Annotated in this window: 56 protein-coding genes (2 of these 56 running past the window's edge); 35 read left to right on the forward strand and 21 right to left on the reverse strand. The window is 45.0% G+C overall.

Annotated features, from left to right (window positions below):
• Positions 1-155: the 3' end of a 30S ribosomal protein S9 gene (gene rpsI, locus D0T92_RS11010; protein ID WP_151052849.1), read on the forward strand. It extends 238 nt beyond the left edge of the window; the window shows 155 of its 393 coding nt (coding positions 239-393); the start codon falls outside the window, past its left edge; it ends in the stop codon at positions 153-155.
• Positions 156-418: 263 nt separating this feature from the next.
• On the opposite strand, the gene D0T92_RS11015 is transcribed toward rpsI, so the two are convergent.
• A complete protein-coding gene (locus D0T92_RS11015; RefSeq protein ID WP_151052851.1) occupies positions 419-1,078 on the reverse strand; it encodes an OmpA family protein in 660 nt (219 codons plus the stop codon).
• 165 nt (positions 1,079-1,243) lie between these two features.
• Between D0T92_RS11015 and glyQ the strand changes: the two genes are divergently transcribed.
• The 21 genes from glyQ (at position 1,244) to D0T92_RS11120 (ending at position 21,209) form a co-directional block, all read left to right on the forward strand.
• Positions 1,244-2,149, forward strand: coding sequence for a glycine--tRNA ligase subunit alpha (glyQ, locus tag D0T92_RS11020; protein WP_151052853.1), 906 nt, complete (start codon positions 1,244-1,246; stop codon positions 2,147-2,149).
• A gap of 30 nt (positions 2,150-2,179) precedes the next feature.
• A complete protein-coding gene (locus D0T92_RS11025) occupies positions 2,180-2,593 on the forward strand; it encodes a very short patch repair endonuclease (RefSeq protein WP_151052854.1) in 414 nt (137 codons plus the stop codon).
• The gene (locus D0T92_RS11030; protein ID WP_151052857.1) at positions 2,583-3,680 is read left to right on the forward strand and encodes a DNA cytosine methyltransferase; all 1,098 of its coding nucleotides are present in this window, start codon (positions 2,583-2,585) and stop codon (positions 3,678-3,680) included. The genes D0T92_RS11025 and D0T92_RS11030 overlap by 11 nt, the downstream gene beginning before the upstream one ends.
• A 9-nt stretch (positions 3,681-3,689) precedes the next feature.
• Positions 3,690-4,877 (forward strand): HpaII family restriction endonuclease, encoded by a 1,188-nt coding sequence (locus tag D0T92_RS11035; protein ID WP_151052859.1) that lies wholly within the window; start codon positions 3,690-3,692, stop codon positions 4,875-4,877.
• A 34-nt stretch (positions 4,878-4,911) separates the two neighbouring features.
• Complete coding sequence (gene glyS, locus D0T92_RS11040) at positions 4,912-6,972, forward strand: glycine--tRNA ligase subunit beta (RefSeq protein ID WP_151052861.1); 2,061 nt, start codon at positions 4,912-4,914, stop codon at positions 6,970-6,972.
• Positions 6,973-7,452: 480 nt separating this feature from the next.
• Positions 7,453-8,694, forward strand: a complete 1,242-nt coding sequence (gene proV, locus D0T92_RS11045) for a glycine betaine/L-proline ABC transporter ATP-binding protein ProV (protein ID WP_151052863.1) — start codon at positions 7,453-7,455, stop codon at positions 8,692-8,694.
• A gap of 100 nt (positions 8,695-8,794) precedes the next feature.
• Positions 8,795-9,850 carry a glycine betaine/L-proline ABC transporter permease ProW gene (gene proW, locus D0T92_RS11050; protein WP_151052865.1) on the forward strand — a complete coding sequence of 352 codons (1,056 nt, stop codon included), beginning with the start codon at positions 8,795-8,797 and terminating at the stop codon, positions 9,848-9,850.
• A 59-nt stretch (positions 9,851-9,909) separates the two neighbouring features.
• Positions 9,910-10,947: a glycine betaine/L-proline ABC transporter substrate-binding protein ProX gene (proX, locus tag D0T92_RS11055; RefSeq protein ID WP_151052867.1), complete on the forward strand. Its 1,038-nt coding sequence runs from the start codon at positions 9,910-9,912 to the stop codon at positions 10,945-10,947.
• Between the two features lie 120 nt (positions 10,948-11,067).
• The gene (locus tag D0T92_RS11060) at positions 11,068-11,502 is read left to right on the forward strand and encodes a DUF7832 domain-containing protein (RefSeq protein WP_151052869.1); all 435 of its coding nucleotides are present in this window, start codon (positions 11,068-11,070) and stop codon (positions 11,500-11,502) included.
• A 62-nt stretch (positions 11,503-11,564) separates the two neighbouring features.
• Entirely contained in the window at positions 11,565-12,581 is a 1,017-nt protein-coding gene (gene galE, locus D0T92_RS11065) for a UDP-glucose 4-epimerase GalE (protein ID WP_151052870.1), read from the forward strand.
• A 49-nt stretch (positions 12,582-12,630) separates the two neighbouring features.
• Positions 12,631-13,284 (forward strand): IS1595 family transposase, encoded by a 654-nt coding sequence (locus D0T92_RS11070; protein WP_151052871.1) that lies wholly within the window; start codon positions 12,631-12,633, stop codon positions 13,282-13,284.
• 40 nt (positions 13,285-13,324) lie between these two features.
• On the forward strand, positions 13,325-14,137 hold the full coding sequence (locus D0T92_RS11075; RefSeq protein ID WP_151052872.1) for a glycosyltransferase family 25 protein: 813 nt from the start codon (positions 13,325-13,327) through the stop codon (positions 14,135-14,137).
• A 5-nt stretch (positions 14,138-14,142) separates the two neighbouring features.
• On the forward strand, positions 14,143-14,304 hold the full coding sequence (locus tag D0T92_RS11080) for a hypothetical protein (protein ID WP_225315114.1): 162 nt from the start codon (positions 14,143-14,145) through the stop codon (positions 14,302-14,304).
• A gap of 160 nt (positions 14,305-14,464) precedes the next feature.
• Positions 14,465-15,385, forward strand: coding sequence for a glycosyltransferase family 8 protein (locus tag D0T92_RS11085; protein ID WP_151052873.1), 921 nt, complete (start codon positions 14,465-14,467; stop codon positions 15,383-15,385).
• 46 nt (positions 15,386-15,431) lie between these two features.
• Positions 15,432-16,511: a dTDP-glucose 4,6-dehydratase gene (gene rfbB / locus D0T92_RS11090; protein WP_151052874.1), complete on the forward strand. Its 1,080-nt coding sequence runs from the start codon at positions 15,432-15,434 to the stop codon at positions 16,509-16,511.
• The gene (rfbA, locus tag D0T92_RS11095) at positions 16,508-17,386 is read left to right on the forward strand and encodes a glucose-1-phosphate thymidylyltransferase RfbA (RefSeq protein ID WP_151052875.1); all 879 of its coding nucleotides are present in this window, start codon (positions 16,508-16,510) and stop codon (positions 17,384-17,386) included. The genes rfbB and rfbA overlap by 4 nt, the downstream gene beginning before the upstream one ends.
• A 71-nt stretch (positions 17,387-17,457) precedes the next feature.
• The gene (gene rfbC / locus D0T92_RS11100) at positions 17,458-18,000 is read left to right on the forward strand and encodes a dTDP-4-dehydrorhamnose 3,5-epimerase (protein WP_151053071.1); all 543 of its coding nucleotides are present in this window, start codon (positions 17,458-17,460) and stop codon (positions 17,998-18,000) included.
• 76 nt (positions 18,001-18,076) lie between these two features.
• Complete coding sequence (locus D0T92_RS11105) at positions 18,077-19,144, forward strand: glycosyltransferase family 4 protein (protein ID WP_151053072.1); 1,068 nt, start codon at positions 18,077-18,079, stop codon at positions 19,142-19,144.
• A gap of 10 nt (positions 19,145-19,154) precedes the next feature.
• Positions 19,155-19,733, forward strand: coding sequence for a D-glycero-beta-D-manno-heptose 1,7-bisphosphate 7-phosphatase (gmhB, locus tag D0T92_RS11110; RefSeq protein WP_151052876.1), 579 nt, complete (start codon positions 19,155-19,157; stop codon positions 19,731-19,733).
• A gap of 25 nt (positions 19,734-19,758) precedes the next feature.
• A complete protein-coding gene (locus D0T92_RS11115) occupies positions 19,759-20,496 on the forward strand; it encodes a lysophospholipid acyltransferase family protein (protein ID WP_151052877.1) in 738 nt (245 codons plus the stop codon).
• A gap of 2 nt (positions 20,497-20,498) precedes the next feature.
• Positions 20,499-21,209: a M48 family metallopeptidase gene (locus D0T92_RS11120; RefSeq protein ID WP_151052878.1), complete on the forward strand. Its 711-nt coding sequence runs from the start codon at positions 20,499-20,501 to the stop codon at positions 21,207-21,209.
• A 38-nt stretch (positions 21,210-21,247) separates the two neighbouring features.
• On the opposite strand, the gene grxD is transcribed toward D0T92_RS11120, so the two are convergent.
• The 5 genes from grxD to D0T92_RS11145 all read right to left on the reverse strand — a co-directional run bounded on the left by grxD (position 21,248) and on the right by D0T92_RS11145 (position 25,414).
• Positions 21,248-21,559 carry a Grx4 family monothiol glutaredoxin gene (grxD, locus tag D0T92_RS11125; RefSeq protein ID WP_151052879.1) on the reverse strand — a complete coding sequence of 104 codons (312 nt, stop codon included), beginning with the start codon at positions 21,557-21,559 and terminating at the stop codon, positions 21,248-21,250.
• 52 nt (positions 21,560-21,611) lie between these two features.
• Positions 21,612-22,526 carry a DMT family transporter gene (locus D0T92_RS11130; RefSeq protein WP_151052880.1) on the reverse strand — a complete coding sequence of 305 codons (915 nt, stop codon included), beginning with the start codon at positions 22,524-22,526 and terminating at the stop codon, positions 21,612-21,614.
• A gap of 26 nt (positions 22,527-22,552) precedes the next feature.
• On the reverse strand, positions 22,553-23,596 hold the full coding sequence (argC, locus tag D0T92_RS11135) for an N-acetyl-gamma-glutamyl-phosphate reductase (RefSeq protein ID WP_151053073.1): 1,044 nt from the start codon (positions 23,594-23,596) through the stop codon (positions 22,553-22,555).
• A 132-nt stretch (positions 23,597-23,728) separates the two neighbouring features.
• On the reverse strand, positions 23,729-24,883 hold the full coding sequence (locus tag D0T92_RS11140) for an NnrS family protein (RefSeq protein WP_151052881.1): 1,155 nt from the start codon (positions 24,881-24,883) through the stop codon (positions 23,729-23,731).
• Positions 24,884-25,048: 165 nt separating this feature from the next.
• On the reverse strand, positions 25,049-25,414 hold the full coding sequence (locus D0T92_RS11145) for a hemerythrin domain-containing protein (RefSeq protein ID WP_151052882.1): 366 nt from the start codon (positions 25,412-25,414) through the stop codon (positions 25,049-25,051).
• A gap of 76 nt (positions 25,415-25,490) precedes the next feature.
• On the opposite strand from D0T92_RS11145, the gene D0T92_RS11150 reads away from it, so the two are divergent.
• The 4 genes from D0T92_RS11150 to D0T92_RS11165 all read left to right on the forward strand — a co-directional run bounded on the left by D0T92_RS11150 (position 25,491) and on the right by D0T92_RS11165 (position 28,488).
• Positions 25,491-25,937, forward strand: coding sequence for an Rrf2 family transcriptional regulator (locus D0T92_RS11150; RefSeq protein ID WP_151052883.1), 447 nt, complete (start codon positions 25,491-25,493; stop codon positions 25,935-25,937).
• Positions 25,938-26,278: 341 nt separating this feature from the next.
• Positions 26,279-27,250, forward strand: coding sequence for an energy transducer TonB (locus D0T92_RS11155; protein WP_151052884.1), 972 nt, complete (start codon positions 26,279-26,281; stop codon positions 27,248-27,250).
• 137 nt (positions 27,251-27,387) lie between these two features.
• Positions 27,388-28,047, forward strand: a complete 660-nt coding sequence (locus tag D0T92_RS11160) for a MotA/TolQ/ExbB proton channel family protein (RefSeq protein ID WP_151052885.1) — start codon at positions 27,388-27,390, stop codon at positions 28,045-28,047.
• Positions 28,048-28,050: 3 nt separating this feature from the next.
• Entirely contained in the window at positions 28,051-28,488 is a 438-nt protein-coding gene (locus D0T92_RS11165) for an ExbD/TolR family protein (RefSeq protein WP_151052886.1), read from the forward strand.
• Between the two features lie 91 nt (positions 28,489-28,579).
• Here the strand turns inward: D0T92_RS11165 and D0T92_RS11170 are convergent, their stop codons facing one another.
• Together D0T92_RS11170 and D0T92_RS11175 are read right to left on the reverse strand one after the other, a co-directional pair.
• Complete coding sequence (locus D0T92_RS11170) at positions 28,580-28,939, reverse strand: SpoIIAA family protein (RefSeq protein WP_151052887.1); 360 nt, start codon at positions 28,937-28,939, stop codon at positions 28,580-28,582.
• Between the two features lie 19 nt (positions 28,940-28,958).
• Complete coding sequence (locus D0T92_RS11175) at positions 28,959-29,852, reverse strand: DMT family transporter (protein WP_151053074.1); 894 nt, start codon at positions 29,850-29,852, stop codon at positions 28,959-28,961.
• A gap of 152 nt (positions 29,853-30,004) precedes the next feature.
• Between D0T92_RS11175 and dut the strand changes: the two genes are divergently transcribed.
• On the forward strand, positions 30,005-30,457 hold the full coding sequence (dut, locus tag D0T92_RS11180) for a dUTP diphosphatase (protein WP_151052888.1): 453 nt from the start codon (positions 30,005-30,007) through the stop codon (positions 30,455-30,457).
• Positions 30,458-30,643: 186 nt separating this feature from the next.
• Here the strand turns inward: dut and mutM are convergent, their stop codons facing one another.
• From mutM to D0T92_RS11195, 3 genes are all read right to left on the reverse strand, one after another.
• Positions 30,644-31,471, reverse strand: a complete 828-nt coding sequence (gene mutM / locus D0T92_RS11185; RefSeq protein ID WP_151052889.1) for a bifunctional DNA-formamidopyrimidine glycosylase/DNA-(apurinic or apyrimidinic site) lyase — start codon at positions 31,469-31,471, stop codon at positions 30,644-30,646.
• 140 nt (positions 31,472-31,611) lie between these two features.
• The gene (gene tyrS / locus D0T92_RS11190) at positions 31,612-32,910 is read right to left on the reverse strand and encodes a tyrosine--tRNA ligase (RefSeq protein ID WP_151052890.1); all 1,299 of its coding nucleotides are present in this window, start codon (positions 32,908-32,910) and stop codon (positions 31,612-31,614) included.
• A gap of 219 nt (positions 32,911-33,129) precedes the next feature.
• Positions 33,130-34,992: an acyltransferase family protein gene (locus tag D0T92_RS11195; protein ID WP_151052891.1), complete on the reverse strand. Its 1,863-nt coding sequence runs from the start codon at positions 34,990-34,992 to the stop codon at positions 33,130-33,132.
• A gap of 277 nt (positions 34,993-35,269) precedes the next feature.
• Here D0T92_RS11195 and D0T92_RS11200 point away from each other — a divergent pair, with 277 nt between their 5' ends.
• A complete protein-coding gene (locus D0T92_RS11200) occupies positions 35,270-36,277 on the forward strand; it encodes an IS5 family transposase (RefSeq protein WP_151052892.1) in 1,008 nt (335 codons plus the stop codon).
• Between the two features lie 177 nt (positions 36,278-36,454).
• Here the strand turns inward: D0T92_RS11200 and ftsB are convergent, their stop codons facing one another.
• The 3 genes from ftsB to guaB all read right to left on the reverse strand — a co-directional run bounded on the left by ftsB (position 36,455) and on the right by guaB (position 39,822).
• Positions 36,455-36,727, reverse strand: a complete 273-nt coding sequence (gene ftsB, locus D0T92_RS11205; protein ID WP_151052893.1) for a cell division protein FtsB — start codon at positions 36,725-36,727, stop codon at positions 36,455-36,457.
• Between the two features lie 14 nt (positions 36,728-36,741).
• Positions 36,742-38,028, reverse strand: a complete 1,287-nt coding sequence (gene eno, locus D0T92_RS11210) for a phosphopyruvate hydratase (RefSeq protein ID WP_151052894.1) — start codon at positions 38,026-38,028, stop codon at positions 36,742-36,744.
• A gap of 330 nt (positions 38,029-38,358) precedes the next feature.
• Positions 38,359-39,822, reverse strand: coding sequence for an IMP dehydrogenase (gene guaB / locus D0T92_RS11215; protein WP_151052895.1), 1,464 nt, complete (start codon positions 39,820-39,822; stop codon positions 38,359-38,361).
• 430 nt (positions 39,823-40,252) lie between these two features.
• Between guaB and D0T92_RS11220 the strand changes: the two genes are divergently transcribed.
• Positions 40,253-40,654, forward strand: coding sequence for a DUF4124 domain-containing protein (locus D0T92_RS11220; protein ID WP_404821677.1), 402 nt, complete (start codon positions 40,253-40,255; stop codon positions 40,652-40,654).
• Positions 40,655-40,935: 281 nt separating this feature from the next.
• On the opposite strand, the gene D0T92_RS11225 is transcribed toward D0T92_RS11220, so the two are convergent.
• The 4 genes from D0T92_RS11225 to D0T92_RS11240 form a co-directional block, all read right to left on the reverse strand.
• Entirely contained in the window at positions 40,936-42,702 is a 1,767-nt protein-coding gene (locus tag D0T92_RS11225) for an L-lactate permease (RefSeq protein ID WP_151052897.1), read from the reverse strand.
• A gap of 259 nt (positions 42,703-42,961) precedes the next feature.
• Entirely contained in the window at positions 42,962-44,407 is a 1,446-nt protein-coding gene (locus tag D0T92_RS11230) for a LutB/LldF family L-lactate oxidation iron-sulfur protein (RefSeq protein ID WP_151052898.1), read from the reverse strand.
• A 67-nt stretch (positions 44,408-44,474) separates the two neighbouring features.
• Positions 44,475-45,167, reverse strand: coding sequence for a LutC/YkgG family protein (locus tag D0T92_RS11235; RefSeq protein WP_151052899.1), 693 nt, complete (start codon positions 45,165-45,167; stop codon positions 44,475-44,477).
• The gene (locus D0T92_RS11240) at positions 45,164-45,919 is read right to left on the reverse strand and encodes a (Fe-S)-binding protein (RefSeq protein ID WP_151052900.1); all 756 of its coding nucleotides are present in this window, start codon (positions 45,917-45,919) and stop codon (positions 45,164-45,166) included. The genes D0T92_RS11235 and D0T92_RS11240 overlap by 4 nt, the downstream gene beginning before the upstream one ends.
• Positions 45,920-46,209: 290 nt before the next feature.
• Here D0T92_RS11240 and D0T92_RS11245 point away from each other — a divergent pair, with 290 nt between their 5' ends.
• The 5 genes from D0T92_RS11245 to rsmG all read left to right on the forward strand — a co-directional run bounded on the left by D0T92_RS11245 (position 46,210) and on the right by rsmG (position 53,675).
• Positions 46,210-47,004 (forward strand): FadR/GntR family transcriptional regulator, encoded by a 795-nt coding sequence (locus D0T92_RS11245; protein WP_151052901.1) that lies wholly within the window; start codon positions 46,210-46,212, stop codon positions 47,002-47,004.
• Positions 47,005-47,219: 215 nt separating this feature from the next.
• Positions 47,220-49,052: a lytic transglycosylase domain-containing protein gene (locus D0T92_RS11250; protein ID WP_151052902.1), complete on the forward strand. Its 1,833-nt coding sequence runs from the start codon at positions 47,220-47,222 to the stop codon at positions 49,050-49,052.
• Positions 49,053-49,288: 236 nt separating this feature from the next.
• The gene (locus D0T92_RS11255; protein ID WP_151052903.1) at positions 49,289-50,071 is read left to right on the forward strand and encodes an ADP-ribosylglycohydrolase family protein; all 783 of its coding nucleotides are present in this window, start codon (positions 49,289-49,291) and stop codon (positions 50,069-50,071) included.
• A 327-nt stretch (positions 50,072-50,398) separates the two neighbouring features.
• Entirely contained in the window at positions 50,399-52,918 is a 2,520-nt protein-coding gene (locus D0T92_RS11260; protein WP_151052904.1) for a TonB-dependent receptor plug domain-containing protein, read from the forward strand.
• 127 nt (positions 52,919-53,045) lie between these two features.
• Positions 53,046-53,675 (forward strand): 16S rRNA (guanine(527)-N(7))-methyltransferase RsmG, encoded by a 630-nt coding sequence (gene rsmG, locus D0T92_RS11265; protein WP_151052905.1) that lies wholly within the window; start codon positions 53,046-53,048, stop codon positions 53,673-53,675.
• A gap of 82 nt (positions 53,676-53,757) precedes the next feature.
• Here rsmG and D0T92_RS11270 read toward each other — a convergent pair whose 3' ends face one another.
• From D0T92_RS11270 to D0T92_RS11280, 3 genes are read right to left on the reverse strand one after another with little or no spacing between them, the layout of a single operon-like run.
• Entirely contained in the window at positions 53,758-54,252 is a 495-nt protein-coding gene (locus D0T92_RS11270; RefSeq protein ID WP_151052906.1) for a DMP19 family protein, read from the reverse strand.
• A 6-nt stretch (positions 54,253-54,258) separates the two neighbouring features.
• The gene (gene lapB / locus D0T92_RS11275) at positions 54,259-55,428 is read right to left on the reverse strand and encodes a lipopolysaccharide assembly protein LapB (protein WP_151052907.1); all 1,170 of its coding nucleotides are present in this window, start codon (positions 55,426-55,428) and stop codon (positions 54,259-54,261) included.
• 6 nt (positions 55,429-55,434) lie between these two features.
• Positions 55,435-55,758, reverse strand: coding sequence for a LapA family protein (locus D0T92_RS11280; RefSeq protein WP_151052908.1), 324 nt, complete (start codon positions 55,756-55,758; stop codon positions 55,435-55,437).
• A gap of 375 nt (positions 55,759-56,133) precedes the next feature.
• Here D0T92_RS11280 and D0T92_RS11285 point away from each other — a divergent pair, with 375 nt between their 5' ends.
• Positions 56,134-57,671, forward strand: partial view of an AmpG family muropeptide MFS transporter gene (locus D0T92_RS11285; protein ID WP_151052909.1) — the 5' portion only. The gene runs 16 nt beyond the window's last position; only the first 1,538 of its 1,554 coding nucleotides appear in the window; it begins with the start codon at positions 56,134-56,136; its stop codon lies off the right edge, out of view.

Consider the following 57,671-nt stretch of genomic DNA (forward strand, 5'->3'; position numbering starts at 1 on the left):
GTCACGGCATCACCCGTGCATTAATCGACTATGATGCCGCTTTGAAACCAACACTTTCACAAGCCGGCTTCGTTACCCGCGACGCCCGTGAAGTTGAACGTAAAAAACCCGGTCTGCGCAAAGCACGCCGTGCAAAACAATTCTCCAAACGTTAATCAACTTTGGATACTTATTCAAAAATCCCTGCCTATGCAGGGATTTTTTCTGTATATTGCGTTTCCAGTTTCAAAACAATCGAAAATATTAACAGCGAATCTCAAATCCTCATATTCTTGCAAGTCTCCATCTAACCCCAGCATTCAAGGCCGTCTGAAAAAATATTGTCCAATAAACTTCAAAATAAAAATCAGGCGGCAAACATTATTTTGTCTGCCGCCTGATTTTTCTAAATAAATGGCAATAAAAACGCTACAACCGATTATTCCAATACCACTTCTACACGACGCGCTTCGGCGCGATTGCCCGTACCCGTTGCATTTTCAGGTTTGCGCAATTCGATTTGCGATTCCGGCACACCTAAACCCAATAAAGCATTGCGAACGGCAAAGGCGCGGTCTTTAGACAATGATTCATTCTGAGCCTGATTACCGGTGGCATCATGGAAACCGGAAATCACCGCTTTTTTGCCCTCTTTCACACCGGCCAATACATCCTGAAGCGCTTCTTGCGCATTAGCAGCTAAATCGGATTTACCGGAAGCAAAATAAAATTTAACCACTCCGTTTTCCACAACTACTTCAGCACCATTATCTACCTCTTCTTCAGAAGCAGGCAGTAATTGCTCGGCAACTGCATCGGTCAATGCTGCAGATGCCGCAGCTTCCTCAGGCATAACTGCCAATGCTTCGGTTTCACTTTCGGCTTCCTCATTAACAACAGCCGGTTCGGGTATAACCTCTTGCTCTTCAACCACCATCACTTCAGATGCGGCTGCATCATAACCCGGGGAACCTTCGATTTTGCCATTTTCCCAACCCCATACCGCATAGAAAAGAATCGATAAAACAGCCAGTCCGGCAGCACCGCCGGCAATCCATAAACCAATCCGTTGCTCTTTATGGTTATCGTTATCAGACATTCCTTAATTCCCTCTAAAAATAAATCAATTAAAAAACCAGCCACATTATACTCAAAAATCGACTATAAAAAAGCATTTAGGTTCCGCCAAGCCTACCCAAACCAGCAGCGAGACAGTAGAATAACACCTTTTATTTCCAACAAAATCATCAGACAGAACGCCATCATGCTCACCTTCCAACAAATTATCTTCAAATTACAAACTTTCTGGGCCGAACGCGGCTGCACCATTATCCAACCATTCGATATGGAAGTCGGCGCCGGTACCAGCCATCCCGCCACATGTTTGCGTGCACTCGGCCCCGAGCCGTGGTTTGCCGCCTATGTGCAACCCAGCCGCCGCCCCAAAGACGGCCGCTACGGCGACAATCCCAACCGTCTGCAACATTACTATCAATTCCAAGTGGCCTTAAAACCCGCCCCTGCCGATATCCAAGAACAATATCTGGATTCATTACGCGAATTAGGCATTGACCCCAAAGTGCACGATATTCGCTTTGTAGAAGACGACTGGGAAAACCCCACCCTCGGCGCTTGGGGCTTGGGTTGGGAAGTATGGCTCAACGGCATGGAAGTGACCCAATTCACCTATTTCCAACAAGTCGGCGGCATCGACTGCTCGCCCGTACTCGGTGAAATCACCTACGGCATCGAGCGCTTGGCCATGTATTTGCAGGGTGTAGAAAACGTATACGACCTCGTATGGTCGAAAACCCCCGACGGCCAAACCGTTACCTACGGCGATGTATACCATCAAAACGAAGTCGAACAATCCACTTATAACTTCGAATACAGCGATGCCGATTGGTTATTGCAACAATTCAACGACTACGAAGCCCAAGCCAAACGCCTGCTCGCCGTTGAAGACACTAGCCTGGCCCTACCCGCCTACGAATTGGTGCTCAAAGCCGGCCATACTTTCAACCTGCTGGACGCACGCGGTGCCATTTCCGTGACCGAACGGGCAACCTATATCGGCCGCATCCGCACCTTAAGCCGCATCGTGGCACAAAAATTCGTTGAAAGCCGTGAAAAATTAGGCTTCCCGTTGATTAAAAATCAGGCTACTTAAAATTTTAAGTATCTGCCACATACATGCTTTATGGACAGACTTACCCCCGAACAACGTAGGAAATGTATGAAAGCCAACAAGAGTAAAGGTACAAAGCCAGAAATCTTGTTGGCAAAAGCTTTGTGGCATATGGGTTTACGTTATCGGAAAAATGATAGAACCATCTTTGGCAACCCTGACTTAAGTTTTAAGAAATATAAAATTGCAGTTTTTATTGATGGTGAATTTTGGCATGGTAAAGATTGGAAGCATCGAAAAGCTGACATCAAAAGTAATCAAGAATTTTGGGTTAGCAAAATTGAAAGAAATATAAAGCGTGATGAAGTTGTAAATAAATACCTAATCGATAATGGATGGATAATTTTCCGTTTTTGGGGTAAAGATGTTTTAAAGGATCCTGAAGCATGTGCAAAAACAATACAAAGAGCTATATATGACAAATAGTGCTTACCCAACACCAGAAAAAGAGCTAAGTAATACAGAAGTGAAAGAAAAAGCTGCCCAATATTTATTATTTAAACATGATGCAGCTTCATTATCTCACAATAAGAACTTTACTTTTATTGACTTATTTGCAGGAATAGGTGGATTTCGCATTGCGATGCAAAACTTAGGGGGCAAATGTGTATTTTCGAGTGAATGGGACGAAAAAGCCAAACAAACTTATGAGGCTAATTTTGGCGAAGTGCCTTATGGAGATATTACAAAAGAGGAAACAAAACAATTTATTCCTAAAGAATTTGATATTCTTTGTGCAGGCTTCCCCTGCCAGGCCTTTTCTATAGCAGGCCGTCGAGGTGGATTTGAAGATACCCGTGGCACTCTATTTTTTGATGTTGCAGAAATTATTCGCCGTCATCAGCCGAAAGCATTTTTTCTAGAAAATGTTAAAGGATTGATCAACCATGACAAAGGCAGGACATTAAGTACAATTTTAAATTCATTACGTGAAGATTTAAATTATTTTGTCCCAGATCCTCAAATTATTAATGCCAAAGATTTTGGAGTACCACAAAACCGAGAACGGATTTTTATCGTAGGCTTCCGCCAAGACTTAAATATAAATGAATTCACTTATCCTAAATCAAATGGAGTTTATAAAACTTTTGCTGATGTAAAAGAGAAAAATACTGTCCCAACTAAATATTATTTATCTACACAGTATCTTTCTACTTTGCGTAAACACAAACAACGACATGAAGACAAAGGAAATGGTTTTGGCTATGAAATTATTGCCGACGACGGTATTGCGAATGCTATTGTCGTTGGCGGAATGGGACGAGAGAGAAACTTGGTGATTGATAATAGAATTATTGATTTTACTCCTACAACCAATATTAAAGGCGAAGTAAACCGTGAAGGCATACGCAAGATGACTCCTAGAGAATGGGCAAGATTACAAGGTTTTCCAGAGCATTTTAAAATTGTTGTTTCAGATGCTTCTGCCTATAAACAATTTGGCAACTCTGTGGCTGTACCTGCAATTCAGGCTACAGCAGAAGAAATTTTAGGCCGTTTATTTAAAAAATAAAGGATTATTATGACAATTCAGGCCAACAAAGGTGAATGGACAGAATTATATGTATTAATCAAACTGATAGCAGAAGGGCAATTATCTCAATCAGATATAAATCTTAACCCTGATCCCGAAAACGTTTATCAGATTGTCAAAGGATATAAAGAAGAACCAAATTGCCATTTTGAATTATGTCGTTCAAATAGTGAAATTAAAATTTATAAAGTAACTCAAAGCACAAAAATTTGTTTACATCAATATAGCTTTGAAGAGTTTGAAGAAATTTCTAATTCAATTTTTAATGGTATTAAAAATGGCAGAGGAAGATCCTTTCGGCTCCCTCAAATAGAAAATTTTATAGATGAAAATGAATTTCAAACAGCAAGAGCAGGATCAGAAAAAAAAGCTGATATTAAATTAAGGATTTATGATCATCGGTTAGCATGTGAAACTGATTTGGGGTTCAGCATCAAATCATTGTTAGGGCAAGACTCTACTTTATTTAATACAGGGCCTGGAAATAATTTTATTTACCAAATCAAAGGGCTTCCTGAAGGCTTTAATATTGATCAATTCAATAGTGAAACATACGACAGTAAACCAAGGATTTCCTCAAGATTGCAGAAGCTGCTTAACGAATCTATTATTACTTTTAACAAAATTCAATCTGACCAGTTGAATAAGAATTTAAGAATGCTTGATGGTGATTTACCTGAGATTTTATCTTGGTATCTATATTATCGATTTTTAACAAAAAAATCATCAATTATTGAATTAACTGAAATTTTAGAAAACGAAGACCCTTTAAATTTTTATAATAACAAACAAAGCGAACAACGATTATATGAATATAAAATAAAAAGATTTCTTGTTGAGAGTGCCATGGGCATGACATCTGAAGCAGTATGGCTTGGCGAGTACGACTCATTTGGAGGGGTTATTATAGCGAAAAATGATGGAGAAATAGTTTGTTTTCATATATATGACTTTAACATACTACGTAACTATTTAATCAATAATACAAGATTAGAGCAAGCTGCAACTGGTGAAAGTAACATAACTCCAGGTTACCCCGATCGTACGGCGAAAAAGAAATTCTATTATGGGTGGTTGTATAAAGAAGACAACAAATTTTTTATCAAATTGAACCTACAAGTTCGTTTCAGAACCCCTCATAAAAACCAAAAAATCCAAAGAAATAATTTATTTTGAATCTTTAAGCAATTAAATCAAGAAAGTCTTAACAATGACCTCAACCCTATTAATCGAACTCCGCACCGAAGAGTTGCCGCCCAAAGCACTCAACACACTGGGCAACCACTTAGCCGCTTCCGTTGCCGAAGGCTTGGCCAAAGCGCAATTAATCGACGGTGAAACCGAATACACGGCTTATGCCTCACCGCGCCGCTTGGCCGTACAAGTGAAAAATGTTAAAGCAGTTCAGGCCGACCAACATATTGTGAAAAAAGGCCCTGCCGTTGCCAACGCTATAAAAGACGGTGTACCGACCAAAGCACTGGAAGGCTTTGCCCGCTCTTGCGGCGCCGATATTGCCGATCTGAAAATCATTCACGACGGCAAACAAGATGTTTATGCGCATGAGTTTACCCAACAAGGTAAAACGCTGGCCGAATTATTGGCAGACATCTTAAACCAAGCCATTAAAAAACTGCCGATTCCTAAAGTGATGCGCTGGGGCAGCAGCACCCATACTTTTGTGCGCCCTGTTCATGGTTTGGTCGTGATGCATGGCATCGACACCGTTCCGGCCGAAGTATTGGGTTTAAACAGCGGCAACACCACTCTCGGCCACCGTTTCCTTTCAGACGGCCTCATCACCTTAACCGATGCCGATGCCTACGCCAAACAAATGCGCGACACAGGCAAAGTGATTGCTTCGTTTGCCGAACGTAAAGCCGCGATTCAGACGGCCTTAACCGAACAAGCAGGCCGTCTGAATGCTCAAGTGGCTGCCGATGAGGCTTTATTAGACGAAGTGACCGCTTTGGTTGAATGGCCGGTTGTGCTTGAAGCCGGGTTTGAAGCCCACTTTTTGGCCGTGCCGCAAGAGTGCCTGATTCTCACTATGCAGCAAAACCAAAAATACTTCCCGCTGCTAGATCAAAACGGCAAGCTGATTAACCGCTTCTTATTGGTTTCCAACTTAGAAGCCGATGATCCTTCGCATATTATCCAAGGCAATGAGCGCGTATTGCGCGCCCGTTTGGCCGATGCGGAATTTTTCTACAAGCAAGACCAAAAAGCCACGTTGGAAAGCCGTCTGCCCAAACTGGCCAATGTGGTTTACCACAATAAAATCGGTTCGCAAGCCGAGCGTATCGAACGCCTGCAAAGCATTGCCGCCTATATCGCCAAGGGCTTGGGAGCTGATGCGGCCGTAGCCGAGCGCGCCGCCCGTTTGGCGAAAGCCGATTTGGTGACCGAAATGGTTGGCGAGTTCCCCGAACTGCAAGGCACAATGGGGAAATATTATGCCCGCTTAGACGGTGAAACCAATGAAATCGCCGATGCTATCGAACAGCACTACCAACCGCGCTTTGCCGGCGATGCTTTGCCCGAAAGCCCTACCGCTACCGCCGTGGCATTGGCCGACAAACTGGAAACACTGGTCGGCATTTGGGGCATCGGCCTGATTCCTACCGGCGATAAAGACCCTTACGCCCTACGCCGTGCCGCATTGGGGGTATTGCGTATGCTGATGGATAACAATCTGGATATCAACGAGTTGTTGGAAGTGGTTTATCAAAGCTTCCCGCAAGGCAAACTTTCGGAAAATACCACCGCAGAAGTAGCGGACTTTATGCAGGCACGTTTGGCCGTATTGCTGCAAAACGATTATCCGCAAGATATTGTAGCGGCCATCTTAGCGAAAAAGCCAAGCCGTTTAAACGATTTAACCGCCAAACTGCAAGCCGTTGCCGCCTTCAAGCAGCTACCTGAAGCTGCCGCTCTAGCTGCCGCCAATAAACGCGTGCAAAACTTATTGAAAAAAGCCGACGGCGCACTGGGCGCAGTCAATGCCAATTTATTGGCACAAGACGAAGAAAAAGCCTTGTTTACCGCCGCAACTGCTTTACAGCCGAAGATTGAAGCGGCATTAGGCAATCAAGACTTTCAGACGGCCTTAACCGAGCTGGCAGCCATCAAACCGCAAGTTGATGCGTTTTTCGACCATGTTATGGTGATGGCAGATGATGCGGCAGTCAAACAAAACCGCCTCAACCTGCTCAACCAACTGGCGCAGCTCATGAATGCGGTGGCCGATATTGCATTATTAAGCGAATAGTGATAAATCTATCTATTTGATTTTAAAAATTATTAATGCAAAAACCTGAAAAAATCAGGGCGGAATCTATCCGCCCTGATTTTATTTTATTGCTTTCCTTTCTAAAACCACCCAATCCTACTAAAAATGAAATTTTTTCATTTTTAGTAGGCCACATTCGCCATCTCTATATGCAGCCCACCTAAGCCAAATACATTCAAAAATAGATAATATTCACATTTGAATGAAAATAAATTGTTTTAAAATAAATATCATAAATATATTTTCATTTTAAAAAATTAATTAAATTTCATAAACAAATGATTATATAAAATATTATTACAACAATGCCGTCTGAATTAGCACATTAAAACCCAAGCTGTTTAATAGTTTTTTACACTTAAAAACACGGAAACAAATTGAAAAATTCAATGTTCACACTTGAATAATCACTCGAAATTCTGTAATCTTATAGAATAAACAACCAACTAGAATTCTGAAATGTCTGAACAATCTCCCCAAGCCAAGCTTACGGTTAAAAATCTTTATAAGATTTTCGGCCCGAACCCCAAAGCAGCACTCAAACTGCATAGCAAAGGATTGGAAAAAGAAGAAATCTTCGCCGAAACCGGCAGTACCGTTGCAGTCGGCGATGTCAACCTTGAAATTTACGAAGGTGAAATTTTTGTCATTATGGGCTTATCCGGCTCAGGAAAATCCACATTAGTCAGACTCTTTAACCGCCTAATCGAACCCAGCCAAGGGCAGGTATTGATTGACGGCGAAGATGTCGTTGCCATGAGTGATGCACGGTTAAGACAAGTGCGCCGTGAAAAAATCAGTATGGTTTTTCAATCTTTCGCACTTATGCCGCATTTAACCAACCGTCAAAATGTTGCCTTTGGCCTTGAGCTTGCCGGCGTGCCGGAAGCCGAACGCAACGAGCGTGCCCAAGTTGCCTTGGATCAAGTTGGTTTGGGTGCATACGGGGAAAGTTATCCCGACGAATTATCCGGCGGAATGCGCCAACGTGTCGGCTTAGCACGCGCCTTGGCAAACGATCCGGCTATTTTATTAATGGATGAAGCTTTTTCAGCATTGGATCCGCTGATTCGTACCGAAATGCAAGACGAACTGATTCAATTGCAAGCCCGCGACAAACGCACCATTATTTTTATTTCACATGATTTAGATGAAGCCATGCGCATCGGCAACCGTATTGCCATTATGCAAAACGGTTCTGTCGTACAAGTCGGTACCCCTGATGAAATTCTCAGACAGCCGGCCAATGATTATGTCCGTTCGTTTTTCAAAGAAGTCAATGTTTCCCAAGTTTATACGGCCGGCGATTTGGCTCGCCGTACCCAACTGACTTTCCCGCACCGTGCCGGCCAGGCCAATATGCGCAGCTTTTTAAAACGCATGAGCGAAAACGACCGCGACTACGGCTTTCTGCTTGATGAAGACAAACATTTTATAGGTGTTATCTCCGTCGAATCGCTAAAAGGGGCTATCACACGAGAAGAACCAATTCAATCAGCCATCTTGCCGGATTTGGAAGCAGTGCCTGCCGATACGCCGATACGCGATATGTTTAACACCGCAGCCCGTTTCCCCTGCCCCGTTCCGATTGTCGATGCCGAAGGGCGGCATGTCGGCTCTATCAGCAAAGCGGTATTGCTGGAAACGTTAAGCCCGCCTGAAGAACCCGAAACTGAAGAAGCCAAAGCAACCGAAGCATAAAAGCTTTTCAGACGGCCTCTTTTTCAGACGGCCTGCCGATAACCCGCATAACAGATATTCAATACTTTCTGTCCGCCACAATATTAAGAAAGGACAAATAATGCCCAGCAGTAATCCTTGGGGGAGTGCCTCCCCCGCCGATGCAGACAATGCCGCTTCAGCAGTAAGCACCGCCTCACAGGCAACTGACACTTCTTCTATGCTTTCCGCCGGCGATGCCGTCGAACAGCCATTTTCTTTATTACACCCCTTCGACCACGCACAAATCCCGTTAGATCAATGGGTAGAGCAAATTGTCGGCTGGATTGTCCAACACTTCCGCGGTTTTTTCTCAGCCATTAAAACCCCTGTTGATTGGACGCTTTCCTCTATCGAAAGCGCTTTACAATCCCTGCCCGCATTAGCACTAATTGCCATTATGGTACTTTTGGCTTGGCAGCTATCCGGTAAAAAACTGGCTTTAGGCACACTGGCCGGCATGCTGTTTATCGGCTTTATCGGCGCATGGTCGGAAATGGTCACCACCTTATCGCTGGTGATTACCACCGTACTTTTCTGTATGTTAATCGGCATTCCCACCGGCATTGCCATGGCAAGCAGTGAAAAGCTGGCCAAAGTCTTGCGCCCGATTTTAGATGCTATGCAGACCACACCCGCTTTCGTTTATTTGGTGCCGATTGTGATGCTGTTCGGTATCGGTAATGTACCCGGCGTGGTGGTAACCATTATTTTCGCCGTGCCGCCCGTTATCCGTTTAACCAACTTAGGTATCCGCCAAGTACCGGAAGACTTAATCGAAGCCGCCCATTCATTTGGCGCGGATACCAAACAAATGCTGTTTAAAGTTCAACTCCCATTGGCCATGCCGACCATTATGGCCGGCGTAAACCAAACCCTGATGCTCAGCCTTTCCATGGTCGTGATTGCCTCTATGATTTCGGTAGGCGGCTTGGGCTTGATGGTATTACGCGGTATCGGCCGCTTAGATATCGGCTTGGCCTCTATCGGCGGCTTGAGCATTGTGATTATGGCTATCGTGCTTGACCGCATGACCCAATCACTCGGCCAAAGCAACCGCAGCCGCGTAAACCGCTGGTATCACACCGGCCCCGTCGGCTTGCTGACACGCCCGTTTAGAAGCAAAAGCACCAACTAATTTTAAACAACACTATTTCTCATTAAATACATTCAATAAACCTACAAAGGAGTAAGAATATGAATAAAACTTTATCATTAACCCTAATGGCTACCGCCTTTGCTTTCGGTTTATCCGCTTGTGGAAACCAACCGCAAGAGGCCGCCCAGTCTTCCAACGACACGGCTACCGAACAAAGCCAACCGGGTAAAGGTGTAAGCGTACAAGCATTGCATAGCCCGATTTCCGAAGAAAGCTTTCAAACACTGGTGATTAACAACCTGCTGAAAGAATTAGGCTATGATGTTCAGCCGGTTAAAGAAGTAGATTACAGCGCCGCCTATACGGCCATTGCCAATGGCGATGCCACTTATCACACTGTTAACTGGGATCCGCTGCACAACGAAATGTATAAAAATGCAGGCGGGGATGACAAATTCTACCGCGAAGGCAACTATATTACCGGTGCCGCACAAGGCTACCTCATTGATAAAAAAACCGCCGACCAATACAACATTACCAATATCGAACAATTTAAAGACCCTAATATTGCTAAATTATTCGATACCGACGGCGACGGCAAAGCCGACTTAACCGGCTGCCAAGCAGGCTGGGGATGTGAAGCCGTTATCGAATATCAGCTTGATGCCTTCAAACTGCGCGACAATATCACCCATAAACAAGGCCAATATGCCGCGATTATTTCCGATACCATCACCCGCTATAAAGACGGCCAACCGGTGTTCTACTACACTTGGACGCCGTATTGGGTATCCGGCAAATTAGTGCCCGGTAAAGATGTCGTATGGCTGCAAGTGCCTTCAAGCGCCAACCCCAGAAACGAAGACACCACCGCGCCGGATGGCAAAAACTATGGCTTTGCCGTAAATAGCGAGCGCATTGTTGCCAATAAAAACTTTGCAGCCGAAAACCCGGCGGCAGCCAAATTATTCGCCGTTGCCGAACTTCCTTTGGAAGACGTAAACGCCGAAAACACCTTGATTGCCGACGGCGAAAGCAGCCCAGAACAAATCCAGCAACATGCCGACAACTGGATTAAAGCCAACCGCGCTACCGTAGACAAATGGTTGGCAGAAGCACGCGCAGCAGCAAAATAATCTTTGCTTGAAAAAAGCACTGCAAATTTTAAGCCCGACTGAAAAAATTTTTCAGTCGGGCTTTTGCTATTGGCAACAATGTTATAATCGCCTCTACAAAATGCCTGAAAGCCATGTGCTATGTATGACCATATTTCTTTTCATACCGAAGAAAACTACCCTGCAGACCTACCTGAAACCAATGCCGCCCACCATATCGGCTATTATTACGCTTGGGCCGTATCGCAAGACCTACACAGCCCCGAAGCAGAAAACCTACCTCAATTCGAAGCACTACAACACGGCACTATTTCGGGCGCTGAATTTGTACTCAACCAATTAAAAGGCGGCATAGATGAAACCTGCTTCAACGACTTAGGCAACCGCTTCACACAATATTATTACAACGACGATGAAGAAGGCTACGGCAATTTTCTGACCGATTATTTCCTAGCTTTAGGTATTGAAGACGAAAACGGCTTCTACCATACAAAAAACACCCCGGCCATCCAACAACGGCTGAATCCGGTGTTTCAGACGGCCTTTGAAGAATGGTTAGATAGCATGAAACCATAAACCGTTCGAACAATGATTTAAATTATAATCCATAATAGAACTAAATTAATCAAGAGAAATATATGACCATATTAGTAACAGGCGGAATGGGCTTTATCGGTTCCCACACCATTGCGGCATTAGCGGAAGCCGGATATGAAAGCATTATTCTAGATAATCTTTTTAATGCATCGCCCAATGTTTTACCCCGTTTAGAGCAGATCACTGGAAAAACTATCCCTTTTTATCACGGCGACGTGCGTGACCGCATATTATTACAAAAAATATTCAATTTGCATAATATTGAAGCTGTGATACATTTTGCCGGATTAAAAGCCGTTGGTGAAAGCGTTCAAAAACCACTTGAATATTATAATAATAATGTTTATGGCAGCATGGTTTTACTTGAAGAAATGCAACGAGCTGGTGTATTTAATATTATATTTAGCTCTACTGCCACTGTCTATGGAATACCGGAAACCATACCATTAACCGAAAACATGCCCACCGGTATGACAACAAATCCATACAGCCAATCCAAATATGTGGTTGAACGCATACTACATGATACTGTTATTTCAGATAGCCGTTGGAGTGCCATTATATTGCGCTACTTCAATCCTGTAGGCGCACATGAGAGTGGTTTAATCGGTGAAAGCCCTAATGGTATCCCGAATAATCTCTTACCCTACATCTGCCAAGTTGCACTAGGAAAAATCAAGCAGCTTAATATATTTGGCAATGACTATCCCACACATGACGGCACAGGCATACGTGACTATATTCATGTTGTCGACTTAGCAGAAGGCCATCTGAAAGCCATGCAAGCCAAACACAACCAACCAGGGCTACATATCTATAATTTAGGTACAGGCAAAGGCCTATCTGTATTAGACATTATTCATGCTTTTGAACAAGCATCACAAATCAAAATACCTTATATTTTCGGACCAAGGCGAGCCGGTGATATTACTGAATACTATGCAGACACCACAAAAGCCGCCACAGAATTAAATTGGCAAGCCAAAAGAAGTTTGCAAGATATTATGCACGACACTTGGCATTGGCAACAGAAAAATCCAAACGGATATGATAAGTAACATATTATAAGGGGCTGACGTAGATTAGCAAACAAGTTAGACTCAAAAAATGAAGATAACTCATTGCAAATTAAGAAAATCTACTCAGAAAAAACTGCTGGAATTTTTTGTACTGGAAGTAACTGCCCGAGCAGCAGCCAATATATTGGGTATTCAAGCCAATTCCGCCATGTTGTTTTATCGAAAAGTCCGGCAGGTGATTGCCTACCATTTAGAACTCGAAGCTGACAAAGTTTTTGCCGGTTCAGTAGAACTTGATGAAAGTTATTTCGGTGGTCGGCGTAAGGGTAAACGTGGTCGCGGGGCAGCCGGTAAAGTAGCAGTATTCGGCATCTTAAAACGCCATGGTAAAGTATATACGGTGGTGGTTGAGAACACCAAGCAATCGACTTTACTGCCTGTTATTAAAAGAAAAATCATGCCTGACAGTATTGTTTATACGGACTGCTATAAAAGCTATGATGTACTGGATGTGAGTGAATTCAGCCATCATCGGATCAATCACTCACAATTATTTGTAGACCGCCATAACCATATCAACAGTATTGAAAACTTTTGGAATCAGGCTAAACGTGTGTTAAGAAAATATAATGGAATTGACAGGAAATCTTTCCCTTTATTCTTGAAAGAATGTGAATTCCGTTTTAACTTTGGGACACCGAAAGAGCAGCTGAAGATACTGCGGATTTGGTGTGATGTTTAGGGTTAATTTACGTCAGCCCCTATTATAAAGAAGATATAAAATGCTAAAAAATTATGTTATCAGCATCAATACAGCATCATCTAGAAGAGCGCATATTACCCAAGAATTCGGCAAACAAAATATCCCTTTTGAATTTTTTGATGCCGTTACCCCCACAAATGGGCTAACTCAATCCATAGCGCGTTTTATACCGGCCTTAGCAGAATACCCCTACCAAACACCTGGGGAGAAATCTTGCTTTATAAGCCATGTTTTACTATTACAAAAATGTATCGACGAGAATCTACCCTATATAGGTATTTTTGAAGATGATATATTACTTGGCGAACATGCCGATTTATTTTTAACACAAGACAATTGGCTTAAAGAGCGCTTTAAACAACAAGATAGTTTTATTATTAAACTAGAAACTTATCTCATGCGAACCAGAACTCAACCAGAATCTTATATTCAACCTTATAATAATCGCTCTTTTCATATCCTCAATGCAGTCCATGTTGGTACAGCTGGGTATATTATTTCCACACAAGCTGCTCGTATTATTCTCCAACAATTCAATACAATACAAAGAGAAAGCATTAAAGCTATTGATATTATGCTATTTAAAAGCTTTCTAAATCACCCAAATTTAAAAATATTTCAATTGCATCCCGCTCTTTGTGTACAAGAAGATAGACAATTAAACGATGCCAGCAAACTTAAAAGTCAATTACACAAGGAAAGAGCACTAAACTGGGAAAAGAACCCAGAACCCAAACCAAAAAGGACATTCCAAGAACATATTATCAGAGCACTAGGTAAGTTCAAGCGTATACAAGAAAAGAAAAAATCTCAAATTGTTCCTTTTAAATAAAAGGAATGAAATACTTATCTCACAAGACAATGGTTATTAAAATGCAAAAAATTAAGGTTGGATTGATTATTGATGAGTTTTTTGGCGGAGCAGAAACAGCATATGGAGGTTATGGATTTTTAGCAAGGCGGCTAATTGCTAAATATATATCCCAAACAATGAAATAGAAATTGATGCTATAAGAAAATTAATAAGCAATGAAGAAAATATGAAAAAAATAGCAAATGATGCCATTAACTATATTAAGGAAGTTCATAATATACCTTCATTTATCACGAATCTTAGAAAAGTTATAATTCTGCCAACTCATAAAAACATACATAAATTATGAATATTATTTTTGCCAGTGACAATAATTACGCCCCTTATTTAGCTACAACATTACTTAGCGTATTAAATAACCATAAAGGGTATCCGATTAAATTTTATATTCTTGATTTAGGAATTAATCCGCTAAATCGAGAAATCATATCTTCACTCGTAGATAAAACACTTAACCAAATTGAATTTATTCCTGTTTCAGAAGATGACTTTAGAAATATGCCTAAAACCATAGACTATATTTCTTTAGCCACATATGCACGCCTAAAACTCACCCAATACTTACCCAATATTGGCCGTGCTATTTATTTAGATATTGATATTTTAGTTAACAATAGTCTCATCCCTTTATGGGAAACAAAATTAGAAGACAAATGGATGGGGGCTTGCCTTGATGCCTTTATTGAATATGAACGCCCTGAATATAAATATAAAATCGGCCTGACAGATAATCAAATATATTTTAATGCTGGTGTGCTATTAATTGATTTAAAAAAATGGAGAACAACTGATATTTATTTAGATGCTATTAACTGGCTGAAACAATATGGTGAAATTATCCACTACCAAGATCAAGACATACTGAATGGGCTACTTAAAGATAAAGTTTTATATTTAAACACCCGTTATAATTTCATGCCCAGCCAAAGAGCACGTTATATAAAATATAAGAAACACCATAATATTTTATTAAGTAATTTAGAAATGCCCACCATGCCTATTGCAATTTGCCATTATTGTGGCCACGATAAAGCATGGCATGCTAATTGTACACATACAAATGCTTATTTATATAGGCAAATATTTAAACAAATTACCGCAGCCCCAGCATCATGGCAAAGCCTATTTGAACATATTAAGCTGAATCAAAAAGTTAAACTACTAAAAAATAGCTTGAGAGATAAATACAAATATAAGATTTACTAATTTTCCAAAACATCTTTAATTTCCTATATTTAAACACCCCCTATTTATGGCTAAGTTCCTTATCACAGGCGGTGCGGGCTTTATCGGCTCGGCAGTTATCCGCCACATTATCAACTACACCCAAGACAGTGTGGTGAATCTTGATAAGCTCACTTATGCGGGGAACTTAGCATCATTAGCTACCATTTCAGATAGCCCGCGTTATGTATTCGAACAGGCGGATATTGGCGATCGTGCGGCACTCGACTGTATTTTCAAACAATACCAACCCCATGCCGTGATGCACCTTGCAGCGGAAAGCCATGTCGATCGTTCCATCGACGGCCCGGCGGCATTTATCGAAACCAATATTGTCGGCACTTATACTTTATTGGAAGCGGCTAGGGCTTATTGGCAGCAGATGCCGTCTGAAAAACAATCGGCATTCCGCTTTCATCATATATCGACCGATGAAGTTTATGGTGATTTGCACGGCTCGGATGCGTTGTTTACCGAAACCACCCCTTATGCCCCCAGCAGCCCCTATTCCGCATCTAAAGCCTCCAGCGATCATCTGGTTCGGGCTTGGCAACGTACTTACGGGCTGCCTGCCATTATCACCAATTGCTCCAATAACTACGGTCCTTGCCATTTTCCGGAAAAACTGATTCCGTTGATGATACTTAATGCCTTAGCCGGCAAGCCCTTGCCCGTATATGGCGACGGTTTGCAAATCAGGGATTGGCTGTTTGTCGAAGATCATGCCCGCGCCCTTTATACCGTGATAACGGAAAGTGCCCCTGCCGAAACCTATAATATCGGCGGTTATAATGAAAAAACCAATCTCGAAGTGGTGCAAACCATTTGCACCTTGCTCGAAGAGTTGGCACCTGAAAAACCCAAAGGTGTTGCAGCGTATCGGGATTTAATCACTTTTGTTGCCGACCGGCCCGGTCACGATATGCGCTACGCCATAGATGCCGCCAAAATTAACCGCGAGCTGGGTTGGAAACCACAGGAAACCTTTGAATCCGGTATGCGCAAAACTGTTATCTGGTATTTGCAAAACCGTGAATGGTGGCAAAATATTCTCAATGGTTCTTACCGATTAACACGTTTGGGTACGCACACAGGAGCACAAAAATGAAAGGCATTATTTTAGCCGGCGGTTCGGGCACAAGGTTATACCCCATTACGCACGGCGTATCCAAACAACTGTTGCCGGTATATAACAAACCGATGATTTATTACCCGTTATCGGTATTGATGTTGGCAGGTATACAGGATATTTTGGTGATTACTACCCCCGAAGACAATGCGGCATTCAAGCGTTTGCTGGGTGACGGTAGTGATTTCGGTATCCGCCTCAGCTATGCCGAACAGCCTAGCCCCGATGGTTTGGCGCAAGCTTTTATTATCGGCGAAGAGTTTATCGGCAATGATAATGTTTGCTTGGTATTGGGGGATAATATTTTTTACGGTCAGTCGTTTACCCAAACCTTACAGCAAGCCGCCACGCGCCAAAACGGTGCGACTGTTTTTGCCTATCAGGTTAAAGATCCGGAGCGTTTCGGCGTTGTAGAATTTGATGAAACATTCAAAGCCCTTTCCATTGAAGAGAAACCGAAACAACCAAAATCGGATTGGGCGGTAACCGGCCTTTATTTCTATGATAACCGTGTAGTGGAATTCGCCAAACGGGTGAAACCATCCGCACGCGGCGAATTGGAAATTACCAGCATTAATCAAATGTATCTTGAAGATGGTTCGTTGAACGTTCAGCTTTTAGGCCGCGGCTTCGCATGGCTGGACACCGGCACGCACGAAAGCTTGTACGAAACAGCAGCTTTTGTCAAAGCTATTGAGAACTTACAAAATATACAAATTGCCTGTTTGGAAGAAATCGCATGGCGCAACGGCTGGCTTTCAGACGGCCAACTCAAAGCCTTGGCCGAACCGCTGTGTCAAAATGAATATGGGCAATATTTAATGTGCTTATTGAAAAACCGTGAACATGCTTAAACTACCTCTGTTTTATCCCACCTACTATCCGCTCAAACAATAGGTTCTTATTACTACAAAAATATATTATGATGAATATCATCCATACCAATATTGCCGATGTCAAAATACTTGAACCGAAGGTTCTTAGCGATGAGCGTGGTTTTTTTATGGAAACCTTCCGAAACGAATGGTTTAGAAGCCATATTTGCGACCGAACTTTTGTACAGGAAAACCATTCCCAATCCGCTGCCCATGTTTTACGCGGCCTGCATTATCAAACTGAGAATACACAAGGCAAGCTGGTTCGTGTGGTTTTCGGCTGTGTTTTTGATGTCGCCGTGGATTTACGCCGCAGCTCACCCACTTTCGGCCATTGGGTAGGCTGGGAGCTTTCCGCTAAAAACAAATACCAGCTTTGGATTCCGGAAGGGTTCGCCCATGGATTTTATGTATTGAGTGACGGTGCAGAACTTGTTTATAAATGCACCGACTACTACAATCCACAATCCGAACATACGCTATTATGGAACGATGAAACCATCGGTATCCATTGGCCGCTAAAAAGCCCTCCACGGTTGCAAACAAAAGATGCTGCCGGTAAAACCTTAGCAGAAGCCGTTTTATTTGATTAACTCAAAACAACTTATTTTTCAGACGGCCTCTTTTTCTACTGCCGAGCCGTCTGAAAACTTACAAAACACAATACTCATGACCCAAAATATTGCCATCAGCATTAATCGTTTCAGCCGCGGCGGCGGCATGGAGAGCTATACCTTTGACCTTATACGGGCTTTCTCCTCCCCAAACCGCCATATCCATGTTTATGCAACAAAATTCGATACCACGCTGCCGGAATACGCTCAAATTGATCCGCAATTGATTAATCAGAAACACACTCCGAAAAAGTTACGGCCATTTTTCTTTACACACCAGCTTCAAAAATACCGGCAGGCAAACGAGCAACTTATTTCCTGCAACCCCAGTGATCATGCCGATATTTTTATCTGCGGCGGTACTCATTTAGGCCATGTTCACAATATATGCCGGGAACCAAACCTTATTAACAAATTGCTCGACAAGCTCACTATCCACCGTAACCGTACTAATTACCGTACTGCCAAATCCATTATGGCGCATTCGGCACTGATGGCACGCGAATTAACCGAGTTTTATGGTGTGCCGTCTGAAAAAATCCGTGTGGTTTACCCGCCCGCCGATACCGAACGTTTCTCACCTGCTTCGCCGGAAGAAATTGCCGCCATTCGCTCACGATACGGATTCAAAGATCACGAAACCGTTTTTCTGTTTCCCTCTACCGGGCATAAGCGCAAAGGTTTCGATATGTTGGCCGATTTTTTCACACAAACCGATCTGCCGGTGAAGCTTGCCGTAGCCGGCTCACCACTGCCCCGGCCAATGAAAAACATTATCGAACTCGGTTTCTGTAAAAACATGCCCGAACTTTACCGCGCTGCCGACTACACGATTATGGCCTCGCTATACGAACCATTCGGCTTAGTCGGTGTAGAATCCATTTTGAGTGGTACCCGTGTTGTATTAGCAGACAATATAGGGTGCACCGAAGTGATGAACGATCAGGCCGGCTTCTTTTTCTCGCGTGCCAACCCCGAAACTTTGGCCGATGCCATACAAAAAGCAGTCGCACTGAAAGAAAGTGGCAAGCACAAGCTGGCTAACCCTGCCGAAGCCTTAACCTACAACCCTTCGTTGCACGAACATTTTGGAGCGCTTCAAGCCATGCTTGAGGCCGTCTGAAAGGCATAAGATGAAACTGATTATTCTCGACCGCGACGGCGTTATTAACCAAGACCGTGACGATTTTGTAAAATCCGTTGATGAGTGGGTACCGCTAAACGGCAGCATGGATGCCATTGCCTTTCTCACCGAAGCCGGTTATACCGTTGCCGTTGCCACCAATCAATCGGGTATCGGCCGTAAACTGTTTACCATGCAGGATTTAACCGAAATGCACAATAAAATGCACCGTTTGGTTTTACAGGCCGGCGGCCGGATAGAAGGCATTTGGTTTTGCCCGCATATGGCCGATGACCATTGCGACTGCCGCAAACCCAAACCCGGCATGGTTATCGATATTTTAGACCGTTTTAAGGCTGATGCTGCTGCAACATGGCTGGTGGGCGATAGTTTACGCGATTTACAAGCCATTGCCGCAGTAGGTGGCAAGCCCGCATTGGTGTTAACAGGGAAAGGTAAAAAAACCTTAGCACAACATAGCGACGAGCTACCTGAAAATACACAAATTTTTAATGACTTGCTTGATTTCTCCCAATACCTGATGCACCAAGAAACACAACAGGCTGCCGATGAAACAGAAGCCGTCTGAAACCCTGATTTAAGAAAGACTTCCCATGCTTTATATCCGCAACCTGATTTACTGGCTGGTTTTAGTCATTATCACCCCGCCGATGTTTCTGCTGATTCTGCCCGCCGCCCTAATACCCAAAGGTGCCAACCGTGTCGGACGGGCATGGGCTTTGATTTTAATGTGGCTGCTTAAAAATGTTATCGGTCTGAAATACCGCGTTATCGGGCGTGAAAACATTCCGACACAACCGTCAATTATTTGTAGCAAACACCAATCCGGTTGGGAAACACTGGCATTGCAAGAAGTATTTCCTCTGCATGTTTATGTTGCCAAAAAAGAATTATTCAAGCTGCCGTTTTTCGGCTGGGGCTTGAAAATTGCCAAAACCATCGGTATTGATCGAAAAAATACCGCTCAAGCCAACCGCCAATTGATCGAACAAGGTTTAGCACGTAAAAAAGAAGGTTTCTGGATTGCGATTTTCCCCGAAGGCACACGCCTGCCTCCCGGACAACGCGGCCGATACAAACTCGGTGCCGCCCGAATGGCCAAAATGTTTAAAATGGATTTGGTTCCGGTCGCCCTCAATAGTGGCGAATTTTGGCCGCGCAACGCCTTTCTGAAATATCCGGGTGAAGTCACCATGGTAATCGGCAAGCCTGTTGCCTACGATAGCGGCACTGCTGACAATATGATGTCAGAATGTGAAAACTGGATTGAAAGCCAACAAAGACAGATTGAAGGCACCGGCCCTTTCGCAGCCCACCGTACCAACAACTAACCATGCGCCTTACCCATACCCTTTCAGACGGCCTGAATATCTTTATCGATCTGAAACGCAGTGCTAAGAAAAATATTATCTTACGCCCGCTTTCGGCAAACAGTATCCACCTTAATATTCCGCCGTATATCAACCACAAACAACTGCAATCATGGTTGGCGAAAAATGAGGCCATCATCCGTAAAATCCTCAGTCGTGCGCCAACAGTTGGTACTACGCTTGAGAATATGCCCGAGCACATCCGCTATCTTGGCGAATACCACAGTCTGCATATTCACAAACTACCCGATATCACGCATACTCCGCCCAATATCCTATTACCCGATATGCCTTGGTCGCAACAAAAAATACAACTCAGGCATTATCTGATCGAACGCGCCGCCGAAATTCTGCTAACACGCCTACACCACCATGCCGAAAATTTATCGCTTATACCGGCCGCTATGGCGTTGAGTAATGCTAAAACCTTTTGGGGTGTATGCCGCAGCCAAACCGGCATACGCCTGAATTGGCGATTAATCGGAGCACCTGATTTTGTGATTGATTATATTTGCATTCATGAATTGTGCCATATACCCCACCCCAACCACAGTAAGCCATTTTGGGCGATGGTAAACCGCCATACCCCGCATACCAATCAGGCCAAACAATGGTTGAAACAATATGGCCATGAATTATTTTTATTAGATGACACAAACAATCAAGCCGTCTGAAAACTTTCAGACGGCTTGAGCTTTAAAGCCATTTAAACTTAGGCTTGTTTCAAAGCTTCTTCCAATTCACCGGCTTCATACATTTCCATCATAATATCGGAACCGCCTAAGAATTCACCGTTCACATACAATTGCGGAATGGTCGGCCAGTTGCTGTATTCTTTAATGCCTTGGCGGACTGCTTCGTTTTCCAACACATTAACGGTCACAAAATCATTGCAACCGGCAGCTTGCAAAAGCTGTACTGCACGAGATGAGAAACCGCACTGCGGAAACTGTTTGGTGCCTTTCATAAACAATACGACACGGTGTGTGTTCACCACTTCTTTAATTTGTTCTTGAATGCTCATATCAATCGACTTCCTGAATAAAAAGAAAAAATCAGCCGCTATTATACGTGTTTTAACCGGCCGACGGTATCTTACTGCTCTTTTTATTACTTAATATAATGCCACCGAAGATGGTTGCAATACCGATTAAGTGATAAAAATAAAATTTCTCGTTTAATAATGTGACCGCGGCCAACACGCCGAAAACAGGAATCAGATAGATAGTCAGCCCTGCACGCAACGCTCCCACGCGAACAATTAACGCGGTATAGCAGCAATATGCCACCAAAGAAGGGAAAATGCCCACATAAGCCAACCCGATAACGGTATTCGTATTCCACACAATCGAACTGCCACCCAACAATTCCCATAAAGCAAATATCAGCAATATCGGCAAAGCCAATATCATCTGCACCGCCATTAAGCCAAAACGGTTGATTTCCAATGGCATATCACGCATCCACAAAGTATAAAACGCCCAACACACCACCGCCAAAAACATCCATAAATCACCGTTATTCGGATGTAAGTCTAAAATATTGCCAAAATTACCCTGCACAATAATAGTGACCACACCAACCAACGACAGCAATAAACCGCTTACCTGAAAACGGTTTAAGGTTTGGCCGTAAAACAATGCGCCAATCAGCATAATCAATATTGGTGAACATGAATTGAGCAACAAGATATTGGTGCCCGAAGTGGTTTGCGCGCCGATATAAACCAAGGTATTGAAAGCCATGATGCCGGTGAGCGCGGTGCCTACCACCCGGACGGCATGTTTTCGGTAGAGCGCCTTATCGTGGCGGATAATTTTCCACACAAACGGCAATAAAATCATCAGCGAAATCAGCCAACGCCCAAACGATAAAGTCAACGGCGGGAAATCACCGCGCAACCCTCGTGCCGCAATGACATTACCCGCCCACAACAGGGGCGGTATCACCAATAACGGCAGATTTTTAAAAACAGAAGTTTGTGCCGTCATTCCATTTCATTCCTTCTATCAACCCACTATGGCAGCAACGGTACGCAACCCAACCCGGCCTGCTCGTCAAAACCAAACATAATATTCATATTTTGAACCGCCTGCCCTGCCGCACCTTTCACCAGATTATCAATCACCGACAGCACAATCCAAACATCTTGCTCCGGCGCGCGCTGCACACTGATACGGCAAAGGTTCGCACCGCGTACACTGCGCGTTTCGGGCGCACTGCCCGACGGCATCACATCGACAAACGGGCTGTTTTTATAAAAACGGCTCAGAATATCGTGCGGATCGGTATCGGGTTTCAAATGCAGATAAATGGTAGCGTGCATGCCGCGTATCATCGGCGTTAAATGGGGAACGAAAATAAAGCTGTCGGCAATATTGCTTTGCAAGCCGTTGATGGTTTGTCTGATTTCCGGCAAATGGCGGTGGCCGCCCACCCCGTATGCTTTAAAATTATCGCCCGCTTCGCAAAACAAGCTGCCGATATTGCCCTTGCGCCCCGCCCCTGAAACCCCTGATTTACAATCGGCAATCAGCGGATAATTTTCTTTCAGACGGCCTTCTTTTAATAAAGGCAGCAACGGCAGGGAAACACAGGTCGGATAGCAGCCGGGCACCGCTACCAAGCGTGCTTCTTTAATGGCATCGTGATTCATTTCACACAAGCCATATACCGCATCGGCAACTGCTTTCGGGCTGGTATGGGTTGTGCCATACCATTTTTCCCAAGTCGGGATATCTTTCAAGCGGTAGTCGGCGGATAAGTCGATCACCCGTACGCCTTTTTCCAATAAGGCCGGCACGTCTTTCATCGCCACCGCATGCGGGGTGGCAAAAAAGACCACGTCACATTGATCCAAAGCGGCATCTTCCGGCTTTTGGAAAACCAAATCATATACACCGCGCAGACTGGGGAAATAATCCGCTACGGCTACGCCCGCTTCGCCACGGCTGGTGACGGCGGTTACGTCAACATTAGGATGCGCCGCCAATAAGCGCAACAATTCGACACCGGTATAACCTGTTGCACCGACAATGCCGACTTTGATAGGGTTTGTCATCATCACTCCTCAAGAATATAAATATCATTATGTAATGTAGCCAAGCCCTTAGTTTAAGTGCAAAAAGGCCGTCTGAAAAGCAACAATCTTTCAGACGGCCTGTTATCTTTAACTTATTAATATTCAGAATGCCTAGCCCGGTTTGCCATCGGCACGCGGCACCACCAACCACGGGATATAGCGGCAGGCATACAACAATAAAGACAAGGCAAATAAAACCGCCGACAAACGAATACTGTGCGTATAAGCCGTTCCCCCGACAAACACCGCCAAAGTGCGCACCACAGTCGCAGCAATCATCAGCCAAAACGCCAGCGGCATCGGTTTAGGCGCAGGATAAATCGAATGGCCGGTATGCCCCAACGCCGTACGCGCCATCATGCCGACCGTGAGCAAGCCGATACCGCCGACACCGATAAAATGTACCCCCAAGCTCAGATAAGCTGGCTTCCATTGTGCCACGCCGACGGTAGCCAAGCCCAAAGCCGTAAACAGATAGCCGGCAAACAAAACCCACAGCATCGGCTCGCGCCATACCGCTTTATGCCACCAACGGAACACCTGTACAAAATTAATCACCCCTGCCGCCAACGCAAACAATGCCGCCAACGGTAATGCGGTTTGAAACAACATCAAAACCGCCGCCAGCATCGGCAACACCAAAGCGGATAAAGCCACCCACATCGGCGTTTGCACTTGCGGGATACCCAGTCGTTTAGAGGTAAAAAACGGCATAATCCTCATCCCCACCAAACCGATAAAGCCCGCCATCATAATCAACCCCGACAATAAGCCGTTCAGCAACGCCTCTGCCTGAAAAGGCTGTAAATAAAGATGAAAAACCGCATGCGTCAGCCCGAAAACAAACAGCGCCACCACGGCAATATAATTACGCGAATTGCGGCTGCGGATAACCGGCAACGCCATACACACCGCCGCATACCAGAAAAATAAAGTACCGAATACCCCGCTAACTGCCGTGCCGTGTGGGAAATACAATGCAATCCGCGCCACCAGCCAGCAAGCGGCTAATCCGAACAAAGCGGCGCCACGGGTCGGCGGCTGTTTGGTCCAAGTGGCCACCGCCGTTAATAAGAATCCCACCACAACCGCACCGGAATAGCCCCAAATCATTTCATGGGCATGCCAATAAAAACCGGGCATATCTGCCGTACCCAGATAACCAAACCCCCACAACAGCACCGAGAACATCCCGAAAAGTGCCGCAAACATATAAAACGGGCGGAAAGCCATCGCCCATACCGGATGAGAAAATAAAGCGTTCATGGTCAAGGTTCCTTATTATCTATTGTCTGATGATCACTATACGGTCAGCCTGTTTTAAATATTTATATCCCCCCCGCAACAACCGTGTGGAATACCAATTATTTTAAGCCGCTATAACATTATTCTTATAGATGACACCGTTTAGGCCGTCTGAAAAGCCATTGCCTAATTCAAAAAAGGCTCGATTGCCGGAAATAATTCCCGTTCTTCAAAACGGGCATGCGCCCGCAATGTCTGCGCAAATTCGGTATTCCAATCGGCATTACTATATTCGGGCTCTGCTATCATCTTTCTTAATAAAGCATGATCCGTTTCAAAACGGTTTTTTAATACAGCATCAATTTGAGGCCAATACGGTGCAAATTGCCGCTCCTCAGATAAAAAATGCGCTAATAATTCCGGCACCTGCGCTTCTATTTCGGCCTGATGGCTGATATGGGGTTCACGTAAAATCCTCAAACACAATACCAGTGCATGATGATGCTCACGGGAAAGTTGAACCAAATAAGGATGGCGTTTTAAAGGTTTCAAAGTTGTATCCGCTGGATTATTTTATAAGTTTCATATATTATGAAACTTATATACAGATGAAGTCAAATAAGCTTATATGTACCTGACACAACACACGGATTACGGATTACGCGTTTTGATTTACACCGCCATCAATGATGACGCATTAGTCAATATCAGCACCATCGCCGATACCTACGCTATTTCCAAAAGCCATCTCATGAAAGTGGTTACCGCTTTGGTTAAAGGCGGTTTTCTTGACAGCATACGCGGCAAAGGCGGCGGCCTAAAGCTTGCCCGCCCGCCGGAAGAAATCAATATCGGCGCCGTCGTGCGGCATTTGGAACCCATGCAACTGGTCGAATGCATGGGGCCGAACAATGAATGTCTGATTACCCCCAACTGCCGTCTTGCCGGTATATTAGGCGGCGGCATCAAAGCTTTCCTCAATTATCTCGACGGTTTCACCTTGGCCGACCTGTTAAATAAACCCACATATAATCTGCTTTATTTTTCTAAAATACATACGCCGCTGGAAACATAAACCACTCATAAATCATAAAACTTTATTTTTAAATAAAAATAAGCCTACCAACTTATAAATTCATTGAACGATACCCAAATTATCTATTTCCTTTCTCATACGCCACTATTGTCTATCCCAAACCAATTGTTATAACATTACATAATTAAGCTGTATGAATATAGGTATGCTCAACCCTATTTCTCAAAAAATCCTACTATAAACCTTAAAATAGTAAATTATTTTAATAACTTATAAATACTCTTTCAAAACATAACATAATGTAAAAACATGCTTTTTTAACACATAAAAGTTTAAAAAAACGTTGCAAACAATAATAATTGCTATTACCATAATTGATTATGAAAAATGAACGCATTCTCCCCCCAACCGCGCTTGTGCTGGTTACCTTTCTACACATGGGTGTTATCGCCCTAGCATGGCAGATAAGGCAACCGGCACAAATCGGTATGGAACATATAGAGTTTATCGATTTAGGAGATTTCGGTGGTGGTGATGGCACTCCGGAAGGTGCCGGTTCGCCTGCACCCGAAGAAACCCCTCCTGCTCCGCCGCAACCCGAACCACCCAAGCCAAAGGCTCAACCCAAGCCTCAGCCCAAACCGAAACCGGTAGTCAAACCTAAAGCCGAACTGAAGCCTGTGATTACAAAAAAAGCACAGGCTGATATACGTCAGCCGAAGCCCGAACCCAAGCCAAAACCGGAGCCGAAGCCTGAACCTCAGCCTAAGCCAGAGCCAAAACCTGAACCTAAACCCGAACCAAAGCCTGAACCCAAGCCGGATCCTAAACCTGCCGAACAAGCCGCGGAAAAACCGGCAACCCAAACAGCCGCTACATCCGATAAACCAGCAGGCAATCAGGTTACATCACCCAACGGCACAGGTAACGGATTAGGCCGCTCAGAAACACAAGGTAGAGGTAGCGGCACCAACGGAACGGGGACAGGCCGAGGACTTGGCAGCGGTGAAGGTAGCGGCAGCAAAACCGGTGCTGGACACGGTAGCAGCATAGGAGGCGGTAGCGGATCAGGTAATGGAGCAGGCAGCAGCCGCGGCAATCCAAACAAAGCCAGCGGCAATATACCCCGCCCCCCTTATCCGCCCTTATCCCGCGAAATGGAAGAAGAAGGTACTGTTCGATTAGCTGTATTGGTTTCTCCTGATGGCAAAGTGGCTAATGTCAGAATAGCTAAAAGCAGCGGCCATGTGCGTTTGGATAGAGCAGCCCAAAGAGCAGCCCAATCAGGCAGATTCAAGCCAAACGGTTGGACGGAATTTAGTGTATCCGTACAATTTTCATTAAGTGACTAATCTTATCTTTAACCGTTTCGTTTCAGACGGCCGCCCTATTAAACCGGCCGTCTGAATAACTGGCTTGAACTGTAAGTAATTTATTTAGAACACAACGTATAAACCGTATTTCATTATTTAACTCTCTGGAAATTATTATGAACTTAGGACTCGTTTTTCAATCTGGTGATTATGTATTAATCAGCGTTTTTGTATTGCTGGTATTAATGAGCATTGTCACATGGACCGTCATCATTATCCGTGCTATCCGACTGTCGCAAGCAAAAAGCGGTAACCGTACTGTCAAACCTTTAATCTGGAATGCCAAAACACTGGAAGAAGCCGTACAAAAAGCCAAAAGTGTTGACGCACCAATGAGTGCCTTAACGCTGGAAGCTGTTCGCGCTCATCAAAACTACAATAAACACAAAGATACTCAAATTGCTGCCGCAGTACCGCTTAATGAATACCTGGTTCGCCAAATCCGCAACAGCATGAGCCAAATCTTGCGTCGTTTCGACGGCGGTTTGACCGCATTGGCCTCTATCGGTGCCACCGCACCGTTTATCGGGCTGTTCGGTACGGTTTGGGGGATTTACCACGCCCTGATCAATATCAGCCAAAGCGGACAAATGAGTATTGCTGCCGTTGCCGGCCCGATTGGTGAAGCTTTGGTGGCTACCGCTGCCGGTTTGTTTGTGGCGATTCCCGCCGTATTAGCCTACAACTTCCTTGTACGCGGCAATAAAACCCTTGCCCAAGATATGGATGCTTTCGCACACGACTTCCATGTCCAACTACTGAACAATAAGGACTAAAAAATGGCATTCGGATCAATGAACTCCGGTGAAGATGCACCGATGGCCGACATCAACGTGACTCCGTTGGTTGATGTGATGCTGGTATTGCTGATTGTATTTATGATTACCATGCCGGTATTGACACACTCTATTCCTTTACAACTGCCGACAGCTTCGGAAGATGCTCCGGAAACCATACAGCCTAAAGACCCCCTGCGCCTAACCATCTCGGCAGAAGGTGCTTATATGATTGGTGCGGAATCCACCACCGAAAAAAGCTTGGAAGAGGTTACCGCCGAGCTCAAGCAGGCTAAAGCAGAAAATGAAGATCTGATTGTGGCGATTGCCGCCGATAAAGCCGTTGAATACGATTTTGTCGCCCAAGCTCTGCAAGCTGCCCGTGAGGCTGGCGTTAGCAAAATCGGTTTTGTAACGGAAACCCGAGCAGAAGGCAACTAATCACTTGGTAAATATTCGCCCTTAACCAGAGAGGCCGTCTGAAATATTTTCAGACGGCCTCTTTGATTTGTGCATATTCAATTAAATCTTATCATGATTCGGAATGTGTAGCCTGCAACCATTCCTGTGCAGAAGCCGCGTCATCAAAATATTTTGGGTGTTGTTGGGTAATCAGACTGGATAAGCGTGTACCCAGTTTAATCCATACATCATCTACCACAATGGCAATCCGACCAAAGTCATTTTCATGTTCACGCATGAATTTCAACTGTTCAACCGCCATATCAATCGTAAAATCTTTCAACATGCTTAAATCAAGCAACATATCGGGGCGGTGGATTTTTTGCGTACATTCCAAAGCGGCATTTTCGAATTCATAGAAATCTTCCACCGTAAATTCATTATACAAAGCCACATTCAAACCATAAGCCTGCTCACGGATAGAAATCATTATGTACTCCTCATTATTGTTATTTGAAAAATTTGAGCTTATTCAGCCAAGCCGGCGGTAAGCTGCTTAAAATACCACTTATTACAATAATACCCATTCCCAACACTTCCTGCCAGCTGATTTTATCACCAAAAAGCCATACCCCACCAAGCGATGAAAAAACCACCGTTAAATAAGAAAGTGAAGCCACCGTAAATTTCTGCCCTACTTTATAGGCATAAGTCATGCACAATTGCGCCACCAATGCCGAGGCACCGATACCGATCAGATAAGGCAACGTCTCCCAAGTAAGCGAATGCCATCCGCTAATCGTCGTCCATATTCCCGCTAAAGCCATGCCCACCAGCGATAGATAAAAAACGACCCGCCAGCCCGGTTCGCCGAGCAGGGAAAGTTCGCGTACCTGCAAATAAGCCCAACCGGCCAATAATCCGCCGCACAGCCCGACCAATGCCGCCCACTCCTGCCCGCCTTGAAAAGACGGATTCAATAATAAAACCACGCCGATAAAGCCCAATATCAAAACCGCAAACGTATATAAAGATATTTTTTCCCTTAATACCACAAAAGACAATATGGCCAGAAAAATAGAAGAGGTATAGCCGAGTGTGACACCGGTTGCCAACGGCAAATGCATAATGGCATAAAAAATACAAAACATGCCGAGTGTGCCCGAAACGCTGCGGCTTAAATGGGCTTTCCAATAAGGCGTTCGAAACGTTTTCCCCTGCATCTTAGCCATTGCGCCGAGAAAAACAGCCGAAAAACCCATACGCCAAAACACCAGCTCGCTCGAACTGAAGCCGAACTTTACCGAAGCGGCTTTAATCCCAAAATTCATTATCGTAAAACAAACGGCGGCAATAACCATCCAACCCGAACCAAGCGGATCACGAGTCTCTTGAACATTCATCATTAAATACGGATATCAAACAAAAATAAGTGCCATCATACTTAGGTCGGCAAAAACTGTACATAAAAGGCAACCAAAGCCGAACAGAATATATCTGCCGCTCCGTTTATTCACTATAATCGAGGCTTTGCAAACCAACATACGGAAACCTCATGCAAACAGAAGTAGAACTCAAAATTCTCAACCCCAAAATGGCCGACCAACTGCCCGCCTACGCCACACCCGGCTCGGCCGGCTTGGATTTACGCGCCTGTATCGACGAAGCCGTAGTCTTGCAACCCGGCGAAACCTTTTTAGTACCAACCGGTTTGGCCATCCACTTGGACAACCCCGCCTATGCCGCCGTTTTACTGCCACGCTCAGGCCTAGGACATAAACACGGCATCGTATTAGGCAATCTGGTCGGCTTAATCGATTCGGATTATCAGGGCGAACTGAAAGTATCGGTATGGAACCGTAGCCAAGAAGCGTTTACCATCCAACCATTGGAACGGATTGCGCAAATGGTGATTGTGCCCGTGATTCAGGCGGCCTTTAAAGTGGTCGATGAATTTGCTGCCAGCGAACGCGGTGAAGGCGGATTCGGCAGCACCGGCAAGGCTTAATTTATCTAATTCATATTGGCATGTGATTAAGCCGTCTGAAATAGATAGGCCGTCTGAAATAGATAGGCCGTCTGAAAAGGTTTCAGACGGCCTTGTTTTATTAAACACACCTTTAAACTATCCATTCACAAAACCATACCATTGAAAACTTTAGTTCTATTCATTCACACCGGAGGCCGTCTGAAATTATTTCTGACAATGCGCACAATAAAACGTCCCGCGCTGGCCAATGGTTTCTTTCTGAATCAGGCTGCCGCACTTCACACAAGGTTGGTTATGCCTGCCGTAAACCGTGTATTCCTGTTGGAAATAACCGCTGTTGCCCTCGCTATCGACAAAATCGCGCAAGGTACTGCCCCCTGCGGCAATGGCACGCTTTAAAACCGACCGTATAATTTCCACCAATTCGGCGCATTCTTGGCGGGTAATCTGATTGGCAGGCCGTTTGGGGGAAATACCCGCTTGAAACAGACTTTCATTGGCATAAATATTACCCACGCCGACCACCACCGCATTGTCCATTAACGCCGTTTTAATCGCCCGTTTTTGCTTATGCAGCTTATCGTATAAATAATCGGCATTAAACTCGGCTTCCAGCGGTTCCGGCCCGAGCGAAGCCAATAGCGGATGATGTTCCGCCGCACCCGCAAACCACAATATCATGCCGAAACGGCGCGGGTCGTGATAGCGCAATAAGGTGCCGTCTTCAAACATAATATCCGCATGATCATGTTTATCCGGATGGGCGGCTTTAGGATGTTCCGGATGAAAAACACGCAAGCTGCCCGACATACCCAGATGAATCAGCAACACGCCCGTTTTAAAATGAATCAACAGATATTTGGCACGGCGGGTACAGTTTAAAACCCGCTCCCCCTGCAAGGTTTCCGCCAAATCCGACGGCACGGGAAAGCGCAATTTAGGCTGGCGGACAACCACTTCCGCCACGGTTTTCCCCTCTATATGCGGGCTGATACCGCGCAGGGTCGTTTCAACTTCGGGCAATTCGGGCATAACGGGCTTTCGATAAACAGACAAACAGCGTTTATTGTATAACAAAGCCGGATACCAAACCCAATAACTATCAGGCTTTTATCAACAAACAAGCCGTCTGAATCTTTCAGACGGCTTGTGATTCATACCAAGCTCAAACCTTATTGCCAAACCAATAAAGCATGATTGCGTTTACCGCGGCGGATAATGGTGTATTTACCAAAACGTTTGAAATCATCGGTAATCAAATAAGCATCATCCGGTTTTTCAGGGGCATGATCCGCATTGTTTTTAACCGCTGCTTTGCCGTTTAACATAACCGCCCCGCTATTGAGAAAACCACGGGCTTCTTTATTTGATGCGGCCAAACCCGCACGCACCAATGTTTCCACCACATTCGGATTGCCCGACACTTCAAAAGCCGGCAGGCCGTCTAACGCCAACTGGCCGAAATCGGCTTCGGTTAGGCTGCTTTGGTCTTCGGCAAACAGGTTTTCCGAAATCCGTTGCGCCGCTTCCAATGCCGCTTCACCGTGAATCAGGCGGGTCATTTCTTCGGCAAGAATACGCTGCGCCTCCGGTTTGGTGCCGCTGGCTTTGTCTTTCGCCTCGATGGCATCAATGTCTTCCACGCTCAGGAAGGTGAAGTATTTCATAAACTTATACACATCGGCATCGGCCACTTTCAGCCAGAACTGATAAAACTGATAAGGCGATGTTTTCTCTGCACTCAGCCAAACCGCTCCGCCTTCGGTTTTGCCAAACTTAGTGCCGTCCGCTTTGGTCACCAATGGCAAAGTCAGGCCGTAAGCCGTTACCTTATTCAGACGGCGGCATAAATCGATACCGCCGGTAATATTGCCCCATTGGTCGGAACCGCCGATTTGCAAAACCGTACCGTGGCGGTTATTCAACTCGGCAAAGTCATAGCCTTGTAATAAAGCATAGGCAAATTCGGTAAACGAAATGCCGACATCATCGCGCTCGATACGCTGTTTGACCGATTCTTTGTTTAACATCGCGTTCACTGAAAAATGTTTACCGATGTCGCGCAAAAAATCCAAGCAGTTCATGCCGCCGAACCAATCATAGTTATTCGCCATAATAGCGGCATTTTCGCCTTCGAAACTTAAAAAAGGCTTCAATTGATTACGGATTTTTTCCACCCAGCCGGCAACGGTTTCCGCCGTATTCAGGCTGCGTTCCACCGCTTTAAAACTCGGGTCGCCAATCATGCCCGTGGCACCGCCCACCAAAGCCACAGGCGTATGCCCTGCCTGCTGAAAACGGCGCAATGCCAGCACCGGCAACAGATGGCCGATATGCAAACTGTCGGCAGTGGGGTCGAAACCGCAATAGAGAGAGATTTTCTGTTCGTTGAGTAAGGTATCTAAGGCTTCGGCATCGGTTGTTTGCGCAATAAGCCCGCGGGATTGTAGATCTTGAATGACTGATTTCATTGAATGTCCGTTGTATTTTGTCGGCCTTTTAAGCGGCTCGACAGGTATTTAAATCATGCTGAAAATGTAGGGTAATGTATCAAAACTATTTATATTTGTGTATCCAAAATAAATCAGATACGGCAATAGATTGATTTCAAAATATTTAAACCGGCCATACCAGCCGGTTCAAATGTTTATACATTATACTTTTCTATAAAACAAATGCGGTTGGGGCAGCTATTTTAATAAAGGCTGCTTGGCTGTGTAAAGCTGCGCCAACACTTTACCACCATAAGGATTGAGATGGTCGAGATCAGAATATATCGGTTTATTATCGTAAATAAAATCTTTTGGTAACACAGCCATAGTATCAACAATATAGACATTATCATACCGTGCCGCTATTTCTTTTATTTTGCTGTTTCCCGCCTGATATGTCGCATCGTTTACCCGTAACCGGATGGGTTCCAAACCCAACCGAACCCGGCGGATATAACTTTCCAGCCCCGGATATTGAATAGTCGGTGTGTCAGTAAATAAATATACTGCTTCTTTATCAGACCACTGCTGCAAAGTATTTTCTAATTTATTAAAAAAATCATAATCATATGCCTGACTTAAAGGAGCAACAGGAATTTGTGATCCCCATCTCATCGCCAGCATAATAATCGGATATTCTTGGCTATGTTCGCGCCCATACTGGTTTTGCAAACGGCACGATTGACTGCTGCGATAAACTTCAGAATCATAATTATCAACATAAGCACAGGTATCCGCCGTAATCAAAGTAGCAGACCACCCTTCTTGCTTACCGATATAATCAATAAATGTTTTGTAATGATCGGCATGAGAATCACCCAGCATCAATACTTTCGGCTTTTGTGCCGAATCACCCCATACACATTTTTTATTAAAATGATTATGGCATGAAGTATGTGAACGGGTCAGCCCTTCCTGATAATATTGCCGCATCAGCCAGCTTTGATTAAGCTGTGAAAAGACCGTGAGCACCAATGCTGCCGGAACAGCATAAAAGAATAAGACATTTTTCCATAAAGAAAGCTTGTTTTTACGAAATGGCTGCTCTACCCACCGGTAAGTAAGAAAAGACAATACCAACATTAATACTCCCAATGCCGCAATCCAATGATTGGGAATATGTTTGTTTTCACTCAAGTGGCGTGCAAAAACCAAAACAGGCCAATGCCACAAATATAATGAATAAGAAATAAGGCCGATATAAATAACTGGCTGATAAGAAAAATAGCGCTTAAACCGATGATCAAATTGATTAAAATAAAGAAGCAAAGCGGTTGCCGCACAGGGTATTAAACCAGCAACACCCGGAAAAAAAGGGGTTTCGGGTGTATAAAATATAAAACAACCCATCAAAACCAAAATAGCAATCAAGCTGATGAAACCGGCATAACGGTTGCCTGGGACATAACCCCGCTCATGGGCATAGCTAAAATAGACAGCGGTAAGCGATCCTAAAATCATTTCAAAAGCCCTTAAATGGGGTAGATAATATTTATCCAAACCGTGCGAGGGCAAAAAAGAGGCTGCGAGGCTCAAGATAATAGCAAGCGATAAGAAAATAAATTGAGTACGCCATGCCCTACGAACCAACAACAATAAAAATAAAGGAAACAGAAAATAATATTGCTCTTCAACCGATAAAGACCAAATATGCAATAAAGGCTTTTCTTCTTGCACAGGATCAAAATACCCTTGCCCAAGTGCTTGATAAAGATTAGCTGAAAATAAAATAGAAGCCAGCGTCATTTTTCCCAATAAATAATAATCATCGGGAGGAAACAGAAAAGCAGAAGCCACCACAACACTTAGCAACACCACAAAAAAAACTGGCAAAATACGTTTTATTCTGCGTGTGTAGAATTTGTGAAACGTAAACGTACCCGCACTCATTTCACGATGCATGATTAAGGTAATCAAAAAACCGGAAATCACAAAAAAAATATCAACACCTAAAAAACCGCCTGACAACCAATTTTTATTAAAGTGGAAAATTATTACAGATAATACGGCAATAGCACGCAAAGTATCGATATCAGAACGATATTGTAGGGATTTACTCATTATGATAAATAATCGAAATAAATAACGAAATTTGGATTGAATAATGACTATGAAGTTTTATAAAAGGCTAAAATTTTTATAAAAAAAATATACCCAATTGATTAATTTAAAAATTAATAAACTCATTTTTATTAATTATCAAAATTAAAAATATTCTTTTTCATAACAGTAAATACCGATATAAATTCAATCTTATTGATAAAACAAAGGCCGAGACCTTTGCAAAAACCCTAAAAATCCCTTAAATTCTTCACCAAAGATATTTAAGGGATTTCTCATGAGTACGTTCTTTCAGCAAACCGCCCAAGCCATGATTGCCAAACACATTGACCGCTTTCCTTTATTAAAGCTCGAACAGGTAATTGATTGGCAGCCGGTAGAGCAGTATCTGAATCGTCAGAAAACCCGTTATATCCGAGACCACCGCGGCCGTCCCGCCTATCCCTTATTGGCTATGTTTAAAGCCGTTTTACTCGGCCAATGGCACAGTCTTTCCGACCTCGAACTCGAACACAGTCTTATTACCCGTATTGATTTCAACCTGTTTTGTCATTTTGACGAGATGAATATTCCCGATCACAGTACCCTTTGCCGTTACCGCAACTGGCTGGCACAAGACAATACCTTGGCCGAACTGTTGGATTTGATTAACCGCCAACTGACTGAGAAAGGCTTAAAGGTAGAGAAGGCACAGGCTGCCGTTATTGATGCGACGATTATTCAGACGGCCGGCAGTAAACAACGTCAGTCCATAGAGGTTGATAGCGAAGGAGAGATAACCGGTCAAACCACACCGAGCAAAGATAAAGATGCCCGTTGGGTGAAGAAGAACGGTCATCATCAATTAGGCTATAAGCAGCACACCCGTACCGATGCGGAAGGTTACATTGAGAAGCTGCATATTACAGCGGGCAATGCCCATGAGTGCAAACATCTGTTGCCTTTATTGGCAGGCATTGCCAAAGAGACAACGGTCTATGCGGATAAAGGTTATGACAGTGCGGAAAACAGAAAGTATCTGGAAGAATATAAACTGAAAGACGGCATTATGAGTAAATCCCATCGCAACCGTCCGCTGACGGAAGCGCAAACCCGCCGCAACAAACATTTATCGAAAACCCGTTATGTAGTGGAACAGAGTTTCGGTACGCTGCACCGTAAATTCCGCTATGCCCGGGCAGCCTACTTCGGGCTGGATAAAGTAGCGGCGCAAAGTCATCTGAAAGCGATATGTTTGAACCTGTTGAAGGCGGCCAACAGGCTACGTGCGCCTATTGCTGCCTAAAAGGCAGCCGGATGCCTATTAATTAGGCATCTGAGGAGTAATAAAGGGGATATTGCGGTCAAAAACAGCCGAAATCCTGTGTTTGGAGTTCGGCTGTCGGGTGAAGGACTATTTCGCAAAGGTCTCAGGCCGTCTGAAAACATTTCAGACGGCCTTTATTAATATGGAGGCAACAAACTAACGGCGCACTAACCGATAGTAAACTTCTCCATCACGAATATAACCCAAATCAACCCGTGCAATCTCGGCAATAGCGTCTTCACCTTCTGCCAAGTCGTCGACTTCGGCCTGCAAGGCGTTATTGCGCAAGGTAAGCGATTGGTTTTTTTGTTCCTGCTCTGCCACTTGATCTTCCAAACGCCACATATCGCGCCAGCCGCCTTTAGAAAGCCAGAGGCTATATTGAAACCACACTATCGCGGCAATTAAAACCAAAGTGACCCACTTCATCAGGATTACCTACCTTATTTGCCTAATTGATAGAAAGCGGCTTTGCCGGGGTAATACGCGGCTTCTGCCAACTCTTCTTCAATCCGCAGCAATTGGTTGTATTTAGCCATACGATCGGAACGGCTCAACGAACCGGTTTTAATCTGCATACAGTTGGTAGCAACGGCCAAATCGGCAATGGTGCTGTCTTCGGTTTCGCCGGAACGGTGACTCATAATGCTGGTATAGCGGTTGCGTTTGGCCAATTCAACGGCTTTCAATGTTTCGCTTAAGGTACCGATTTGATTCACTTTAACCAATAAAGCATTGGCAATACCCTGCTCGATGCCTTCTGCCAAAATTTTAGGATTGGTTACAAACAAATCATCGCCAACCAATTGCACTTTGCCGCCCAGTTTTTCAGTGAGGTGTTTCCAACCGGCCAAATCGTTTTCATCCATACCGTCTTCAATAGAGATAATCGGATAAGCATCCACCAATTTAGCCAGATAATCGGCAAATTCTTCGCTGGTTAAAGCCAAGCCTTCTGCGCTCAGATGATATTTGCCGTCTTTATAAAATTCGCTGGAAGCGCAATCCAAAGCAAACACAACATCTTCGCCAACCGTGTAACCTGCGGCTGCAACGGCTTCCTGCATCAATTGCAAAGCTTCTTCATGGCTGTTGAGGTTGGGCGCAAAACCGCCTTCGTCACCCACCGTAGTCGGGAACCCTTTGCTATCGCATAATTTTTTCAAAGCGTGGAACACTTCGGCACCGCAACGCAATGCTTCGCGGAAGCTTTTCGCGCCAACCGGCATAATCATAAATTCTTGGATATCCAAGCTGTTGTTGGCATGTGCGCCGCCATTAATCACGTTCATCATCGGCACGGGCATCGCCATCGGGCCGGCACCACCCAAATAACGGTAAAGCGGCAAACCTGCATCTTCGGCAGCGGCACGGGCAACCGCCATGGATACGGCTAAGGTAGCATTGGCACCCAAACGGCCTTTATTATCCGTACCGTCCAGTTCAATCATCACTTGGTCGATATAGCTTTGTTCGGAGGCATCCAAGCCGATCAGCGCTTGGGCGATTTCATTGTTGACATGTTCCACCGCCTGCAAAACACCTTTGCCCAAATAGCGGCTTTTATCGCCGTCACGCAGTTCCAACGCTTCTTTTTGGCCGGTGGAAGCACCGGAAGGTACGGCGGCACGCCCCATCACGCCGGACTCTAACAACACATCACACTCAACGGTGGGGTTGCCGCGTGAATCCAGAATTTCTCGGGCAAAAATATCAACAATCGCGCTCATGGAAATCTCCTGATTTTTTTAATAAATAAATTGAATGGAAACAATATTCAGACGGCCCAAGAAGCCGAGAACAAACATTATCCGTATATAACAACCTGTCGGTGCGGATTATATCGTTTCAGGCCGTCTGAAACGAGTATTTTCCCGACAAATCATGAAAAGTTTGCCAAAATAAAATATGGCTTAACAGATGCAGCAGCACAATCATGCCCTACTTAAAGCACCATCGTACTTTTAAACTGTATTCTAGAATCTACACACAAAATCTTATTATTCGCTTGAAAAGGCCGTCTGAAAATACAATGCTTTCAGACGGCCTTTTTTTATCATTTAACGGTGATAATTCGGTGCTTCTTTGGTAATTTGTACATCGTGAACATGCGATTCGCTCATACCGGCCGAAGTGATTTCCACAAATTTGGCTTTCTCGTGCATTTCGGCAATGGTGGCACAACCCAAATAACCCATACTTGAGCGCAAGCCGCCCATTAATTGGTGGATAATCTGAACAATCGGCCCTTTGTACGGTACACGGCCTTCAATACCTTCGGGTACATATTTATCGGCATTGTCTTCTTTATCTTGGAAATAACGGTCGGACGAACCTTGACTCATCGCGCCCAACGAACCCATGCCGCGATAAGACTTATACGAACGGCCTTGATACAGTTCGATTTCACCCGGCGCTTCTTCCGTACCGGCAAACATACCGCCCAGCATCACACAGGAAGCCCCTGCCGCCAATGCTTTGGCAATATCGCCTGAAAAACGGATACCGCCGTCTGCAATCATCGGCACGCCCGTGCCTTTCAAAGCTTCCGATACATTGTGAATCGCAGTCAATTGCGGTACACCGACACCGGCCACAATACGGGTCGTACAAATAGAGCCCGGGCCAATACCCACTTTCACTGCATCCGCACCGGCCGCTACTAAATCACGCGCTGCCTGTGCCGTCGCAATATTACCGCCGATTACCTGAACTTGCGGGAAGTTTTGTTTTACCCAACGAACGCGGTCCAACACGCCTTGGCTGTGACCGTGGGCGGTATCTACCACCAATACATCCACACCGGCTTCAACCAATGCTTTCACCCGTTCATCGGTATCCGCACCGACACCCACGGCGGCACCGACACGTAAACGGCCGTCTGAATCTTTATTGGCATTTGGGAATTCTGTGGTTTTCAGAATATCTTTAACCGTAATCAAGCCTTTTAATTCCCAAGCATCGTTAACCACCAAGACACGTTCGACTTTATGCTCGTGCATCACGTCGCGGGCATCGTCGATACTGGTACCTTCCGGCACAGTCACCAAGCGGTCGCGGGGGGTCATAATGGCGGAAACCGGCTGATCCAAGCGTTTTTCAAAACGCAAATCGCGGTTGGTTACCAAGCCGACCACTTTGCCGTTGTCCACCACAGGCAAACCGGACATTTTACGTTTGCGCTTCGACAGCATTTCCACCAGTTCGCGAATCAACATTTCCGGCGCAATGGTCACCGGATCTTTCACAATGCCGCTCTCATGGCGTTTTACCTTCGCCACAGCGCCGGCTTGCTTTTCTATCGACATATTCTTATGAATAATACCGATACCGCCTTCCTGAGCCATTGAAATGGCCAGCTTGGCTTCGGTTACAGTATCCATAGCGGCAGAAAGCAGGGGAATGTTTAATGTGATTTCGCGTGTGAGCGGGGTTTTGAGTTTAACGTCTCGCGGCAGCACTTGGGAATGTGCAGGAACCAGCAAAACATCGTCAAAAGTATAAGCTTTTTCTACGATACGCATAATGCTTGGGCTTTCAATGTGTGCAAGATGCACGGCATTGTACCAAAATCAGCCGCAGCTTAACAGCCGTCACCACCTTATTCCATGTATTTTTTCACGTCTATAAATGTAAAAATCTATACTTAAAAATAAACCGTATCACCGCCTAAAACACCATTAAATTTTATGCCTTCTGAAAATATCAAACCAACTATTCAACCCAACTACTCGCTATATAACCAATCTCATATATTTTTATTAAGATAAAAAGGTTTAGCTTTTATTCGTTGCAACAATGCAAAAATAGTGATTAACGAATCACGAAAATTCTATCCGCATCATGACACTTACTTAATTTAACAGTACAATACAAGCCATCTCTAAAAATATAAATCGAAAGAATAATATTATGCACATTACCCGCGTTGTCCAAGCCATACTCATATCCGGCATGCTTATATCCGCAAGTTTTGCAACCGCCCAAGTCTACACATGGAAAGGGCAAAGCGGCAGCAATAATTATTCTGATGTTCCTTTAAATTTAAAACCCACTAACTCAGGTGTTGTCAATATACGCACCCGCACCGTTACCCAACCAACTCTTGTACAACAAGAAGCCGAACCTGGCTCTTTGGCGGATAAACAAAAAGAACTCAACGATGCTATTTCAGCAGAAAATAAAAAAGTTGAAGAACAAAATAAAAAAGTAGACGAACAAAACCGCCAGCAAAAAGAAGAAAACTGTAAGATTGCCCGTATGAACCGGCAATTTGCCGAAACCGCTCGAATTGCAAACCGTGAGGCCTTTATTGCCCGCTATGATGAAGATGTTGCCAAATTCTGTAGCAATTAACCATTATTGAATTGCAATTTCTTTCTATTAAACTTCATATTTAAAATGAATAAAGGACGGATTTTATGCCGTCCTTTTTTCTATATCTGTTTGGCTGCCACTTCATTTAAATCACTATATCAATCACCAGTTTTGCAAAAAAACCAATAAGCCTACCCCAACCTTATTCATTCTTTTTATTTTTATTATCATTTTTCAGACGGCCTACCTCATTAGTATTCATTAAAAAATCCCCAAATAGCTCGAACTATTTGGGGATTGAATTAATCACCTAAATCAAATTAAGCATGCTTGCCTTTAAACGCAGACATCAAGGCGAAGAATACCAGCGGGAAAGCAACGGCCACAATCCACCAGCCGATAGCACCGGTAATCAATGCTTGTGCCAAGAAACCGGCCTGAATTACATAGTAAGTCATCGGAATCAGTGTTTTACGCAATACTTCACCTTCACGGTTCAGCAAGCCGACTACGGCAGCAGCCGCTACCACGTTATGTACGGAAATCATATTACCGGCCGCACCGCCAATCGCTTGGGCTGCCACAACGATAGAAGACAGATCCGCATTCAAACCGATTTGTTGCGCAGTTGAGAACTGGAAGTAAGAGAACATCATATTACTAATGGTATTCGAACCCGCAATAAACGCACCCAAAGCACCAATCCACGGCGACACATTCGGCCAGAAGCTTTCAAAGGCTAAAGCGGCATTTTGCGCCAACACCATAGGCATAGACGGCAATGCATTCAATGCTTCCATATCGGCAGATTGCGAGTTAATAAACACTTGAACCATCGGCACGGCGAAGAACAACGCCGGTGCTGCGGCAATCAATGTTTTACCGGCATCACCCCAACCGCGTTTGAAGTTTTTCATATCCATTTTGAAAATGAAAATACAAGCGATTGAAACCAAAATCAGAATCGTACCGGGTGAGTAACCGAATTGTACTTTACTAGATATTTGAGTACCGAACAGATTCACCAATTTAATCGTGGTCATGTCACCAACCAAAAATGCTTTCAGCGGGGCGATAATACGAGTTAACACTAACAACACAATCACAATCACATAAGGTGAAAACGCACGGAATACAGAGAAAGTAGGCTGCTTGTCATCATCACTGTTGTCGGCTTTCAGCGTACCGGTCCATAACGGATCCCATTTATTGCTTGCCGGGAAATCAAAAACCTCTTTCGGCATAAACAAGCCGCGTCTGGCAGCAGGAACCACCAACAACAAGCCGATAAAACCGCCCACTAAAGAAGGGAATTCCGGACCTAAGAAACGGGCAACCAAGAAATAAGGCACAGTAAATGCAATACCTGCAAACAAAGCAAATTTCCAAGCTTTCAAGCCTTCGGCAAACGAACGTTTTTCACCGAAAAAGCGAGTCAGCATACCGCTCAGAATCAAGGGAATCAAGAAGCCGATTAAGGCATGCAATAAGCCTACATTACCGGTAATTTGCAACAGATATTGCTCCACCGTAGCAGGAGCAATGGTACTGGCTACATCGGCTTTATTGCTGATACCTGTATTCACACCCAACAGTAACGGTGTACCTACCGCACCGAATGATACGGGCGTAGATTGAATGACCAATACCGACATTACCGCGGCCATCGCAGGGAAGCCCAAAGCTAAAAGCAATGGTGCCACAACGGCAGACGGTGTACCGAAACCGGACGAACCTTCAATTAACGAACCGAACAACCATGCGGCAATAATCACTTGCACACGGCGGTCGGGTGAAATATCGGTAAAGCCCCGACGGATAGACTTCAAGGCACCGCTTTCTTTCAAGGTATTCAGCATCAGAATTGCACCGAATACAATATACAAGATGGTTAATGCAACAATCACACCATTAACCGTAGCTGCAGCCACGGTAGGCAATGCCGCATTCCAAGCAAACAAAGCCAACAATGCCGTGACCACATAGGCGGCCAACATCGAGACTTTGGCAGGCAGACGCATGACGACCAACAGTATAAATACCGTCAGAATCGGCAACAGCGCCAAAAAAGTATTAAGCAAACTCATTAAATCCTCCTAAGTAAGATGAGTTATTTGGTTGGCCGATGAAAGGTTGAAAACACCCCCTACCCGTTGTACCGCTATCCGATGTTAGTCGTCTTGTGTGCAAAACGAATGTCACTGGAGCAACGTTGATAATGCGGGTAAAAAATATCCTGTAAGCCCTGTATCTGCCGTTTCTTATCAAATGTTTCGTTCTATTTTTCGAAACAGTATGATGTTTTCAGACGGCTGCAACTTGCTCGAAGCCGCCTGAAAAATGCTGTTAGTGCCTTTGCTGTCTTTCCGCCACCAATTGATGCAGCGTTTTTGCAGCAGGCTTTAATGGAATGTGGTTTTGTGTCCAACCTAGTTGCTTGGACGGCGTTAACGCACGGAATTTGGTTGCAGCCCAGCCAAACGCACGATAGGCTTTTTTTCCACCGAAAATACCGTTAAACGTACGCCATGCAAGCTGTTCGCCCATATTGTGCGAAGCTCCCTGCCCTCTTACCGGATGCAATACTTTTTCATCTGGAGAACGCTGCGCTTCTGTACGCAGGCGCATCAACAATTCGGGAATCGGAATGCGCACGGGGCAAACTTCGGCACACGCACCGCATAAAGAAGAAGCGGTCGGCAAGTCTTTTGTCGATTCCAGCCCCATCAGGTGCGGTGAAATAATCTCACCAATCGGCCCCGGATACGTAGTTCCGTATGCTGCCCCGCCGATACGGGTATAAACCGGGCAATGGTTCATACAAGCACCGCAACGGATACATTGCAGAGTTTTGCGCATCTGTTCGTCGGCAAAAGCCTGACTGCGGCCGTTATCCAACAGCACCAAATGCATTTCCTGCGGCCCGTCCAACTCTTCACTACGGCGCGGACCGGTAATCATATTGAAATAAGTGGTAATCGGCTGGCCAATGGCACTGCGTGGCAACAGGCTGTATAGCGGCGGGATATCGGTTAATTTTGCCACCACTTTTTCAATACCGGTAATTGCAATATGTACCGGTGGTACAGTCGTGGTGAGACGGCCGTTGCCTTCGTTTTCAACCAAACACAAGGTACCGGTTTCGGCAACCGCAAAGTTCACGCCACTCAATCCTACGTCGGCCGTACGGTAAATATCACGCAAAGCACGGCGGGCAATGCCTGTCAGCTCATCCACATCATCAGTCAGCGGGGTGTTCAAATTATCGTGAAACAATTCACTGACCTGCTGTTTGGTTTTATGAATAGCAGGCATCACAATATGGGTAGGCTTCTCACCGGCCATTTGAACAATATATTCACCCAAATCGCTTTCTACAGCACGTTTTCCTTGTGCTTCCAAATAATGGTTCAGCTCGATTTCCTCGCTAACCATGGATTTGCCTTTAACCATCAAGCGGCCGTTATGTGCTTCCATAATACCGTCGATAATACGGCAGGCCTCTTCCGGGGTTTCCGCCCAGTGAACATTCACGCCCAACTGTGTTAATTTGCTTTCCAACTGCTCCAATAATTCAGGCAGCCGTGCAAGGGAACGTTGGCGGATATGCTCACATAAAGTACGCAGTGCCTGCAGTTCGTATTCATCCGATAAAACGTTTTTACGCTTGGTCATCAACATATCCATTGCCGTGCGCAAACTTTTACGCAACGGTTTATCAGCTAATGCCCCAACGGAATTTTGTTTAAACGTTTCCGGTTTCGGATGAAAGTGTATGGTTTCTGTGTTCATATTTTTCTTTGTTTGTCTTTATATTTCGCCGTTTTTTTCAGACGGCCCAAACTTTTTATTTGTTTTTTTATTCGTCCAAATCATCCGGACTGATGTGTGGCGGCAAAACGGCCAATACGACCATATCGCGCGGCCCGTGCGCCCCAAATGCCAAAGTTAATTGGATATCGGCTGTTTTTGAGGGGCCGGATACCAACACAAGGTTAGTCGGCATATTGTCCGCCATATTCTCACCCTGCATAGCACTGTAAAAATCATCGTACATCTTGCTTGTATCAAACAGACAGATGTGTACAGGCGGCACCAAGCTCTGACTACGCGGCTGTTTTTCAGACGGCCACAACATTAAAGTGCCCGTATGTGCAATACCGCAGCGAACATCTGTAAACCCTGCGTCAATCTCATTGAAAAACTCATCTTTCCAATGCTCGATTTCACGATCGAATACTTTGAACTCCATATCCGCAAAGCCGAGAGCAGCAGCCGCTTGTTCACCATGTGCCGTCTGAATCGGTAATAAAATATTGCGCAATCCTTTTTCTGCCGCCACTTGCACCAATACGTCCGTCCAATTATCCGGACGCACCCAGTGGATTTCGGTTTTCACACTGCGCATGGCTTTTGCCCAATGCTTCAAACGTTCCGTTTCATTATCCCAATGCGGCGACAACTCACGATAATAAGCGTCGGTATCAGGTTCCGGCATAGGCGTGGCGGCCGCCTGCCGTAATTTGCTTAAAATATTCTCACGGGCGCTCATACTTTGCCTCCCGTACGTTCCAATAGAAATGTTGCAATATGCTTAGGCTTAGGCATATCGGCTTCATCTTTGGCAATCTTGCCACCGATATTCATCATACAGCCCGCATCGGCACTAATAATTTCTACAGCTTCCGTCGCTTTTAACGAAGCCACTTTATCGCTGACCATCGCCCCTGAAATGTCGGGATGCTTCACGGAAAATGTACCGCCGAAGCCGCAGCATTCGCTTTCATGGTCGTGAACGACACGTTCAACGTTTTTCAGTTTATCGACCAAGGCCCAACCGGATAGATGTACATTCATTTCACGGCGTGCCGAACAAGACGTATGCACCGCCACCTTGGCCGGCTCGCCTTTATCTTGAGGTTCGTAGCCGATATCCAGTAAAAAGTGGGTGAATTCGACCACTCTACCGGCAATTTCATTGGCCTGACGCTCGTAAATACTGCCTTTAAACAAAGTTGGCCAGTGGTGCTTCATCATACCCCCACATGATCCGGACGGTACAACCACAGGCCACGGATTCGGAAATAAATCCAGCTGTGCTTTAGCCACTTCAAACGAATCTTTAGGATGCCCTGAGGAAAATGCCGGTTGCCCGCAGCAACTTTGCGCCATCGGAAAATGTACGCGTATGCCTTGCTGTTCGAGTAGGGTTATCGCATCAATACCGGCCTCGGGCATGAAAATATCCAACAGGCAGGTACCGAAAAAATAAACATCGGTTGGTAAAGTAATGGTTGTGTTCATTGTATTTTTGTAATATTTTTGGTTAATTGGTCAGACCAATTTTGTTAAGATAACTTTACTTTACGTAATGACGTGTAGACGGTCAAGTATTGTCAATAAAATAAATTGACTGCATAGCGTATTGATTTTGATTCGACATCAACAATATTACGCCGTATTTTTTTGGCATAAATTTTTCCCCCTTTACCAAAAAGAAAATTCAATAATAAATAAATATTTTAAAAAAGTTATTCTGTTATCAAACATTTCTGTTATTTTTTATACGACAACCATTGGGATATAATTAAAGCATGAATATAAACCAGCACACCACAGCCAATATCAGACTACCCGGAATCGGTATGCAAATCGCTTCTATTTTGGAAGAAAGAATTTTACAAAACGTGTATCCGATTGGTAGCAAATTACCACCCGAGCGGGCATTAGCAGCAGAATTTGATGTTTCCCGCCAGTCTATCCGTTCCGCATTACGTATTTTAGCCGTGCGTGGTATGCTGCACACGCGTCAAGGAGACGGTCATTACGTTTCCGGCGAGGTGGAAAAAAATTTCCACTATGGCTGGGAAGATTTAATTGATGAACATCAGGGCATGGAAAACGAAGTCCTGGATTTCCGTCGCGGCATCGAAGGAATGTTGGCTGCCTTAGCCGCCCAAAGGCGTACTGAATCAGACCTGATAAGAATGCAAATGTGGTTGGATAAATTAAAAGAAGCCTATGCACACAACGACCTTGATCAACAATCAGCAGCAGATGTGGCTTTTCATCAAACTATCGCCGAAGCGGCACACAATATCTTATTTACCCGTCTTTCAGACGGCCTGCTACGCTTACTGACCAGCCAAACCAAACGTAACCTAGGCAATATGTTCGGCGTATCCGATATACACATGCGACTTACTGACCAACATGAAGCCATCTATACAGCTATCCGACAACAAAACGTAGAGGCAGCCATGCAAGCAGCCTATCAACATTTAGATTATGTACAAAGCAGCCTGCTCCTCCAGCGTGAACAACAAGAGCGTGAAGCAGTTTCCCATGCTCTTGCTGCCGGAGATAAATATAAACCCGGCTTTAAATAAGCATAAAACGAAGATAGTCGATATCATCTCAGGCCGTCTGAAAGCTTATTTCAGACGGCCATGCAATTTTCTTTAATACATTTTTACTAAAACACCTCCCTGAAAAGCCGAGTATCCGACTGTATGAAAATGTAAAGATTTTATTTTCAGCCCCTATTTTTATACTAATCGTTTAGAATCAAATCTTTTCAAGAATCAAATTGAAGGCTGTCATTATGACGTTGCAACGCACGATCAACTATACCCTTTCCGCCCTAACCATCGCGGTTTTAGCCGCTTGTTCCTCACAAGAACAACCTGTCGAACCGATTAAACGCGGCGATAGTTCGCATCTTTCTACCCAAGTTGCCGAAACACCCGCCAAAGTTTTATCCGATTACAATTTTTATCAAAGCGCACTGGCCGCAGCCAAACAAAATGACGATATGCTGCCTGCGCAATTCCTTGGACAAACCGCCGATAGCGCGATGGTGGAAAACGTTCGCAACGAATGGCTGAAAAGCTTGGGCAGACGCGGCCAATGGCAACAATTCAACCAACAGTATGCCAAACTCGACAAAGCCGGCCGCGCACAAGAAGTACAATGCTATGCCGAATCCATCGGTAACGGCAGCGGCTTAGCACAAGAACTGGTCAAAGAAATCGGGCGTTTGCCGCAAGGCTGTACCCGCCTTATCGAAAATGCTGCCGCATCAGGCCGTCTGAACAGCAAAGATGCATGGCGTCGCGTACGCGGCTTAATCAGCAACAACCAAATCACCGATGCCCGCAATTTGGCCGCCGCACTCGGCAGCCCCTTTGACGGCGGCGGACAAGGTGCGCAGGAATACAGCCTGATCAATGTGATCGGCAATAAATCCAAAAAACAAACCAGCTCCGCAGGTCAACTAGAAAGCATGGCAGGCGGTCTGACACGCGAACAAATCGGATTTGCATGGGGTGTATTGGGGCATGCGCAAGCACTGCAACAAAATATGTCAACCGCTTTTCAATATTACAGCCGTGCCGATCGCAGCCAACTGAGCGATGAGCAGTTCGAGTGGTATGCACGTTCGGCTTTACGTTTGCAACGTTGGAATGATTTGGCCGATATTATCGAAAGCATGCCCGCCAACTTAAAAAACAGCCCCACTTGGCAATATTGGCTGGCTCGCAGCTATACCACGCAAGGCAACCGTTCTAAAGCACGCGGCCTATATGAAAAAGCCGCCGCTTCCGGCCGCAATTTCTATGCCTTACTTTCTACCGAAGAATTAGGCAAACGGGTCAGCACCCGCAACAATGTCGGCAATGCTTCTAAAAACGAAGTTGCCCGCCTTGCCAAAAACGGCACCATTTCCCGCGCGTTATCTTTGTTTAAAGCCAGCCAAAACAGCGGCGATTGGCAGATGCGCCGGCAGGCACAAGCCGAATGGCGTTATGCTACCCGCGGCGCAAATGAAGATTTATTGCTGACTGCCGCCCAATTGGCTTTCGACAACCAATTCTATGAAATGGCTGTTAACAGTGCGGAACGTACCGACAATAAATTGAACTACAATCTGCGCTATATTTCACCGTTTAAAGACATGACCGTCCGCCGTGCCAACGAAGTCGGTATTGACCCTGCTTGGGTATACGGCTTAATCCGCCAAGAAAGCCGCTTTATGCTCGGTGCCCAATCCAGTGCCGGCGCCCAAGGGCTGATGCAGGTAATGCCGGCTACCGCCCGCGATATTGCCCGCAAAATCGGCATGAGCAGCAGCGAGTTATATACGATGGACGGCAATATCCGTATGGGTACATGGTATATGGCCGACGCCAAACGACGGTTGCAAAATAATGAAGTGATGGCAACGGCAGGCTATAACGCAGGCCCCGGCCGTGCACGCAATTGGCAGGCTTCCGTTCCCCTCGAAGGCGCGATTTATGCCGAGACCATCCCCTTTAATGAAACCCGCGATTATGTGAAAAAAGTAATGACCAATGCCACTTATTACGCCAGCCTGTTTAACGAACCGCAAACCTCGTTAAAACGACGTATGGGCACCGTACCAGGAAGAAATTAAACTGATTGTTTATTTGGTATATCAGGCCGTCTGAAACTTTTCAGACGGCTTTTTCAATACATTCAAATAAAATATTGTGATACCGCTAATATTCGAACAACCCTCTTTTGAAGGCCGTCTGAATCACATTCGGCATATTCGAAATATCATTTATTTTTACTGTACAGTGCTACAATAATCCAAATATTCCCCTGATTACATTAATTATTGTCTTCACCGGAAAAAAGGATATCGATATGTTAGGCGCTGCGATTGGTGATATTGTCGGTTCCCGTTTCGAAACCGCCAATCATAAAAGTACGGACTTCACACTATTTACCCCCGAATGTAACTTTACCGACGATACCGTCTGCACCGTTGCGGTTGCCGAGTGGGTATTGTCGGGCTGTAAAACCAATCTTGCCGAAATCATGCAAAAGTGGTGTCGCCGTTATCCGAATCCTGCCGGAAAATATGGTGAATCGTTTAACCATTGGATTTGGCAGGATCATCCGCAACCTTATAATAGTTGGGGAAATGGTTCTGCCATGCGGGTATCGGCTGTCGGCTGGATGTTTGACACACTGGAAGCGACGCTTGCCTATGCACGGGCTTCCGCAGAAATCACCCATAACCACCCCGAAGGTATTAAGGGTGCACAAGCTATAGCGGCAGCCATTTTTTGGGCACGGTCAGGCTACGATAAAGAATGTATTCGGGAAAAAATCATACGCTCTTTCGGTTATGCTTTAAATTTTACTTGCGATGAAATACGGCCGTCTTATACGTTTCACTCAAGCAGCGCCGAATCGGTGCCTCAAGCATTAACGGCTTTTTTAGAAAGTGACGGCTTCGAACATGCCATCCGTTTGGCTGTTTCTTTAGGCGGCGACAGCGATACTCTTGCCGCGATTGCCGGCAGCATTGCCGAAGCCTTTTATTACCCTATTCCCCAACCCATCCGACAGCAGGCATTAACGATACTACCAACAGATATGGCTGATATTTTATGCTCCATTCCAAGCACCTCTCTTTTTTGAAACAAAGCGTTCAAATAAAAATAGCAAGTAAACCTAGGCTAAAAATATGACGCACTTTAAAGCCGTTCATTATTAAAATCAGAGAGAATTATCAAAACGACAATAAAATTGAAATATTACGGTATATTTAACAATAAAATGATTGGCAAAAAGCAGTTTGAAATAATAACAATATAAATATATTATATTTAATAAGTTTTTATTTTTAATCAATATTTGTGCAGTATAACAATTCAAATGATAGACATATTACACTTTGATTATTGACAATCACTTTACAATTGTTATGATATAACATTCGATATTTAAATAATATAATGAATCATAATGGCAAATCAAAAAACTTATTGGGCATTTCTGCTTCCTATTTCATCCGTAGCTTTGGCAAATCCATCGGAAACAGCAGTACAAACGGTGGAAATGGATGCCATTTCCGTTCAAGCCAGGCGTTATCCCAACCGTGTCGGCGGGCAACAAATATGGAATCGGCAAAAATTAGCCGATTATCCTAAAAGTAATAGTACAATCAACGACTTATTAAGAACCACACCCGGTGTACAATTTTCCAAAACAGAAGGAACCGCCGACAGTGCCGGTGAAGTCGCGCCACCCAATATTTCTTTTCATGGTGAGAAATTCTATAACAATCAATTTACTATCGATGGCGTAGGCAACAACAGCAATTTTAATCCGGCACACAATGGCTCGGATACCCAGCTTGATGCCGATACCATTAATTCTCACACGACCGGCGAATTACCTGCCGGACACCCACAGGCTTTTTGGGTCAGCCCTTCATTATTAGAACGCTTATCGGTTTATGACAGCAATGTTCCCGCCAAATACGGCCGCTTTACCGGCGGCGTGGTCGATGGAAACCTAATCAAAGCCGACAAAACCCAAGCATCGGGAAGTTTGTCGTACCGGACATCCCGAGATCAGTGGACGCATTACTATATTGATCCGCTTTATGCCGACGAATACCGTGCCGGACAATCGCCCGACACACAACCCAAATTCAGGAAACATGAAGCCAACCTGATAGTGAACCAACCAATCGGCCAAGACTCTGCGGTTTTATTTGCCTATAACCGCCAGCAGTCATCCATTCCGCTTTACCATCAGCATCTGAACCAACAGACCAAACAAAAGCGCTTGGCTGAAACGTTTTTATTGAAAGGCACACACTACCTCAATGAAAACAATGTTTTATCTGCCACCGCCATGTATTCCCCCCACTCCGCCACTTATTATCCGGCAAACTATAAAGACGGGCGGTTTACCAACAGCGGCGGCGGTTGGCGTGTTGACTTAGACTGGGAACACGATGCCGATTTTGGCAAAATGTACAGTAAGCTGAGCTATCGGCGTACCGAAGAAAAAACGGCATACGATCACGACAACCTTTATCGTTACCGCGACAATACGCCATCCATCAATTGGACGACACACCCCGAAGTGGAAGAAGCCGCACGAGGCGGCATCGGCACCAGCCGCTCTTTCGGCAATCATTGGAATATCCAACAAAATTTTGAATTCAATACGTTAAACTGGGGCGAATCCAACCACACCCTCAACGCAGGTTGGGAAGCCGAATATGCAGACCAAGGCTTTGAGCGGAAGAAACCCACTATTATATACAGTGGCGCTATGCATACCGACCGCCAAGATTGTACCGACTGCATTCCGGGCGAACAGTTTTTTACCGGCTACGCATACAATTACCCTGCTCACATCAAGGTCGGCACCCACAATCTTGCCCTATACCTAGAAGACCAAATCGAAACCGAAAACTGGCTGTTAAGACCCGGTATCCGGTTGGACTATAACGGTTTTCTCAAAAATACCGATATTGCACCCCGATTCGCCTTCCAATATCACCTGCCCATTAAAGCGGCTGACCTGCACCTGATCGGTGGTGCCAACCGTTATTATGGCAGCGAGATGTTGACCTATAAATTACGCAGCGCCTATGTTTTCCAAAGGAATTTCGACCGTTTCGATATCGATGATCCGTGGACATCACGCGAATTGGCCGAACCCCGCTACGACACCAGCGAACTCAAAACCCCATATAGCGACGAACTCAATCTCGGTATCCGTCAATATATCGGCAATAGCCAATGGCAGCTTAAATGGGTGCGCCGTAAAAGTAGAAATCAATTTCTCACCCAAGAGCGTATTGGCGACAATGGCCTGACCTACCGTGTTTTAAGCAATACCGGACGTGCTGATAATGATACTTTCAGCTTCAATGCCGGCCTAAACCGCCCTTGGCAATTGGGTGCGGTAGAGCTGGATTGGCAAGTCGGCGCCGAATACAACAAACGCCGCTCGAATCAAATCGGCACTTTCCAAAATTATGATTGGGACGAGTGGAATGTTAAAAAAGTGATGGTTGACGGCACTTTGAAAAACCCCGACCAACTACCTGCTATGGACTTTAACCAACCGTGGACAGCTTTTCTCGAAACCCGGTTGACCATACCGAAATGGCATTTCAAATGGCTGCAACGCCTGCGCTATTCCGCCCCGCATGCTGAATACATTCAAGAAAATATCCGCTGCACCCCCGACAGAGCCAACCTTTGCCAAGGCTATGTCGGCAATCTGAGTAAGTTTGATCGGATTCGCTACAACAGATCTTTATTGGCCGACTGGCATTTCTCATGGGAAAAGCCAATCACAAAAACACAAAAGCTTGAATTAAATTTTGATATATTGAATGTATTCAACCGTAAAATTGTCGGCAAGAAAGTATATACACCCGAATGGCAAGAGAAAAAACGTGATCTCTCTTATAAAATAGGCCGTCAGTTCTGGTTTGGTGCCAAATACTCTTGGTAATACATCCATCTTAAAGGCCGTCTGAAAACTTTTCAGACGGCCTTTCAAACATTTCATTCAACAAACGGATATTTTCAGATAAGATTACGTTTGCTTGAAAATCGAAAAAAACAAGGATAATAACAATATGGATGATAATAAACAGAAACTACAGCAAGGTCTGAGCAAACTGGGCCTCACGCTTTCTACTGTACAACAACTGCTTCTGCTCGAATATGTTGCCCTATTAAAAAAATGGAACAGCACTTATAACCTAACCGCCCTGCGCGACGAATCCACCATGATCAGCCATCATGTGTTAGACAGCCTCACACTATTGCCCTATATCGAAGGCACGAAAACATTAATGGATGTCGGCTCGGGCGGCGGTATGCCGGGGATTCCCACCGCCATCTGCCGACCGGATTTGCAAATCACTTTATTAGACTCCAATACCAAAAAAACCTCTTTTTTACAGCAGGCCGTGATTGAATTGGGCTTAACTAATGTTACCGTTACCGGCGGACGGGTAGAAGCGATGCACGATAAAAAAGTAGATGTTGTCACCAGCCGCGCCTTTGCCGAACTGGCCGACTTTATTACTTTAACCAAGCACCTACTCAACGAAAACGGCTACTGGGCAGCCATGAAAGGCGTTTATCCTTATGAAGAGCTGGAACATGTACCCGATTGGGTTGAAGTGGTGAAAGTGGAAAAAATCGAAGTACCTATGTTGGCAGCCGAACGGCATATGGTGATTATGAAACCGAAGTCATAAAAAGAATGAATACCTTATCCTAAAGGCCGTCTGAAAAATTTCAGACGGCCTTTTATCATCTTGTAAATAAAGCGTTTCATTACTATGTACGATGACCGATCGCAACAAACTTTTCCTGATTCGCCAACACATATTCAACAGCGGCAGCCAAGTCTTCATCAGCAGCTTCGTAGTAATCACCATCTGCCTCTTCAAAAACATCAAACTGCGCTCGGATTTCATCCAACGGCTTATCTTGTTCGGCTAATTTTTCGATGACTTCACCATACTTAAGATAAAGGGCTTTTACTTTATCTATCACCTTTGGGGTCGGTTTGATACGCCAGCGGCGCAAACTGTCTGCCACGGGGTTCATAAAAATATATTCGCCATAGCCTGCGGCAATCAGCTGCAAAAATCCGCCTTCCTGCACTTGGCTGTCGAGATAGCAATACGCCAGCAGGGTATGCTGTTCGTCATTGAGTGCATCCATCCCGTGCACTTCGCTGTATTCGATATAAGCCGCTGCCAAAGTATAAAGAAACTCGGCAGGGTTTTGTGGATCCAAGCTGTTTAAATCAATTATCTGTTCAGCCATACAAACCTATACTTCGATACGGTTGGGGGTAAATGTTTCCCATTTGTTGCATGCCGGACAATGCCAGAAAAACACTTGCGATTTAAAATGGCAGTTGCGGCAACGGTACATCACCGATTTTTGCAATTGCCGCCCGATAACCGAACGCATCATATCGGCATCGGCTTTCCATTCGGGGTTCAGTTCGCTCAATTGCAAACCAAGCAAACGGTATACACCGCTTAAATCGGGCTTCTGGCGCACCAACTCAACGGCCGTTTGCGCCGCTTGGCTTTCTCCTTCCAACAACAAGGATTTTTCATAAATCACATTGATTAAATCCAGCTGGGGAAAGGTTTTCATATAACCAATTAAAATATTCAAACCTTCACGCGGTTTGCCCAAAGCATCATAGGCATCATACAAACGCTCACCGACCATGCTCAGATATTCGTGGTTTTGCTTTTCGATGGCGGTATAGGCATCAATGGCAGCACCGAAATTACCCTGCTTCTGTTCGATATCGCCCAAAATCATATTGGCACGGGTACATTTTTTATTGATATCCAACGCCTTATGCGCATATCCGCATGCCGCTTCAAAATCTGAACGAAACAGGGCGGCCTGCGCCAGTTCGCAATAGAATTGCGCGGTTTCAAACTGATAAGTACGTTCATCATGGCTCAACAATTGTGCCATTTCAATGGCTTTTTCCCAATCGCGGTCTTGTTGGTAAATGCCCAATAAAACCTGCCGTGCTTCTTTGGCCATATTGCCGTTTTGCAAATTCAAAAAAATCTGCTCGGCACGGTCTACCAATCCGGCACTTTGATAATTCTGCCCCAATTCAAACAATACCCGCTCGCGCTTATCGCCCACGGTATCGGGCGAATCAAGCAAAGCCTGATGCATGTGGATAGCCTTATCATTCTCACCGCGCTGGCGATACAACTTACCCAAAGTCAGATTCAAATCATAAGATTGCGGCTGTTGGTCGATCACTTCTGCCAATTCCCGGGCGGCTTTGCCGGTTTTTCTATCCACTAAGGCATCAAGGCTTTTATAAAAACCGCTGGGCACAGATTTGGCCTGCTTCAACACGGTTTTCATATCCACCCGCGCAGCAAACCAACCCATAGCAAAAAATACCGGTAATAAGATAATCGGCAACAGCAACATCCAGATTTCGGTTTCCATGCAGACTTATTCCTTGTGTTCGGTCGGCATGGTCGTGTTGGCGGCAGGATTGTGCGGCACCAATAAATCCTGTTCGGTCAGGCGGGCAGTTTTTTTCACTTCAGCACGCAAACGGGTATTTTCACCGCGCAGCGTCAGCAAACGGCCGAATAATGCGAATACACCGAAAATTGCGCCCACCAAAAATGCGCCGAATAAAACGACGATTAAAGGTGTGTTGATGCCTTGTGCCGGTAAATAGAAAAATTCTACCTGTTGGGTATTGCTGATAGCCAGCAATAAAAAAATCAATAAAATAAGTAATTTGATAATGCCGGAAATAATTTTCATCAAATTCTCCGATTCTTTATTCTCTAAAAGTTAGCGGCCGGATACCCGTCAGCGGCATCCGATTAATTTAACAGTTTAAACGATTTAACTGTTTTCGTGTATATATGCATGGCTTCCCCCGATGTGTCGGATACTCTGCCTCAAGCCCGAAACTTATCGGCCAATATAAGCCATACAATAAAGTACACCTTTAAAATCATTAAATTACCATACCAAAACACTGGAATTTCATGCTTGATATACATACCCTATCGCTTTGTTTATCCGGCTTTAGGCCGTCTGAAATAAATCTTTTCAGACGGCCTCCATACTTCATTGATACAATATCGCTTTTCGTTTTCTTAAAACTGCCGCAATGCGGTTTGATTGTTGATTATGGCGCAAAACCCTTCTAAAAAAACTTGGCTTTCGGCCATAGGCGCTTATGGCGACCGCCGTGCCATCACGTTATTCTTTCTCGGCTTTTCCGCCGGCATTCCGATTCTGTTGATTTTTTCCAGCCTGTCATTGTGGCTGCGCGAAGCCGGTGTCGACCGCAGTACCGTCACCATGTTCAGTTGGGCAGCATTGGCCTATTCGTTTAAATTCGTGTGGGCGCCGCTGATCGACTCGCTACCACTGCCCCTACTCACACGGGTATTGGGCAAACGGCGCGGCTGGCTGCTATGGTCTCAGTTAGCGGTGATTGCAGCTATTTGCTGTATGGCGTTGGTTGACCCTGTTAACGATACCGCGTTGGCCTATATGGCCGCAGGGGCGGTATTACTAGGCTTCTCTTCCGCCACACAAGATGTGGTGATTGATGCTTACCGTATTGAAGCGGCCGCCGATAATGTGGCGATGCAGTCGGTTACTGCCGCTACTTACAATGCCGGCTATCGGTTGGGCATGATTGTTGCCGGTGCCGGTGCGCTGTTTTTGGCCGCTATGCTCGGTTCGCACGAACAAGCTTATGAATATCTGGCTTGGCGGCAAACTTATTTCATTATGGCGGGGGTTATGGGTATCGGCGTGCTGACTACGCTGTTGATGCGCGAACCGCCGGTATCCGATATACGGAATATATCGCGCCCGACTGCCGACAATCTGCGGTTAGTGTTTCTGTTTGTCGTCTCTGTGGGCGGTTTTGTAGCGGTATTTGCACAAGTAGGCCGTATGCTGCCGGAAACGGCAAGCCCGATATCGGGGCTTTTATGGGAAGCACTACGATTGCTTTCTGCTGTCGCCGCCGCCGCACTGATTGGCAGCGGTATTGTGAAAAGCGGTTTGGTACCGAAACAATTGGCTGTTGATACTTGGATTCATCCGATTACCGATTTTTTCAAGCGCTACGGCGAATCTGCCCTATTACTGCTCGCACTCATCGGCGTTTACCGTATTTCGGATATTGTTGCCGGGGTGATTTCCAATGTGTTTTATCAGGATATGGGATTTAGCAAAGAAGAAATTGCCGCCGCCGTGAAAACATTCGGCGTGGTGATGGCGGTTGCCGGCGGTTTTTTAGGCGGCCTGCTGTCGCAAAGATTCGCGCTGATGAAAATGATGATGGCCGGAGCGGTATTGGCTTCAATCACCAATCTGCTGTTTGTCGTGTTAGCCTATCGCGGCCATGATGTCGCCTTTATGTATTTGGCAGTCGGTTTCGACAATCTCGCTTCCGGTTTGGCCGGCGCGGTCTTTATTGCGTTTTTATCGGCTTTAACCAATATTCGTTTTACCGCCGTTCAATATGCTATTTTCAGTTCGCTGATGACATTGCTGCCCAAAACATTAGGCGGTTATTCGGGCGCGATGGTCGATAAAATCGGCTATCCCGGCTTTTTCACCCTAACCACCCTGCTCGGCGTACCCGTGCTGATCTTGGTATATTGGGCGGAAAAACGGTTGTTTGGAAAAACACCCGCCGAAGCCGG

Origin of the sequence: Neisseria zalophi (assembly GCF_008807015.1) — a bacterium.
GTDB classification, from domain to species: domain Bacteria; phylum Pseudomonadota; class Gammaproteobacteria; order Burkholderiales; family Neisseriaceae; genus Neisseria; species Neisseria zalophi.

Excerpts from the sequence above, each read along its gene's own strand:
- D0T92_RS11225 (WP_151052897.1), bottom strand. The coding sequence starts at position 42,702 with ATGAGTTTGCTTAATACTTTTTTGGCGCTGTTGCCGATTCTGACGGTA.
- rsmG (WP_151052905.1), top strand. The coding sequence starts at position 53,046 with ATGGATGATAATAAACAGAAACTACAGCAAGGTCTGAGCAAACTGGGC.
- D0T92_RS11080 (WP_225315114.1), top strand. The coding sequence starts at position 14,143 with ATGAAATACTTATCTCACAAGACAATGGTTATTAAAATGCAAAAAATT.
- glyS (WP_151052861.1), top strand. The coding sequence starts at position 4,912 with ATGACCTCAACCCTATTAATCGAACTCCGCACCGAAGAGTTGCCGCCC.
- ftsB (WP_151052893.1), bottom strand. The coding sequence starts at position 36,727 with ATGAAGTGGGTCACTTTGGTTTTAATTGCCGCGATAGTGTGGTTTCAA.
- D0T92_RS11280 (WP_151052908.1), bottom strand. The coding sequence starts at position 55,758 with ATGAAAATTATTTCCGGCATTATCAAATTACTTATTTTATTGATTTTT.
- tyrS (WP_151052890.1), bottom strand. The coding sequence starts at position 32,910 with ATGAAATCAGTCATTCAAGATCTACAATCCCGCGGGCTTATTGCGCAA.
- D0T92_RS11160 (WP_151052885.1), top strand. The coding sequence starts at position 27,388 with ATGAACTTAGGACTCGTTTTTCAATCTGGTGATTATGTATTAATCAGC.
- galE (WP_151052870.1), top strand. The coding sequence starts at position 11,565 with ATGACCATATTAGTAACAGGCGGAATGGGCTTTATCGGTTCCCACACC.
- guaB (WP_151052895.1), bottom strand. The coding sequence starts at position 39,822 with ATGCGTATCGTAGAAAAAGCTTATACTTTTGACGATGTTTTGCTGGTT.
- D0T92_RS11220 (WP_404821677.1), top strand. The coding sequence starts at position 40,253 with ATGCTTATATCCGCAAGTTTTGCAACCGCCCAAGTCTACACATGGAAA.
- D0T92_RS11130 (WP_151052880.1), bottom strand. The coding sequence starts at position 22,526 with ATGACGGCACAAACTTCTGTTTTTAAAAATCTGCCGTTATTGGTGATA.
- D0T92_RS11240 (WP_151052900.1), bottom strand. The coding sequence starts at position 45,919 with ATGAACACAACCATTACTTTACCAACCGATGTTTATTTTTTCGGTACC.
- lapB (WP_151052907.1), bottom strand. The coding sequence starts at position 55,428 with ATGGAAACCGAAATCTGGATGTTGCTGTTGCCGATTATCTTATTACCG.
- D0T92_RS11195 (WP_151052891.1), bottom strand. The coding sequence starts at position 34,992 with ATGAGTAAATCCCTACAATATCGTTCTGATATCGATACTTTGCGTGCT.
- D0T92_RS11060 (WP_151052869.1), top strand. The coding sequence starts at position 11,068 with ATGTATGACCATATTTCTTTTCATACCGAAGAAAACTACCCTGCAGAC.
- glyQ (WP_151052853.1), top strand. The coding sequence starts at position 1,244 with ATGCTCACCTTCCAACAAATTATCTTCAAATTACAAACTTTCTGGGCC.
- gmhB (WP_151052876.1), top strand. The coding sequence starts at position 19,155 with ATGAAACTGATTATTCTCGACCGCGACGGCGTTATTAACCAAGACCGT.
- proW (WP_151052865.1), top strand. The coding sequence starts at position 8,795 with ATGCCCAGCAGTAATCCTTGGGGGAGTGCCTCCCCCGCCGATGCAGAC.
- D0T92_RS11270 (WP_151052906.1), bottom strand. The coding sequence starts at position 54,252 with ATGGCTGAACAGATAATTGATTTAAACAGCTTGGATCCACAAAACCCT.
- argC (WP_151053073.1), bottom strand. The coding sequence starts at position 23,596 with ATGACAAACCCTATCAAAGTCGGCATTGTCGGTGCAACAGGTTATACC.
- D0T92_RS11170 (WP_151052887.1), bottom strand. The coding sequence starts at position 28,939 with ATGATTTCTATCCGTGAGCAGGCTTATGGTTTGAATGTGGCTTTGTAT.
- D0T92_RS11115 (WP_151052877.1), top strand. The coding sequence starts at position 19,759 with ATGCTTTATATCCGCAACCTGATTTACTGGCTGGTTTTAGTCATTATC.
- D0T92_RS11140 (WP_151052881.1), bottom strand. The coding sequence starts at position 24,883 with ATGAACGCTTTATTTTCTCATCCGGTATGGGCGATGGCTTTCCGCCCG.
- D0T92_RS11230 (WP_151052898.1), bottom strand. The coding sequence starts at position 44,407 with ATGAACACAGAAACCATACACTTTCATCCGAAACCGGAAACGTTTAAA.
- rfbB (WP_151052874.1), top strand. The coding sequence starts at position 15,432 with ATGGCTAAGTTCCTTATCACAGGCGGTGCGGGCTTTATCGGCTCGGCA.
- D0T92_RS11175 (WP_151053074.1), bottom strand. The coding sequence starts at position 29,852 with ATGAATGTTCAAGAGACTCGTGATCCGCTTGGTTCGGGTTGGATGGTT.
- D0T92_RS11105 (WP_151053072.1), top strand. The coding sequence starts at position 18,077 with ATGACCCAAAATATTGCCATCAGCATTAATCGTTTCAGCCGCGGCGGC.
- eno (WP_151052894.1), bottom strand. The coding sequence starts at position 38,028 with ATGAGCGCGATTGTTGATATTTTTGCCCGAGAAATTCTGGATTCACGC.
- proX (WP_151052867.1), top strand. The coding sequence starts at position 9,910 with ATGAATAAAACTTTATCATTAACCCTAATGGCTACCGCCTTTGCTTTC.
- D0T92_RS11035 (WP_151052859.1), top strand. The coding sequence starts at position 3,690 with ATGACAATTCAGGCCAACAAAGGTGAATGGACAGAATTATATGTATTA.
- D0T92_RS11025 (WP_151052854.1), top strand. The coding sequence starts at position 2,180 with ATGGACAGACTTACCCCCGAACAACGTAGGAAATGTATGAAAGCCAAC.
- rfbC (WP_151053071.1), top strand. The coding sequence starts at position 17,458 with ATGAATATCATCCATACCAATATTGCCGATGTCAAAATACTTGAACCG.
- D0T92_RS11155 (WP_151052884.1), top strand. The coding sequence starts at position 26,279 with ATGAAAAATGAACGCATTCTCCCCCCAACCGCGCTTGTGCTGGTTACC.
- rfbA (WP_151052875.1), top strand. The coding sequence starts at position 16,508 with ATGAAAGGCATTATTTTAGCCGGCGGTTCGGGCACAAGGTTATACCCC.
- proV (WP_151052863.1), top strand. The coding sequence starts at position 7,453 with ATGTCTGAACAATCTCCCCAAGCCAAGCTTACGGTTAAAAATCTTTAT.
- grxD (WP_151052879.1), bottom strand. The coding sequence starts at position 21,559 with ATGAGCATTCAAGAACAAATTAAAGAAGTGGTGAACACACACCGTGTC.
- D0T92_RS11260 (WP_151052904.1), top strand. The coding sequence starts at position 50,399 with ATGGCAAATCAAAAAACTTATTGGGCATTTCTGCTTCCTATTTCATCC.
- D0T92_RS11245 (WP_151052901.1), top strand. The coding sequence starts at position 46,210 with ATGAATATAAACCAGCACACCACAGCCAATATCAGACTACCCGGAATC.
- D0T92_RS11200 (WP_151052892.1), top strand. The coding sequence starts at position 35,270 with ATGAGTACGTTCTTTCAGCAAACCGCCCAAGCCATGATTGCCAAACAC.
- D0T92_RS11165 (WP_151052886.1), top strand. The coding sequence starts at position 28,051 with ATGGCATTCGGATCAATGAACTCCGGTGAAGATGCACCGATGGCCGAC.
- D0T92_RS11250 (WP_151052902.1), top strand. The coding sequence starts at position 47,220 with ATGACGTTGCAACGCACGATCAACTATACCCTTTCCGCCCTAACCATC.
- D0T92_RS11070 (WP_151052871.1), top strand. The coding sequence starts at position 12,631 with ATGAAGATAACTCATTGCAAATTAAGAAAATCTACTCAGAAAAAACTG.
- dut (WP_151052888.1), top strand. The coding sequence starts at position 30,005 with ATGCAAACAGAAGTAGAACTCAAAATTCTCAACCCCAAAATGGCCGAC.
- D0T92_RS11255 (WP_151052903.1), top strand. The coding sequence starts at position 49,289 with ATGTTAGGCGCTGCGATTGGTGATATTGTCGGTTCCCGTTTCGAAACC.
- D0T92_RS11085 (WP_151052873.1), top strand. The coding sequence starts at position 14,465 with ATGAATATTATTTTTGCCAGTGACAATAATTACGCCCCTTATTTAGCT.
- D0T92_RS11030 (WP_151052857.1), top strand. The coding sequence starts at position 2,583 with ATGACAAATAGTGCTTACCCAACACCAGAAAAAGAGCTAAGTAATACA.
- D0T92_RS11120 (WP_151052878.1), top strand. The coding sequence starts at position 20,499 with ATGCGCCTTACCCATACCCTTTCAGACGGCCTGAATATCTTTATCGAT.
- mutM (WP_151052889.1), bottom strand. The coding sequence starts at position 31,471 with ATGCCCGAATTGCCCGAAGTTGAAACGACCCTGCGCGGTATCAGCCCG.
- D0T92_RS11075 (WP_151052872.1), top strand. The coding sequence starts at position 13,325 with ATGCTAAAAAATTATGTTATCAGCATCAATACAGCATCATCTAGAAGA.
- D0T92_RS11235 (WP_151052899.1), bottom strand. The coding sequence starts at position 45,167 with ATGAGCGCCCGTGAGAATATTTTAAGCAAATTACGGCAGGCGGCCGCC.
- D0T92_RS11015 (WP_151052851.1), bottom strand. The coding sequence starts at position 1,078 with ATGTCTGATAACGATAACCATAAAGAGCAACGGATTGGTTTATGGATT.
- D0T92_RS11150 (WP_151052883.1), top strand. The coding sequence starts at position 25,491 with ATGTACCTGACACAACACACGGATTACGGATTACGCGTTTTGATTTAC.